Origin of the sequence: Paenibacillus amylolyticus, assembly GCF_001570725.1 — a bacterium.
Taxonomy (GTDB): Bacteria; Bacillota; Bacilli; order Paenibacillales; family Paenibacillaceae; genus Paenibacillus; species Paenibacillus amylolyticus_A.
Window position 1 is genome coordinate 230,687 of sequence record NZ_BCNV01000006.1, and the last position, 57,671, is coordinate 288,357.

General features: G+C 47.1%; 54 protein-coding genes and 1 riboswitch (2 of these 55 running past the window's edge). Of the genes, 43 read left to right on the top strand and 11 right to left on the bottom strand.

The window, feature by feature from the left end; genetic code table 11:
* Positions 1-329: the start of a response regulator transcription factor gene (locus tag PAHA3_RS24590; RefSeq protein WP_062837299.1), read on the bottom strand. It extends 1,300 nt beyond the left edge of the window; the window shows 329 of its 1,629 coding nt (coding positions 1-329); it begins with the start codon at positions 327-329; its stop codon lies off the left edge, out of view.
* A 5-nt stretch (positions 330-334) separates the two neighbouring features.
* Entirely contained in the window at positions 335-2,164 is a 1,830-nt protein-coding gene (locus PAHA3_RS24595; protein WP_062837300.1) for a sensor histidine kinase, read from the bottom strand.
* A 143-nt stretch (positions 2,165-2,307) separates the two neighbouring features.
* On the opposite strand from PAHA3_RS24595, the gene PAHA3_RS24600 reads away from it, so the two are divergent.
* From PAHA3_RS24600 to PAHA3_RS24645, 10 genes are all read left to right on the top strand, one after another.
* Positions 2,308-3,189, top strand: coding sequence for a carbohydrate ABC transporter permease (locus PAHA3_RS24600; RefSeq protein WP_036607341.1), 882 nt, complete (start codon positions 2,308-2,310; stop codon positions 3,187-3,189).
* Entirely contained in the window at positions 3,189-4,025 is an 837-nt protein-coding gene (locus tag PAHA3_RS24605; protein WP_062837301.1) for a carbohydrate ABC transporter permease, read from the top strand. The genes PAHA3_RS24600 and PAHA3_RS24605 overlap by 1 nt, the downstream gene beginning before the upstream one ends.
* A 603-nt stretch (positions 4,026-4,628) precedes the next feature.
* Complete coding sequence (locus PAHA3_RS24610; protein ID WP_062837302.1) at positions 4,629-5,927, top strand: ABC transporter substrate-binding protein; 1,299 nt, start codon at positions 4,629-4,631, stop codon at positions 5,925-5,927.
* Between the two features lie 314 nt (positions 5,928-6,241).
* Entirely contained in the window at positions 6,242-7,465 is a 1,224-nt protein-coding gene (locus PAHA3_RS24615; RefSeq protein WP_062837303.1) for an ATP-grasp domain-containing protein, read from the top strand.
* Between the two features lie 22 nt (positions 7,466-7,487).
* Positions 7,488-8,540, top strand: coding sequence for a YqcI/YcgG family protein (locus PAHA3_RS24620; RefSeq protein ID WP_062837304.1), 1,053 nt, complete (start codon positions 7,488-7,490; stop codon positions 8,538-8,540).
* The gene (locus PAHA3_RS24625) at positions 8,537-9,805 is read left to right on the top strand and encodes an ATP-grasp domain-containing protein (protein ID WP_062837305.1); all 1,269 of its coding nucleotides are present in this window, start codon (positions 8,537-8,539) and stop codon (positions 9,803-9,805) included. The genes PAHA3_RS24620 and PAHA3_RS24625 overlap by 4 nt, the downstream gene beginning before the upstream one ends.
* Positions 9,802-11,034, top strand: a complete 1,233-nt coding sequence (locus tag PAHA3_RS24630; protein WP_062837306.1) for a hypothetical protein — start codon at positions 9,802-9,804, stop codon at positions 11,032-11,034. Before PAHA3_RS24625 ends, PAHA3_RS24630 begins: the two co-directional genes overlap by 4 nt.
* A 243-nt stretch (positions 11,035-11,277) precedes the next feature.
* Positions 11,278-11,844, top strand: a complete 567-nt coding sequence (locus tag PAHA3_RS24635) for a TetR/AcrR family transcriptional regulator (protein WP_062837307.1) — start codon at positions 11,278-11,280, stop codon at positions 11,842-11,844.
* Between the two features lie 60 nt (positions 11,845-11,904).
* On the top strand, positions 11,905-13,830 hold the full coding sequence (locus tag PAHA3_RS24640; protein ID WP_062837308.1) for an alpha/beta fold hydrolase: 1,926 nt from the start codon (positions 11,905-11,907) through the stop codon (positions 13,828-13,830).
* Positions 13,831-13,924: 94 nt separating this feature from the next.
* Positions 13,925-14,872, top strand: coding sequence for an aminopeptidase (locus PAHA3_RS24645; RefSeq protein ID WP_062837309.1), 948 nt, complete (start codon positions 13,925-13,927; stop codon positions 14,870-14,872).
* Between the two features lie 409 nt (positions 14,873-15,281).
* Here PAHA3_RS24645 and PAHA3_RS24650 read toward each other — a convergent pair whose 3' ends face one another.
* Positions 15,282-17,261: a methyl-accepting chemotaxis protein gene (locus PAHA3_RS24650; RefSeq protein WP_062837310.1), complete on the bottom strand. Its 1,980-nt coding sequence runs from the start codon at positions 17,259-17,261 to the stop codon at positions 15,282-15,284.
* An 82-nt stretch (positions 17,262-17,343) separates the two neighbouring features.
* On the opposite strand from PAHA3_RS24650, the gene PAHA3_RS30260 reads away from it, so the two are divergent.
* From PAHA3_RS30260 to PAHA3_RS24675, 6 genes are all read left to right on the top strand, one after another.
* Positions 17,344-17,583 carry a hypothetical protein gene (locus PAHA3_RS30260; protein ID WP_153028297.1) on the top strand — a complete coding sequence of 80 codons (240 nt, stop codon included), beginning with the start codon at positions 17,344-17,346 and terminating at the stop codon, positions 17,581-17,583.
* Between the two features lie 19 nt (positions 17,584-17,602).
* Complete coding sequence (locus tag PAHA3_RS24655) at positions 17,603-18,046, top strand: chemotaxis protein CheW (RefSeq protein ID WP_076332714.1); 444 nt, start codon at positions 17,603-17,605, stop codon at positions 18,044-18,046.
* Positions 18,047-18,307: 261 nt separating this feature from the next.
* Positions 18,308-21,511 (top strand): DEAD/DEAH box helicase, encoded by a 3,204-nt coding sequence (locus tag PAHA3_RS24660; RefSeq protein ID WP_062837312.1) that lies wholly within the window; start codon positions 18,308-18,310, stop codon positions 21,509-21,511.
* Between the two features lie 46 nt (positions 21,512-21,557).
* Entirely contained in the window at positions 21,558-22,370 is an 813-nt protein-coding gene (locus tag PAHA3_RS30645; RefSeq protein WP_062837313.1) for a hypothetical protein, read from the top strand.
* Positions 22,371-22,673: 303 nt separating this feature from the next.
* Positions 22,674-23,642, top strand: a complete 969-nt coding sequence (locus tag PAHA3_RS24670; RefSeq protein WP_062837314.1) for a M15 family metallopeptidase — start codon at positions 22,674-22,676, stop codon at positions 23,640-23,642.
* Between the two features lie 197 nt (positions 23,643-23,839).
* Positions 23,840-24,241, top strand: a complete 402-nt coding sequence (locus PAHA3_RS24675) for a RidA family protein (protein ID WP_062837315.1) — start codon at positions 23,840-23,842, stop codon at positions 24,239-24,241.
* Between the two features lie 675 nt (positions 24,242-24,916).
* Here PAHA3_RS24675 and PAHA3_RS24680 read toward each other — a convergent pair.
* Positions 24,917-25,975 carry a copper amine oxidase N-terminal domain-containing protein gene (locus tag PAHA3_RS24680; RefSeq protein ID WP_167350947.1) on the bottom strand — a complete coding sequence of 353 codons (1,059 nt, stop codon included), beginning with the start codon at positions 25,973-25,975 and terminating at the stop codon, positions 24,917-24,919.
* 262 nt (positions 25,976-26,237) lie between these two features.
* Here PAHA3_RS24680 and PAHA3_RS24685 point away from each other — a divergent pair, with 262 nt between their 5' ends.
* From PAHA3_RS24685 to PAHA3_RS24720, 8 genes are all read left to right on the top strand, one after another.
* Entirely contained in the window at positions 26,238-26,714 is a 477-nt protein-coding gene (locus tag PAHA3_RS24685; RefSeq protein ID WP_062837317.1) for a GNAT family N-acetyltransferase, read from the top strand.
* Positions 26,715-26,761: 47 nt separating this feature from the next.
* The gene (locus tag PAHA3_RS24690; protein ID WP_047840275.1) at positions 26,762-27,832 is read left to right on the top strand and encodes a Gfo/Idh/MocA family protein; all 1,071 of its coding nucleotides are present in this window, start codon (positions 26,762-26,764) and stop codon (positions 27,830-27,832) included.
* Positions 27,833-28,105: 273 nt separating this feature from the next.
* Positions 28,106-29,362, top strand: a complete 1,257-nt coding sequence (locus PAHA3_RS24695) for a radical SAM/SPASM domain-containing protein (RefSeq protein ID WP_062837318.1) — start codon at positions 28,106-28,108, stop codon at positions 29,360-29,362.
* Between the two features lie 359 nt (positions 29,363-29,721).
* Positions 29,722-30,639: an ABC transporter ATP-binding protein gene (locus PAHA3_RS24700; protein ID WP_062837319.1), complete on the top strand. Its 918-nt coding sequence runs from the start codon at positions 29,722-29,724 to the stop codon at positions 30,637-30,639.
* Between the two features lie 28 nt (positions 30,640-30,667).
* Positions 30,668-31,393, top strand: a complete 726-nt coding sequence (locus PAHA3_RS30650; RefSeq protein ID WP_167350939.1) for a hypothetical protein — start codon at positions 30,668-30,670, stop codon at positions 31,391-31,393.
* Positions 31,394-31,568: 175 nt separating this feature from the next.
* Positions 31,569-32,024, top strand: a complete 456-nt coding sequence (locus PAHA3_RS31260) for a CPBP family intramembrane glutamic endopeptidase (RefSeq protein ID WP_371327959.1) — start codon at positions 31,569-31,571, stop codon at positions 32,022-32,024.
* Between the two features lie 11 nt (positions 32,025-32,035).
* Entirely contained in the window at positions 32,036-32,464 is a 429-nt protein-coding gene (locus PAHA3_RS24715; protein ID WP_062837322.1) for a hypothetical protein, read from the top strand.
* Between the two features lie 43 nt (positions 32,465-32,507).
* A complete protein-coding gene (locus PAHA3_RS24720; protein ID WP_062837323.1) occupies positions 32,508-34,178 on the top strand; it encodes an ABC transporter ATP-binding protein in 1,671 nt (556 codons plus the stop codon).
* An 84-nt stretch (positions 34,179-34,262) separates the two neighbouring features.
* Here PAHA3_RS24720 and PAHA3_RS24725 read toward each other — a convergent pair whose 3' ends face one another.
* Both PAHA3_RS24725 and PAHA3_RS24730 read right to left on the bottom strand, forming a co-directional pair.
* Positions 34,263-34,631, bottom strand: coding sequence for a hypothetical protein (locus tag PAHA3_RS24725; RefSeq protein WP_062837324.1), 369 nt, complete (start codon positions 34,629-34,631; stop codon positions 34,263-34,265).
* A gap of 94 nt (positions 34,632-34,725) precedes the next feature.
* A complete protein-coding gene (locus tag PAHA3_RS24730) occupies positions 34,726-37,305 on the bottom strand; it encodes a UvrD-helicase domain-containing protein (protein ID WP_062837325.1) in 2,580 nt (859 codons plus the stop codon).
* Positions 37,306-37,654: 349 nt separating this feature from the next.
* Between PAHA3_RS24730 and PAHA3_RS24735 the strand changes: the two genes are divergently transcribed.
* Together PAHA3_RS24735 and PAHA3_RS24740 are read left to right on the top strand one after the other, a co-directional pair.
* Positions 37,655-38,470: a zinc ribbon domain-containing protein gene (locus PAHA3_RS24735; RefSeq protein ID WP_062837326.1), complete on the top strand. Its 816-nt coding sequence runs from the start codon at positions 37,655-37,657 to the stop codon at positions 38,468-38,470.
* 73 nt (positions 38,471-38,543) lie between these two features.
* Positions 38,544-39,350 (top strand): TrmB family transcriptional regulator, encoded by an 807-nt coding sequence (locus PAHA3_RS24740; protein ID WP_062837327.1) that lies wholly within the window; start codon positions 38,544-38,546, stop codon positions 39,348-39,350.
* 267 nt (positions 39,351-39,617) lie between these two features.
* Here the strand turns inward: PAHA3_RS24740 and PAHA3_RS24745 are convergent, their stop codons facing one another.
* Positions 39,618-40,256, bottom strand: a complete 639-nt coding sequence (locus tag PAHA3_RS24745; protein WP_062837328.1) for an NUDIX hydrolase — start codon at positions 40,254-40,256, stop codon at positions 39,618-39,620.
* 79 nt (positions 40,257-40,335) lie between these two features.
* On the opposite strand from PAHA3_RS24745, the gene PAHA3_RS24750 reads away from it, so the two are divergent.
* Positions 40,336-40,638, top strand: coding sequence for a hypothetical protein (locus tag PAHA3_RS24750; protein WP_056695593.1), 303 nt, complete (start codon positions 40,336-40,338; stop codon positions 40,636-40,638).
* A gap of 245 nt (positions 40,639-40,883) precedes the next feature.
* Here the strand turns inward: PAHA3_RS24750 and mscL are convergent, their stop codons facing one another.
* Positions 40,884-41,378: a large conductance mechanosensitive channel protein MscL gene (mscL, locus tag PAHA3_RS24755; RefSeq protein ID WP_062837329.1), complete on the bottom strand. Its 495-nt coding sequence runs from the start codon at positions 41,376-41,378 to the stop codon at positions 40,884-40,886.
* Positions 41,379-41,644: 266 nt separating this feature from the next.
* Positions 41,645-41,744, top strand: a riboswitch (purine riboswitch).
* Between the two features lie 300 nt (positions 41,745-42,044).
* On the opposite strand from mscL, the gene PAHA3_RS24760 reads away from it, so the two are divergent.
* The gene (locus PAHA3_RS24760; RefSeq protein ID WP_036613196.1) at positions 42,045-42,632 is read left to right on the top strand and encodes a xanthine phosphoribosyltransferase; all 588 of its coding nucleotides are present in this window, start codon (positions 42,045-42,047) and stop codon (positions 42,630-42,632) included.
* A gap of 1 nt (position 42,633) precedes the next feature.
* Positions 42,634-43,995, top strand: a complete 1,362-nt coding sequence (locus PAHA3_RS24765) for a nucleobase:cation symporter-2 family protein (RefSeq protein ID WP_062837330.1) — start codon at positions 42,634-42,636, stop codon at positions 43,993-43,995.
* 260 nt (positions 43,996-44,255) lie between these two features.
* Here the strand turns inward: PAHA3_RS24765 and PAHA3_RS24770 are convergent, their stop codons facing one another.
* Together PAHA3_RS24770 and PAHA3_RS24775 are read right to left on the bottom strand one after the other, a co-directional pair.
* Complete coding sequence (locus tag PAHA3_RS24770; RefSeq protein WP_062837331.1) at positions 44,256-44,594, bottom strand: DUF4870 domain-containing protein; 339 nt, start codon at positions 44,592-44,594, stop codon at positions 44,256-44,258.
* 96 nt (positions 44,595-44,690) lie between these two features.
* A complete protein-coding gene (locus PAHA3_RS24775) occupies positions 44,691-44,966 on the bottom strand; it encodes a hypothetical protein (protein ID WP_062837332.1) in 276 nt (91 codons plus the stop codon).
* Between the two features lie 399 nt (positions 44,967-45,365).
* Between PAHA3_RS24775 and PAHA3_RS24780 the strand changes: the two genes are divergently transcribed.
* From PAHA3_RS24780 to PAHA3_RS24820, 9 genes are all read left to right on the top strand, one after another.
* A complete protein-coding gene (locus tag PAHA3_RS24780; protein ID WP_017690840.1) occupies positions 45,366-45,554 on the top strand; it encodes a hypothetical protein in 189 nt (62 codons plus the stop codon).
* A 133-nt stretch (positions 45,555-45,687) separates the two neighbouring features.
* A complete protein-coding gene (gene map, locus PAHA3_RS24785) occupies positions 45,688-46,449 on the top strand; it encodes a type I methionyl aminopeptidase (RefSeq protein ID WP_062837333.1) in 762 nt (253 codons plus the stop codon).
* A 597-nt stretch (positions 46,450-47,046) separates the two neighbouring features.
* A complete protein-coding gene (gene coxB, locus PAHA3_RS24790) occupies positions 47,047-48,099 on the top strand; it encodes a cytochrome c oxidase subunit II (RefSeq protein WP_062837334.1) in 1,053 nt (350 codons plus the stop codon).
* A gap of 71 nt (positions 48,100-48,170) precedes the next feature.
* Positions 48,171-50,021 carry a cytochrome c oxidase subunit I gene (gene ctaD, locus PAHA3_RS24795; RefSeq protein ID WP_371327960.1) on the top strand — a complete coding sequence of 617 codons (1,851 nt, stop codon included), beginning with the start codon at positions 48,171-48,173 and terminating at the stop codon, positions 50,019-50,021.
* On the top strand, positions 50,018-50,644 hold the full coding sequence (locus tag PAHA3_RS24800; protein ID WP_062837336.1) for a cytochrome c oxidase subunit 3: 627 nt from the start codon (positions 50,018-50,020) through the stop codon (positions 50,642-50,644). Before ctaD ends, PAHA3_RS24800 begins: the two co-directional genes overlap by 4 nt.
* 3 nt (positions 50,645-50,647) lie before the next feature.
* Positions 50,648-50,968 carry a cytochrome C oxidase subunit IV family protein gene (locus PAHA3_RS24805; RefSeq protein ID WP_062837337.1) on the top strand — a complete coding sequence of 107 codons (321 nt, stop codon included), beginning with the start codon at positions 50,648-50,650 and terminating at the stop codon, positions 50,966-50,968.
* A 108-nt stretch (positions 50,969-51,076) separates the two neighbouring features.
* The gene (ctaG, locus tag PAHA3_RS24810) at positions 51,077-52,000 is read left to right on the top strand and encodes a cytochrome c oxidase assembly factor CtaG (protein WP_062837338.1); all 924 of its coding nucleotides are present in this window, start codon (positions 51,077-51,079) and stop codon (positions 51,998-52,000) included.
* Between the two features lie 35 nt (positions 52,001-52,035).
* On the top strand, positions 52,036-52,500 hold the full coding sequence (locus PAHA3_RS24815) for a DUF420 domain-containing protein (protein ID WP_062837339.1): 465 nt from the start codon (positions 52,036-52,038) through the stop codon (positions 52,498-52,500).
* 142 nt (positions 52,501-52,642) lie between these two features.
* Positions 52,643-53,014: a hypothetical protein gene (locus tag PAHA3_RS24820; RefSeq protein ID WP_062837340.1), complete on the top strand. Its 372-nt coding sequence runs from the start codon at positions 52,643-52,645 to the stop codon at positions 53,012-53,014.
* 109 nt (positions 53,015-53,123) lie between these two features.
* Here PAHA3_RS24820 and PAHA3_RS24825 read toward each other — a convergent pair whose 3' ends face one another.
* Positions 53,124-53,453: a hypothetical protein gene (locus PAHA3_RS24825; protein ID WP_062837341.1), complete on the bottom strand. Its 330-nt coding sequence runs from the start codon at positions 53,451-53,453 to the stop codon at positions 53,124-53,126.
* A gap of 208 nt (positions 53,454-53,661) precedes the next feature.
* On the opposite strand from PAHA3_RS24825, the gene PAHA3_RS24830 reads away from it, so the two are divergent.
* The 5 genes from PAHA3_RS24830 to PAHA3_RS24850 form a co-directional block, all read left to right on the top strand.
* Positions 53,662-54,375 (top strand): hypothetical protein, encoded by a 714-nt coding sequence (locus PAHA3_RS24830; protein ID WP_076332753.1) that lies wholly within the window; start codon positions 53,662-53,664, stop codon positions 54,373-54,375.
* 89 nt (positions 54,376-54,464) lie between these two features.
* On the top strand, positions 54,465-54,854 hold the full coding sequence (locus tag PAHA3_RS24835) for a GntR family transcriptional regulator (protein ID WP_062837362.1): 390 nt from the start codon (positions 54,465-54,467) through the stop codon (positions 54,852-54,854).
* A 15-nt stretch (positions 54,855-54,869) separates the two neighbouring features.
* Positions 54,870-55,766: an ATP-binding cassette domain-containing protein gene (locus PAHA3_RS24840; RefSeq protein WP_062837343.1), complete on the top strand. Its 897-nt coding sequence runs from the start codon at positions 54,870-54,872 to the stop codon at positions 55,764-55,766.
* A 20-nt stretch (positions 55,767-55,786) separates the two neighbouring features.
* Positions 55,787-56,689, top strand: coding sequence for an ABC transporter ATP-binding protein (locus PAHA3_RS24845; protein ID WP_062837363.1), 903 nt, complete (start codon positions 55,787-55,789; stop codon positions 56,687-56,689).
* On the top strand, positions 56,682-57,671 hold the 5' portion of the coding sequence (locus PAHA3_RS24850; RefSeq protein WP_062837344.1) for an ABC transporter permease. The gene runs 306 nt beyond the window's last position; only the first 990 of its 1,296 coding nucleotides appear in the window; it begins with the start codon at positions 56,682-56,684; the stop codon falls past the right edge of the window. Before PAHA3_RS24845 ends, PAHA3_RS24850 begins: the two co-directional genes overlap by 8 nt.

Consider the following 57,671-nt stretch of genomic DNA (forward strand, 5'->3'; position numbering starts at 1 on the left):
TCATCCGCTTCCACAGGTTTCAGCAGGTAGTCCATACCACCATGCCTGATGGCATGCCTCACGAGTTCAAAATCATCATATCCGCTGATAACCAGCACCTTGCTGTGTGGGGCATGAGCCGATATCCATTCAAGCAATGCCATACCGTCTTTGCCCGGCATACGCATGTCACTGAGTATGATTTGAGGTTGATGTGCCGTTATGGCGGCGATGGCTTCATCCCCGTCTGCTGCTTCAAGTAACGTATTAATACCAAAGTCTTCCCAATGACCAAGCAACCTTATGGCATCGCGGACATGTTTTTCATCATCTACAAGCAGTGCCTTCATGTTGTTCACTCTCCCGCGTATAGTTTAACCTTGATCTTCACACCATTGGGTTCCCGATTGCTGATCTCAAGTCTGGCTGAGTGACCGGGATGTGAGTTCAATTGAAGTCTGCGCATCACATTTCGTAGTCCGATGGACTCGGACTCGTCGGATTCCTGCGTGACTAACCCGGTTGCTGTGTGATTTTGGTGCAGCCATCCCCGGATCTCCAGTAATTTAGCTTCAGGTATGGAGGGTCCGTTATTATTCAGTTCGATTTCAATCCAATGATCACCAATCCGGCGGCTGGATAGGGAGATGTGTCCTTTGCCTGGCTGAATATCTGCCCCATGTTTGAAATAGTTCTCAATTAAAGGCTGTAACGTCATTCTTGGCATTTCGACAGATAGGGTATCTTCGGCAAAATCTAAATCCACCTCAAGGCGGTCACCGAACCGCTCCTGTTGCAATTCCAGATATAATCGGGCATGCTCCGCCTCTTCGCGTAAAGTCACGCAGGTCTGATCCCGCATGCTGTAGCGCAGCATTTTGGACAGGGAAGAGAGTAGAGTGTACGCCCGCTGTCCTTGCTGTTGAAGGGCAAGTGTACCGATGGATTGCAGTGTGTTATACAGAAAATGCGGATGAATTTGCGCTTGTAACGCTTTGAGCTGATTGGTCTTATTGGCGATCTCCAGTCGATATTCCCGCAAAATCAGGTTATTGACCGTATCCATCATATCCCGGAAATGACGAGCGAGCACCCCGAATTCGTCACGGCTGGATAGATGGATATCCACATGCAGACGCCCGGCTTGAATCTGGTTCATATACCGCATGAGTTGCTTGAGCGGACCGGTGATTCGGATGGAGATGAACAAGGTTGCAACAATGACCAATACAAGTGCCGTAATGGCAATCAGTGCGTTATTCCACGTAAGTGTGGTGGCTCTGGCATATAACGTCTCATTCGGGATCTGTTTAACGATGGTCCAATCGGCATACGTGCTACCGAGCTGCTGGTATACATACATGGAACGATCCTGTTCAAAATGTCCTGCGACATTCTGTGCTGTACCAGCGCTAGATCGTGCAATATTCAGTTCGCTAGCCGTTTCATCTCGTAATGAATCCGTATGATTGACCTCAGAACGTCCCTGGTAAATGATCTGATTCTGTCCATCCACAACATAGATCTGTTCCTTAGCCGGATCATACAACCTGCCGGTTATCGCTGCAATGGTATTCATATTCAGATCAATAGCGAGCACACCCAGACGCTCGGTGGACGGAATATCCTTGATCACTCGATGCAAGGTAATGACCGTTCTGGCAGGGTCATCTGGGGAGGCAGCCTTGAATCCGTACGTGTGACTCATATGGGCCGATTCCACCCAGATATCTGAGCTACCACCGCCCATTTTTCCATGAAGTGAGTCGGAATAGGCCTGTTTGCGTTCTTCCCGCTTCGGAAAGGGGTTCGTAATTAAGGTGGATTGATCAGCAGCAAAAGAGTGCAAATAAAGCTGGAATACATCCGGCACAGCGGCGCGTATCGTCTGCAAAGTAGTGTACACTTCGGCCACGGCACGATAATCCCCAGGAATCTTCGCCAGGTTACGCAGAAAGTTCGGGTCATTATACACAGCGAGCGACGCTCTGGCCACGTTATCCACATAGTTATTGAGATTCGTAGATGCTTGGTAGATCAGGCGTTTGTTCTCTTCAACAGCCTGTTCCCGCAGGGCCGTCTTGGTCTGGATAAACGTCATGCTGATCGATGCGAGCAGCGGAAGGGTGGTAGCAATGAGCATAAAGGCAATCAATTTCGTGCGTATACTGTAATATTTCGACATCGGAACACCCCTTCTGGTTGCAGGTTAAGAGAGGACAATATTTTACCCCCAACTGTTCACGAGGGTCGGTGTCTCCCTCAGCGATATTGGGGTTTAATAGAAAAAGAGACCAATTTCATCCATCTATAGAAGGGGAGAACGATATGAAGCATCGCAAATCTTCACAGCTGTTACAGCAGCTCGTGTTCGTGGGTCCCTCCATCGTGTTTTTTATTCTCATCATCGTGGTCCCTTTCCTGCTTGGCATGGTTTATTCCTTTACGGATTGGAACGGGGTATCCGAGAACATTAATTGGGTAGGGTTTGATAACTTCGTGCATGTTTTTGCGAATGATCCCAAGTTCCAAACGGCATTTTGGTTTACGGTGCGCTTCACCGTGGTTGGTGTTGTACTGACCAATGTGATTGGATTTTTCCTGGCGTATTTCCTAACCAAACCGCTGAAGACGAGAAACATTCTGCGTACGATCTTTTTTATGCCTAACGTGATCGGTGGGTTGTTGCTCGGCTTTATCTGGCAGTTCATATTTGTGAAAGGGTTTTCAGCAGTAGGCGATGTAACAGGCTGGTCCTTCTTCAACCTTCCTTGGTTGGGAGACGAACCGACCGCCTTCTGGGGAATCGTGATTGTGTTTGTATGGCAGACCGCAGGATATCTGATGGTCATCTACATCTCATCCTTGACGAATGTATCCCCTGATCTGCTGGAAGCTGCCGAGATTGATGGCGCAAGTCGCTGGCAGGTACTGCGGAGCATCATTCTTCCGCTCATTATGCCGGGTGTAACGATCTGTCTGTTCCTGGCGATCTCCTGGTCGTTCAAAATGTTCGATCTCAATCTGTCGCTGACCAAAGGTGGACCATTCGGATCGACAGAGTCGGTTGCACTCAATATTTACAATGAAGCCTTTGTTAATAACAGATATGGCATCGGAACGGCCAAAGCGCTCGTGTTCTTCGTAATTGTTGCCATCATCACCATGATTCAGGTGCGTCTGACGAAGAGCAAGGAGGTAGAAGCCTAATGGAGACGACGAAAAATTACCGCCTAAGTACCATTCTAACCGAGATTGTTATGGTGCTCATTGGACTTTTATTCCTGGTTCCGTTCTACTTCCTGTTCGTGAATTCGGTCAAAACCTTCGGTGACCTGCTCACCAATTCGGCTGCATGGCCGGAAGTATTCCAATGGGGCAATTATGCAAACGCCTGGGAGAAAATTAACTTCCCGTCCGCGCTGATGAACTCGCTTATCGTTACCGTGGTCAGCAATCTGTTGCTTGTGCTGATCAGTTCCATGGCCGCGTATCGAATGGTGCGCAGCAATACCCGGTTCAACCGGATTTTGTTCGGCATGTTCATTGCCGCTATGGTGATTCCGTTCCAGTCTATCATGATTCCCCTCGTTACTGTAACCAGTAATCTCGGGCTAATCGATAGCCTTGGCGGACTCATCATCTGTTATCTCGGTTTCGGGGCACCGATGTCTGTCTTCCTGTTCCACGGATTCGTGAAATCCGTTCCACTGGAGATTGAGGAGGCGGCACGGGTGGATGGAAGCTCTGCCTACGGGGTGTTCTTCCGGATCGTATTTCCACTTATGAAACCGATGTATGTAACCGTCATCATTTTGAACACACTCTGGATCTGGAATGATTATCTGCTGCCATCCCTGATTCTGCAAAGCTCCAACCTGCGTACCATTCCAATTGCGACCTTTGCACTCTTCGGACAATATACGAAGCAATGGGATCTGGCCTTACCGGCACTTGTGCTGGGCATCATGCCGATCATTATTTTCTTCCTGCTGATGCAGAAGTATATCATTCAGGGGATTACCGCTGGATCAGTTAAAGGGTAAGAATTGCGAGTGCAGGTCGCTGCGGGATCAAGTTGCGCTTTCGGTCGCTGTTGCTCCTCGGTGGCCTGAATGTATTGGGGCAAGGAAGCCACCGAGGTTCAAAGGCGAACGCTCCGCTCCTCCATCGCATCCTGATCCCTTTGCTCCCACCTCGCATGGAGGTGTGCAAAGGGAGCCATGCCCGCATAGCTTGGGCATGACTCCTAGGGAAGAGAAAGCAGCGATAAAGAGAAAAGACCAAGAAAGACGCTTGTATGCCAGGAACCTCTTTTACAGAGTGATGCTATGCTCCCTGTTCAAAGCGCTAACGAACCCACCGCATCTTAGTAGGTGGATAATCAAGGAATCCAAATTGTAACGAATCTCAGCAACGTTATTCGGGTACAAAATGGCTTCAGAGCCTTGAAAATTGACCAAATCGACGAAATAGCGTCTCTGTGATTCGTTAGGCTGGAGATTTGCGCAAATAGGAGCGAATAACGTGCGCTCGGTTCGTTAGAATGAAAACACGCTTCAAGGGAAAGTTATTCTGTCATCGGAGTGCCAGTGTAAATATTCATCAATGAACTGTTATACTGAAACTACTATAGGGAGAGTGTATGTATGAAAAGAATGACGAAGTTGACGTTGCTTATGCTGATTGCTTTTTCGGTAATGCTCGCAGGTTGTGGCAACGGGGACAAAAGTGGTAGTCCGGTCAACACGGATACTCAAGGTGGTGGCGAAGCTGCTGCCGGGGACAAAACCATTAAAATCTTTCAATTCAAAGTCGAAATTGCGGAAGCGCTTAATCGTCTCAAGGCGGAATATGAATCCTCCCATCCAGGGGTCAAACTGGACATTCAAACCGTGGGTGGCGGCAGTGACTACGGTGCTGCATTGAAAGCCAAGTTTGCCGCAGGCGAACAACCGGACATTTTCAACGTAGGTGGTTATCGTGAATTGGATACATGGCTTGAATATCTGGAAGATCTGTCTGGAGAATCATGGGCCAAAGATGCGCTCGAAGTAGCCAAAGAGCCAATGACCAAAGACGGCAAGCTCTATGGACAGCCGCTCGCGCTGGAGGGTTATGGTTTCATTTATAACAAAGACCTTTTCCAAAAAGCGGGTATTACCGAAATTCCAACGACACTGGAACAATTGGACCAGGCTGCACAGAAACTTCAGGCCGCAGGCATTACGCCTTTCTCGAACGGATACCAGGAGTGGTGGGTATTGGGTAACCATAACGTAAACGTGGCATTTGCGAATCAGGCAGATCCGGTGAAATTTATTCAGGGACTCAACGAAAGCACGGAAAAAATTCCTGGCAATCAGGTGTTCACCGACTGGATTAACCTGCTCGACTTAACGTTGAAATACAGCAACAAAAACCCACTGACAACCGACTACAATACACAGGTAACCTTGTTTGCGAGTGGAGAAGCGGCGATGATGCAGCAAGGGAACTGGACTCAAGTTCAGATCGATGGAATCGATCCGAATCTGAATCTGGGTATCCTGCCAATGCCAATTAACAATGAACCGAATGACAAATTGTTTGTCGGCGTGCCGAACTACTGGGTTGTGAATAAGAATTCCCAAGTGAAACCGGAAGCGAAAGAGTTTCTGGAGTGGCTCGTAACTTCGGATATCGGGAAACAATATATGACGAAAGAATTCAAATTCATCCCGGCGTTCAGTTCCATCACGGCATCCGAAGAGGATCTGGGTGATCTCGCTACAGAGATTATGAAGTATAGCCAGGAAAACAAAACACTCAGCTGGAACTTCAACCGTTTCCCTGAAGGGGTTCCACAAGAGTATGGCAGCACGATCCAAGCTTACGTTGCAGGCAAATCGGATAAAGCCGGATTGCTCGATGCGTTGCAGCAGAACTGGGATAGTCTGAAAAAATAACAGATTCCCATTCATTTAATTAATGTGTGAATAACAAAAAGACATGTAAAAGGTGGCTCCAGATTAATCGGAGTCACCTTTTTTATTCGGAAAATTTCCAGTTAGAAAGTGCAAATATGAAAGAATGGATCGACTAATACAGAAAGTAGAGGTGTTTGTATAATGTCTACAACCTGTTGTTAGTACACAATATGGCAACAAATAGCCAAAATTTAAATATTTGTAATTTTTAGATTGACAGTCCCAACCGATATCCATATTATAGAAAAATATAGCAGAAAGTAAAGAAATTTGAATTGGAGGTGAAGTTCTTTATGAAGGATATCGTATTCCTGTGTGACAAGCGGATTAACACCAAAACCGGGTTTCTCGATGCCTTGTCCAAAATATCGGATACAACCAACATTTTGTTGGTGGAACAAGGATATGAACAATTTTCCTCATTACCAGAGGGGTTGTTTAGTGCTGTGTTCGAAGTGAACGATATTACTCGGATTGATCAAGTGGAAGAGGTTTTTGAGCGCATTTTGGATGAGTATGATGTGGAACGAGTGATTGCCCCCACTGAAAATGTAGTGGAAACAGGAGGATATCTCAGAACACGTTTTGGTATCCCTGGCATTCAGAAGAACCAGGCCGAGACGGTGCGAAACAAGTGGATCATGAAGGAGACATTGCGGCAGGCGGGAATCCATACGTCACAGACACGTATTGCGTCCAATGCAGTACAGATTAGAAAGATCGTTGCAGGTATTGGCTTTCCCATCATCATCAAACCGATTAGTGGCTGGGCGACGATCATGACGTACAAGCTTAGCAATCAAGAGGAGCTTGAGCAGTATATCAGCCATTCCTGGAATCGAGAATCAGTGCTCATTGAGGAATTTATCACCGGTAGGGAGTTCCATATAGACTCCGTCGTTTCAGAAGGTAAGCTTGTGTTTTCCTCTGTCTCTGAATATTTGTTCAATTGTCTCGAAATCGTCCAGAATGATCGCCCTTCCGGCACGATCTGTTATCCCACTAACACCAACTACGAATATGTGGAACGGATGCAGTCATTCAATGAAGAGATCATACGGACGCTTGGAATACGTAACAGTGTGTTCCATGCAGAGGTATTCCTTCTGCCGAATGGTGAGATCTGTTTTGGAGAGATTGGAGCACGTATTGGAGGCATTGTCATCATTCCGCCAATGGTGTTGAATTCCCACCAGGTTAACCTGTTTGATGCAGCCATTCAAACGGAACTGGGAATATATGAGGCCCCAACCCTTGTTAATTCAGGCAAATACACTGGTGCGATTAATTTCCCATCTGCTGTGGGCAAGATCGAAAGTATCTCATCAGCAGAAGATTTCAAATCGATGGAAGGACTTATTGATATCCGAATTAACTATACATCGGGTCAGTCCATTTCAGGTGGTCGCGATACGATGTCTAGATCCGGATTTGCCATTGTGGAAGGTCCAGATATTGAATTCGTTAGAAAACAACTTCTAGAACTACATGACAAGTTTGTCCTGGTTCACCAATAAACCATTCTAGGAGGGCTTTGGGTTGTTGCTAGATAACGCTGATGTGAAGAGATTGGATAGTCATGATTGGAGAAAGCAGGAATTTGAGCATTTTGAAAAGGACATGACCAGTGAGAGTCCACGGTTTCCCTGCATATTCGGCTCGATGGGACTCAACCGTAATGAGCTGCGGTTCTCTTTTTTTAATGATATAGAAGATGATTCCATAGAAGAGCTTGCAAAGGCATTGAGAGAATATGTGGAACAGGCAAGGAGCTTCGGAAACTACACCTCCATGGTCACATTCTTTAATATTGACAAGGATTTATCCATCCATGAATATCAGCATACATTTTGGTCCATCCTGACCCGGCTGCACACCATCGACTTGAAAGAATGGCCAGAATCCATACCGAATGAAGAGAATGATCCTTTATGGGAATTTTGTTTTCATGGGGAACCCATTTTTGTCGTTTGTAACACACCAGCACATGAGATCAGAAGGAGCAGACGTGCGAATACATACATGATTACCTTTCAGCCCCGATGGGTCTTTGATTCGATTGGCTTGGGAACACCAAAAGGAGATAAATCCAAGGATTTGGTGCGAAGCTTGCTTCGGCAATACGATGCAATTGATCCATTCCCGCATCTTGGGATCTACGGAAGTCCCAATAATCGGGAGTGGCTGCAATATTTTATTCCAGATACCAACGAAGTTTCTGCTACAGCGCAATGCCCATTTCATCATATGAGGAGGAATAGTATGAGTTCAGTTCAATATATCCAGGGGTCTGACGTCACACTTGAAGAAGCTGTAATGCAATTGCTGCCTGTAACCGGTTCAGTCGAGGTTCAAAGAGATACACCATTCAGGGAGCACAAATCCCATACCCATCCGACAGACGAAACTCTTTTAATCATAAGCGGAGATATTACTTTCTATACTGAAGAAGGGGAGTTGTATTGCACGCCTGGTGACCGCATTCTGCTTCCGGCTAATACGGTTCACTCCTCCAAGGCTGGGGAGAATGGGACGTTGTATATTATTGCTTTGGAGTTCGTGGAGCAGCCGAAAGAAGAGGTTCTGGCATGAGTCGGTCCTCCGTTGGTCTGCTCATGAGAAAAGGTTTTTCCCTGCACGGGGATCATATTGAAGCTCTGGGGAGAATTTTTGAGGAGGTCCATTTATGGACCTCTGTTCCTGGGTATGAACAAGATCCGCGCTTTCGGTCGGTTCAGCTTCTTCCCAAGTATGAGAATGTGGAAGAAATGATTGAGCAGGCGAAAGAAAAGGGAGTCCCGTTTTTTGTTACCTGGCAGGAGACGGATATTGTGCTGAATGCCAGATTAAATGAAGGATTGGGAAGACAGGATATCCCTGTTCGGGCAGCTGAGATTGCCAGAGATAAGTCCAGACAACGTCAGTTTTTGCAGCAGCAGAACACAGCTTGTCCGGTATTTCATGCTGTAAATACGATGGATGAGGCCGTATCGGCAGCAGCAAGTGTAGGTTATCCGGTTATTATCAAACCGACACTGGCGGCATCCAGCAGTCACGTAGCGCTCGTTCATTCTCTTACCGAATTGAAGCAGGCCTTTGATAGCATATCGCAACTTGCCGTTTCGCAATCCGGATTGTACTTCGATGATGAATGTCCTGCAATAGCGCTGATTGAAGAGTTCCTTCCGGGCGAGGAGATCACACTGGATGGAGTGGTCGTCCACGGAACGTTTTATCTGGGGGGAATACATAACAAACTCAGAATGCCAGGTCCTTATTTTGAAGAGGATGAATATACCCTGCCTTTCCAGGGAGAATCCAATGTGGAACAAGATCTTTGTGAGATGGCTCGGCAAATATGCACAGATCTGAAGCTTGAAAATGGACTGTTTAACGTTGAAGCCAGACAAAACGCAAACGGGGAGTACAAAGTGGTGGAATTCAGCTGTCGTATCAGTGGGGGGCATGTCTATCGCAATATCCGAGATGTGTACGGGACCGATCTGGTGACCGCCCATGCTTACGGTCTTCTGGGCGAGGATGCGCTTGCTGCCCATTTTGCGAAACGAACGGCTCCAAAGTGTGCAACCTGTATCAAATTTGTCTATCGTGACGGGAAAGTATTAAATAATGCCAGCGGTGAGGCAGCGAGCGATGTCAGGTACCGGGCTTATTATCCGGTAGCTGCCAAAGGAAGAGTGGTCCACTCTGCTCCAAAAGGATTCGACATCACAGGTCTGCTGTCTGTGCGTACCCAATATGAGGGTCCTGAGGACATTGAATCGGTTAAACAGGCTGCAAGGGTTCTTGAACAAAAGCTTGATTTGCAAGTTGCTGAGGTGAGACAGCTGCAATGATGCAGACTATTCTGTTCATCCTCTTCCTGTCTATTACCCTATGTGGAGATACCATTCTGAATATTACCCTGATCTGGTCTGTACTGGAACAGGGCGGGTCCATTACTCATCTGAGTATCATTATTACGATAATGAGTTTGGTGCCTATTTTACTGCAAAAGTATAGCTTTTTTCTTAAAACGGCCCTTAAAGAAAGACCATTACTAATTTTCAGCTTGGCTCGTATTCTGGGCATTGTGTTTCTGCTTGTGTTCTTGATTCAATTTTCAGGTAATACCAATGTGTATGGTTTATATCTGATAGGTGGCATCTTCTCCGTGATTCTGTTCTTGTCCAATCAGAGTCTGGAAATCTACATGTCCCAGATGGTATTGGATGGAAAAATCAAATCACACAAGGCCTCCCATGACTTGCAGACTGCAATTCAGATTGGTGCATTTGGAGGAAGTGCGTTAACCGGAATTCTACTTAACATAGGTGGATTGCCAATGATCTCGACGGTACTGATGGTGACGCTGGCTGTGGGCATGATGGCTCCATGGCTCATTCCGATTCTGTCCCGATCCGGTCAGGTGGATCAGAACGTACAGAAAGCTTCAACGGAGGCGCCGCAGATTGCGTACTCCGACGTCGTGCGGAAAAAAGTACTGAACATGACCATACTGGCGGTAGTTGTATTAACCGTGCAATTGGGAGCAATCAATTTTATCGTACCAATTTTGTTCCATGATATCTATAACTGGGATTCATCCCGTTATGGGGCCATGGGCGCAGCGATGGGTCTGGGTGCTTTCCTGGCAACGATGATTCGTAAGTGGGAACACCGAATTCCAATGTATCTATTTATACTGATTGGTGTGATCGATATCATTATTGGCACAGTACAGGTGTTTGCGGTGTCGTTGATCTGCGGATTCATGCTTGGGTTTGTATTTAACCGGACACGTATCATGCAAAGGTCTGTCATGTTTGATAACTTGCGCAGCCGCGAAGAGACCATGAAGTGGTCGGGCAGATCAACGTTCGCCACTCAATTTACAAGATCAGTTGTCCCACTGGTGCTGGCACTTCCGCTATCTCTGATGGGGCAGGAGAACACGGGCGTGCTGTTAGGAACACTGGGTGTTACGGTGACGGTTATCCTGTTTGTCGCCATCCGACTGGAGAATAGATTGCCGCTTCAAGGCACCGAATCGATCATTGCTGGGGATAGTAAACCTTCAGTTTAAAACAGGGATATAACCCGTAACGGTTGGGAATGAATTATACGAAGGGTCAGCCAGGTGCGTTCTGGTTGGCTTTTTTTGTTGTATCCACAGGAAGATATGTGGACAAGAAAGGAGAAGCTTGGGCCAGAGAGGATCTTTTGTTAACAGAAAAACTTGTTTTTATCTAACTAGTACTATATAGTTCTAAATATGACAAATCAAAAATCGAACACAGGCCCTGCCAAATCCAAGAGTACCAATCCCGTGAACCGGACCAAGGCAGTTGAAGTGGCTGCACAGTTATTTCTGCGTCAGGGGTACAGCTACGTCAGCATGGATGAGGTCGTGCGAGTGAGTGGAGTATCCAAGTCGAATATCTATTATCATTTTAAAAACAAGGAGGAATTGCTTCAGGCCGTGGTGCAATATTGGATTGCCCAGTATGAATCGGAGCTGTATCTGCTGCTCAGTCAGCGTGAGCGAGGTGTGGAGGAGCGTATTTACTCATTCATGGCTATGCTGTCGGCAGGCATTGAGGGCCGGAATTACGAAGGAAGCTGTCCGTTTGTCACGCTATATATGCAGACACCCGATAGTGCCCCCCAAGTGAAGGAAAGCATATCCAGATTCTTTCGTGAGCTTAGACCGATGGTGGAGAAGCTGTTTCAGCAAGGTTTGGATCGTGGTGAATTTCGCAAAGAAATCGAACCGGGACCGGCTGCGTTGTTATTTATTGCAGCCTTGGAAGGTTCGCTAATTCTCGCGGGAACTGCCCGTGATGTTGGGATTATAGAACAATCGGCACGTACGTTTTGTCAGATGCTTCGTTAATCGAAGCTCTTTTTTTGAATATAACTAGTACTAAATAGTACTAAAAGGAGCCATAATAGAATGAATGTACATACTAACCATGAAGCAACCACGACCATTTTTATGACAGGTAGCACAGGTTTTATCGGCAAAGAAACGGTCAAACAACTCACGCAGGGAGACGCACAATTGCTCTTGTTGGTTCGTTCGGAACAGCGAGCCAGAACTGTGCTGAAGGCTTATGGAGTGAAGGATTTCAACCGAATTACCTTTATTACAGGTGATTTGTCCATTTCGGGTATTGGCCTTACCGCAGCGGACCGGGAGCGTTCTCTTGAAGCGAATGTGATCATTCATGCGGGTGGAACGATGGACGTCACTTTGGAACGAAAAGTAGCCGAGCAGATATTTATGAACGGGGCCAGAGAAGTGGCTCAGCTTGCACAAGAAATTCACCGTACAAGTGGACTGCGGCACTTTATCCACGTTGTCGGTTTCATGAGCCCTTATGGAGAGCGGAATGAACAGGGGAATTATCTACAGGTTGAGCATGTGGATAACAATGAAAGTGCGTATGAAGAGATGAAGTTTCATGCTGATTTGCATATTCGGGAGCATGCAGAGCAGCATAACTACCCTTTATCCGTTGTGAACCCGAGTACAGTGGTTGGACCGCGTCCCACCGGTGAAACAGAGCAAACGGGTGGGATTGGGCTGCTTATCCAGGCCATCCAGAGAGGGCTTATGCCCGTAGTACCTGGAGGTTCATCCTATTGGTTACCCCTTGTGGAGAACGATATTGTTGCACAGACGCTTGTTTTTCTATCCAGGGAAGCTGCTCCAGTCGGAGGAACCTACCCACTGTTGGCGCGGAAGGAAGACAGTCCCAATATGAAGGTGTTGCTGCATCTTCTGGCACAGCAATTGGACGTATCCAAACCCATAGGGGCCGTACCACTATCATGGATTCAATGGGCTATGAAGTCAGGTGGTACACGTATCAGTGGTGTTCCAGCGGAGTCGGTGGCTTTTATTACCAACAGGTCATTCCCGGTTGAAGAGACGGAGGCTCTGTTCACACGTATGGGGCAATCCTGGCCGGACATCCGGGAACAGCTTCCGCTGGTTACAGCCGATCTGGATTATCGTCTTCGTTATACGCCGTTACCTGAGGGTTTTCCGACAGATTATATCCGGTCACGGAGTGGGGATATGGCTATGCTTGGTTGGGAGGGTGAAGGTGAGCCTTGGATCATTGTGCATGGCTTGCTTCAATCTGCCGATGAGATGTTACCGTTGGGACGACAGCTTAGGGAACGGACAGGGAATCCGGTATGGTTAATCGATCTAGCTGGATTCGGACGGTCCCCTGTGCATCAGGGAGATGAGGCATTTGAAGGTCAGGTGAATGCGCTACTTAAGGCGCTTGGTGAGTTCGAAGGTCCTGTGAAGCTGGTGGGTCATTCGATCGGTGCAGCTATTGCAGCTGCGGCAAAGATGCGTAGCGGGCGGACAGACATCCGGCTGGGTTTGCTTCAGCCAGTCGCTAACAATTCGAATCCGAATGTACTGAGATGGATTTCCCGTTTGCCGAGAGGTGTGATGCGCTCCATGCTGCGTGGCAGATCGGAAAAAAGTTGGAACCGGATGTTCAGTACATACAGCGATGGAGAAGACAACAGTGTTAGGGATCATACGATGGCCAAGAGAATACGCTCCAGCCTCCAATCTCCTCGAATTGCGGGAGCACATGCGGATTTGTTGCGGTGGATCCACTCCGGTCAGCGAAAAGGCGCCAGATCAACGTTGTGGGCGAAATTAGAGAGTCAGCACCACGTTCAGAATGCATTAGTCATATGGGGCAAGGCAGATCGAGAATATCATTATCCCCGGGATATGAACCCACAGATCAAACACATAGAAGTGCCCTATGGGCATTACTTTCCGACGTTTCAGTATAAGGAAACAGCTGCAATCCTCGCCGAATGGTCCGATACCGTGAGATGAGTTCAGATTCGGACATGCAGGAATCCCATGCCAATTGTCGAAAGGGTCAAGTCGGGTTGTGAAGAGATACACCATAGACAGGAGAGATACATGTATGAGTCAGCAACTTGTGGAAATCAGTAAAAATGTGCTAACCGAGTGTCTGGGGCTGCGTAGCGGAGAGAATCTGGTGGTTGTCGCAGACGATATGAAACGGGATTTGGCGGAATCCATCTATGAGGCAGGAAAAGCACTTGGAGCAGAGTCGGTCCTGCTAATTATGGAGGAACGCAGCAGATCTGGAGAAGAGCCGCCTGCGCCCATTGCAAAGGCCATGATTCAGGCGGACGTAGCCGTGTGTATAACGCGATATTCATTAACCCATACCCAGGCACGCAAACAAGCGGCTGCATCAGGGACCCGAGTGGCAACGATGCCTGGTATGACAGAGGATATGTTTATGAACGGAGCAATCACGGCTGAATACTCAAAAGTAAAGGCATTAACCGAGAAGGTAACGGATCTATTAACGGCAGGTCGTCATGTACGAATAGAAAAGCAGGGCCATAGTCTTTCCTTTTCCATAGAAGGTCGTAACGGTGTACCGAGCACAGGTATGTACTTGAATCCCGGTGAATCGGGCAATTTACCATCTGGAGAAGCTTATATTGCTCCGGTTGAGGGTAAAGGTGAGGGCCGTATTGTTGTAGATGGTTCCGTTGCTGGAATAGGTGCACTCCGTGAGCCTATGCTACTAACCGTCAAGGAAGGACGTCTGGTGTCAGCTGAAGGCCCGGATGGGGCTCAATTACTGGCAACACTTGGCGAGGGGGATGGTCGCTTTCTTGGTGAATTCGGGATTGGGACCAATAACAAGGCGCGAATCACGGGTGTAGTGCTGGAAGATGAGAAAGTGTATGGCACAATTCATGTAGCCTTTGGCAGCAATAATACATTCGGTGGAACGATTGCCGCCGGTGTGCATATCGATGCAGTTGTACAAAAGCCGGATGTGTACATCGATGATAAGTTGATTATGCGTCAAGGTGAATTGGTCGAATAAATGAATCACTGAATAACTTCATTGAAGGGAATTGGGCATGTCCACAACGTGTCCACAGTGATGGATAACTGGAGCGAAAATTCAGATTTTACGTCAGATTTACAAACAAATACACAACATGTCCACATTAAAATAATGAATATCCACATGAAATGCTAAACATATCCACAGCATGTGTGCAATATGTGCACAACTTATCCACAAATCAGGTATAACTCATGTTTTCATTCGAGAAAACAGTCCTTTTGGAGTAATAAAACGAGTTATCCACAGAAATCTTGATTTTTTGTTCCAAGTATTTGAAAACATAGAAACAGATCCATAAATATGGGGATAAAAAAGACCAAAGATCAGCTTCGTGCCGATTTTTGGTCTTTTCACATGTGAAATAATGAAATTGAATGTTAGGTTACTTACTCTCCGTGTTGAAACGACTAACTTCCAAGAGCAACTGATCTGCATGATCCGATAATGCCTTGGCGGCTTCTGCGATGTTACCAATAGATTCGGATTGCTCCGTTGTGGAGGATGCAGCTTCTTCCGTCGAAGCGGCACTTTGCTCGGCAACCGCTGCGAGGCCTGTAATGACGTCAGAGACCTGAGCTGCACCTGATTTGATGCTGTTCATGCCCGAAGTAATGGAATTGATCTGATGAATAATCTCTTCAATGGACCGACGGATATTCTCAAATGATACTGACGTCTCTGCCATAGATTCGGATTGGGCTGTACTATTCAATCTGAATTGCTCTAGCTCTGCTGCACTTTGCTGACCTGCAGTATTCAGATCATTCAGCAACTGATCGATACCCGCTACAGACTGTGAGGACTGTTCTGCCAGTTTCCGAACCTCACCAGCCACCACTGCGAATCCTCTGCCATGCTCTCCAGCACGGGCAGCTTCAATAGATGCATTCAAGGCCAGCAGATTGGTTTGGGCCGCAATATTCTGAATACTGCCCGTAATTTCGGAGATTGCTCCAATTTTGCTAAGGAGTAGTTCATTGGATGTTTCGACTCGAGTAGTGGATTGTTGCCCGACTTCAGAAAGATTCATCTGGCGGCTGATAGCACTTGTACCACTTTCCATGGCCTGAGTAACATCCAGTATCGTTTGAGAGGCTTGATGAGCCTCATCTGTAATCTGATCAATCACTTGATTAATGCCAGATACCATTTCTGCACCGGATTGGATGGATTCAGCCTGTTCGCCTGCACCCTTGGCAATCTCTTCAATGACTGTGGAGATCTGACCTGCAATTTCATTGCTGCCGGAAGCTTCCTTGTACATCGTTTGAGAAGAGGCTTGTACTTGCTGTGCAGAGTGATCCACCTGTTGAATCAACTGACGCAGAGAAGTGGACATGGCATTGAAAGAAGTACCTAATTGGGCAATTTCATCTTTACCTTTGACGTCAACCTGCACCGTAAGATCTCCTGCGGCCAATTGTTGCGCACTGTTCTTCATATTCAGCAGGGGTTTGATCGTTCTGAGTGCGAAGAAGTAGGCCAGAGCCGCCAGCACCAAGGTGAAAATAACGATAAACGCCAGATACAGCTGTTTTGTCTTGGTGAATTCCGCCAAGGCAGCAGCTTTGGAGATGGAGGTTGCTACAATCCAGTTGGTATTCGGAATTTTCTCGTAATAGATTAACTGCCGATCGTTATTATACGTATATTCGGACAATCCGCTAGGTTGATTAAGCATCGTACCCACAATATCGGTATAGTCACTCTGCTCGGCGAGAGGTGTGTTCAACAACTCTTGATTCGGATGTGATAGCACAACGCCCTTTTGGTCCAGTAAAAAGGTAAATCCGTTGTCTGTGTGGATTGAACTGATCTCATCCTTAATGGAATCAAGTGATATATTTTCCGATATGGCCCCTTGGAAATTCCCATTCTCGTCATGTAGCGGCACGCCGATGAAAATGGACTGTATACCGGCTTTGGTTACATAGGCATCACTGAACGTAAGTGCGTTCGAAGCTTTGATGGCTACGTACCATGGACGCTCGCGTGCATCGAAGGTGGCATCTGGTATGAAGCCTGCTCCGTCTAAATATGTACCGTCTTCGAGGCCGAAGTAAATGGTGGCGATATCCTCTTTGTTAGAGGCCAGTTGGAATGCTTGTAGATGCTCCATGCTGATCTCATTGAGGGGTACCGTATCATCAATGACTTTGCCCAGTGTTTCAATGACTTTGGCTTGAGTCAAAGCCCAGCCATTAACTTCTGTTACTGCTTTCTGAACTGTACTTTGCAGCTCATTGTCTACAGATTCCGTCGCTTGCTTCTCAATCACGTACAGCGCGATATAGCTGAGTGGCGCAGCGAGCAGAATGCAGATGGTGGTGACGATGACAATAACTTTAGTTTTGAGCGTCATGATTTTCCTCTTTTCTAATCCTGTATATACTATTTATATCGGCAGTTGATGTGGTAATTTTATATGGCTGTTGGTAGGGGGAGTGAGCGATTCAAGATCAGATTTCTTCACGGGCAGAAACAGTCACACAAGCGGCTCTTTCATCAGACGTAATCCAAGGAAATGGAATTTTGTTGAATCCAACAGGGCAAATGAGCAGAGCGGAGACAGCAACCGTAATGCAACGTTTGTTGAAGTTGGCAAAATTGATCTGAAGCCTAAACATTTGACTGAAAATAACCGATACACCAAAGTAACATCTAATGAGACGAAAGTAGTCTGATTATACGGAATGAGAGGGTATGGGGATAATTATGGATGAGGGCATGCAATATATTAATTTTTCGGTAGGAGACCAGATCTTTGCACTACGAATTGATGAAGTTCATGAGATCATCAGAATGGTGCAGGTGACAACGGTGCCATTTGGAAGTCCGGAGATCAGAGGTTTTGCTTCGTTGTATGGTAAGGTCGTTTCGGTTGTGAGTCTACGTGTATTGTTAGGCATGCCAGACCAGGAGGATACCACTTCTACACGTATTATTGTGGTGCCTTACAAAGGTGGATTTGTACCGCTGATCGTAGATATGGTCGATTCTGTCGTAAGTTACGATCGTTTCGAGGAACCTGCTGAGGAACATCGCCGTTTCATGCTTGGCGTTTTTGACAAAATCGGGTTCTGTGAAGATCATCGTGCTGGCATTTTGAACCTGGATGTATTGCTGGGCAGCTTGATCAGATCATAGTAATATAACGATCCGTAATTCTTTGAATATTCAGTATTATCCTTCGATTGACCCAAATGTTCCTCATCCGCTTTTCGGGAGAAGGGACATTTTTTTGTACCGCTAGTGCGTGTCTGAAAACTCCGAAGGATGCACTTCAGTGAGTTTTGAGACACGCCTTAATCATCGAAATAACCACTTTTTGTGGGTAAAGGTTTTTAAATCCGGTCATTTTCGTATATGATGGAGAGTAACAATGCGAAGGGATGACGGGAGACTTTAATGATGCAATCGCTGTATGGAGTATGGCTTGGTGACGTATTTTTTTGTTTTTCCGGTGAAACATCGGAACCACGTGTGGATGCATGGAGCCACGTGGTAAGAAGGTTGAATTTTGGCGACGGGGGTCGTCTGTTTCAGCCTGCCGCTCTGCGTCTTGCGGAGCTGCGCTGGCCGAATCCGCTGAGGAACACGGCTGAAGCCAAGAACACGAAGCGGCGTCAACTGCTGGGACGCACATTGGAAGGATTGGCAGTCTCGCCCAAGGATGCCTTCAGGCTACTGCTGCAATGGGATGACCGTTTGTTAAATGCAGCCGGAATTCAGGTTGGAGAAGAGATGCGTTACTGGATCAAAGCGGCGCAGTTCACACAGGAGCTGCTGTTGCGGGGAGCAATTGCTCCATCGGCTGAATTCGCAGCAAAGACCGGCGCACGGCGACGGACCGGGCAAGAAACATTGACGGGAGTATGGCGGCCACGCTTGGAACAGGAGGAGGACATCGAACGATTCCGTGATCTTGCTGAAGCGATGCCTCCCATCGGATTGGCTGCTCCCGGAGCCTATGCTTCATTGGAACCGGAAACGCGTGAAGAAGCAGGGGCGGCGGTATTATTTTCATTCATGAGTGGAATGATTCATGCTGTAGTGACAAGTGAGTTGGAGGGTATGGACAGTGAACTGTCCCGATACCGTACTCCTTATCGACGCGGATCTTCGCCAGTAGCCGAGCTCTGGTGGAATAGTCTGATCTCGATGTTCCGTCCTGTAACAGTGCAAGGGCCGACGGACGACATGACAGCGTTTATTCATACGTTGCAAGAAGCTGGTGGAACGACGATGCCGATCGTGGGAGCCGAAGAAATGGCGCCTGCCGAAGGCCAATTGAAGCTGGTACTCCGTTTGGAGCCGCCACTGGGCGAACATGAAACGATCTGGGGAATAAGCTTTTGGGTAGACAGTGAGCAGGAAACGAGCCTGAGGTTGCCTGTACGTACCATCTGGGCACATCCGGAGCGAGATCTGGACCGGGGGAAAGTATTATATACCTCGGCGGCAGAGCAGCTGTTGATGGCACTCGGGCATGCAGCAGAACTGGCACCTGAACTGGAGACGGCGCTGCTCACCGCTCGTCCCGAGGGAATTAAGCTGGAGCAGCAGGGTTTCTTTGAATTTCTCACGCATGCGGTTCCACGTTTGCAGAAGGCCGGGATAACCGTTCTCATGCCTTCAAGGTGGAGTCGTGCCGGGAAACGTCGGGCGGGACTACGTCTACAGATGTTGAATCGAGGAAACGAGCGGTTGCCTGGAGCCACATCGGCACTGGGCATGGAACAATTGGTTGCTTTCAAGGCGGAGCCTATGCTGGATGGCAAACCCGTCACGGCAGAGGAACTGGCAGCACTGGCTGAATCCACAGTTCCCTATGTTATGTTCCGCGGTGAATGGATTGAAGTGGACACGAAAGAGATTCGCCAAGTCCTGCGTTATATGAAAAAAGAAGAAGAACAATATATGCCTCTATCCGAATGGCTGCATCTCGCAGCGGATGAAGGGGAGGATTCCGCATGGAAGGGCCTTTCCGTCTTCGGTGCCGAATCGGATGGGCTGCTCGCTTTCCTGCTCGATGGACAGGTGCTTCGTAGCATTGAGCCTCGTCAGGTTCCGGCAGAATTGCACGGTGAATTGCGTCCTTATCAGGAAAGAGGTTACCAATGGTTATCAGCCATGCGCGAGCTGGGCTTCGGCGTATGTCTCGCAGACGATATGGGACTTGGGAAGACCATTCAGGTCATTACCTGCCTGTTGGAGCGCAAACACGAGGAGCGCCAGGCAGCCGAAGAGGAAGCCCGCGAGAATGAGATGCTGAACGGATCAGATGATGTATTCCCGGCGGATCAGCACACGAATGAACAGCCTGTTCATCTGCCTGCACTTATTGTGTGTCCTACCTCGCTGCTTGGAAACTGGCAGCGTGAGCTGAAGCGGTTTGCCCCAGATCTGTCACTGTACATTCATCATGGCGGACAACGGTTGCACGGGAACGATTTTCAGGCAGAAGCGCAGACGCATGACATTGTACTCACGACCTATCATCTGGCAGGTAGAGATGGACCGGATCTGGCTTCGTTGCACTGGTCCACTATTGTGCTGGATGAGGCTCAATATATTAAGAACTACCGTACCAAACAAGCGCAAAGCGTGATGCGTCTGTCTACACTTCATCGTATTGCGATGACAGGAACACCTGTGGAGAACCGCTTGAGCGAACTCTGGTCCATTTTCCAGTTCCTTAATCCGGGGTATCTGGGCACAGCTTCATCGTTCCGCCAGCGGTATACGGGACTCGGCCCATCTGAAGAAAATGCAGCATCCTTGCGTGAGCTTCATCGATTGGTATCTCCATTTATGCTCCGCAGGCTGAAAAGTGATCCGGATATTCGCAAGGATCTGCCAGAGAAGCTTGAACTGAAATCCTATTGTTCTCTGACGCCGGAGCAGACGGTGTTGTACCAGCGTGTGGTGGACGATCTGATGGGTGGTCTGGATGGCAGAAACGGCATTGCCCGCAAGGGAATTGTTCTGTCATCTCTGACCAAGCTCAAGCAGATCTGTGATCATCCGGTGCTGGCGGACAGTAATCGGAAAGACCACGGTAAGGCTGAGGCATCTGGTAAGATGGAACGTTTGCTTGAACTGCTGGACGCCATCCGTGATAACGGAGAATCTGCCCTGATCTTCACGCAGTATGTTGCTATGGGGGATCTGCTGGTGTCGAGGTTGAAACAGCGATATGAGGAAGAGCCGTATTTCCTGCATGGTGGTGTGTCGAAGGCGCAAAGAGACGATATGGTGGATACTTTCCAAAAAGGAGAGGGACCGTCCATGTTTGTTCTATCTCTTCGTGCCGGAGGTGTAGGTCTGAATCTGACCCGCGCGAGTCATGTCGTTCACTATGATCGGTGGTGGAATCCCGCGGTCGAGAATCAGGCGACGGACCGGGTATTCCGAATCGGGCAGAATCGCAATGTACAGGTGCATAAGCTGATCTGTCAGGGAACACTGGAGGAACGGATTGATGAGCTGATTGAAAGCAAGAAGGCACTGTCCGAGCAGGTCGTCGGTTCAGGTGAGAATTGGCTGACCGAGATGTCGGATGATGAGCTGCGCGGTCTAATCTCACTTCAGGGTGAGACGTGGCTGTGACCTTGAAAGATCAGGAGAATATAGATGTTGAGAAAGGGGGATTGTTGTGAGCGAAAAATGGAAGATCGAGCTGCATATGTCCCCCGGTGGATGGACAGCAGAAGTAAATACAGCAGCGGAAGCGGAACAGGAAGTTTCCGTTTCCGCTTCAGCAGCTGAGGGCAAGACCGGATCAGCCGCAGGCGTGTTCACGGTCACGGGAACGCCATCGCCACTGAGCGAAGCCCAGCGCGAGGCTGTGCTGGCTCAGCTGCGCAAGCGCCCGCTGACGCTGTACGCCCTGCTGCGCGGCGGCCCGGCGCCTGAGGATCTTGCGGGGCTGCTGCCGGCTGCGCAAGCGCCCGAGGGCTCGCCAGGCGCAGCAACGGCCAGCTCGGCCGTGGCGTGCACCTGCGGCCGCCCGAGCTGCGCGCATGCCGCGGCCGCTGAGCGCGCCGTAGCCGCGCACCTCGCGGCCGAGCCGCTGCTGCAGCTGGCGCACGCCGGCCTGCCGCGCGAAGCGCTGCTCGCCGGCGTGCTGGGGGCATGGGCGGAGGAACTCGCCCATGATCCCAGCGGCCCCGGCCGCGCAGCGGAAACGGCTGGCCGCCCGCAGGCGCGGGGCGGCGAAGGCGGCGCAGCTGTCGGCGAGTGGATCGCCGAGGCAGCCGCAGACGGCGCCATGCACCAGCCGGGGCCGGGCTTTGGCGCCGTTGAGGTGCGTCTCACGCAGCCGGGCAAGCCGCCGGCTCTGCCGGAGCTGACGGCGCTGCTGCCGGGCGTGCCGGCCACGGCAGGGCTGGACTTGATCCGCGAGCGTGTAGCCGCGCGGATGTGGCAGGCTGTCCAGAAGAAGACGGACAGCCCGGCAACCAAATGATGCACTCATCAGAGCGGGGGAGATCTCAGATCACCCCTGCTTGTTTTTATTGCATAATCACTTTTGGATATATGAAGGCATATTCCCATTTCACTTCTATTGTGTACAGCACTGGGATGTTGCTCTAAAAGTCCAAAAAACGATCATATAAGCTGTACAGCGCGTATATATTCATCCGGATCTCGTCTAAAGGAGGTCTTTACCGGTGGAGCTTCGCTCCCAATTAAGGTATACTGTCGCAGGGAACATTGCACGCAGACAACTAGACAGCAACATTTATATTATGGTGATAGGAGTTTTTACATGAAATCACATACAGGAAGACAGCGCCGCATGGTGGTTATGCTGTCCTCATTGATGATATGCGGAGCATTGCTTGCCGCGTGCCAGAATGGCACAGAGGAGAGCCAGGACCCGAGTGGAGCAGGTAACATACAACAAGAGTCGGACGGCACAACGGTTCATTTTACGGAGGATAAGGGAACGGACGGCGATAATGCTGGTGGCGATGATGCGTCAGCTTCAGGCAACGGCGGTGAAGGCACAGATAGTGAGTCGGGTAATGCTTCAGCGGGCGAAGAGCAGGGTTCTTCAGACGATGGTAACGGGGCAACAGCGGAAGATCCATTGATGGAGAAACGCAGCATCAGCGCACTGCAAACGACGATTGATGCACAATCCGTGGTGACCAATGCCGAGTCTATGACCGTTATTGTGAACAAGCAGCGCAGTCTGCCTGAAGGGTACGAGCCGGCCGATCTGGTGGAGCCGAATGTACCGTTCTCCTTCGACGAACCGCACGAGAAGCGGCATATGCGCAAGGAAGCTGCCGAGGCGCTGGAGAAGTTATTTGCGGGTGCAAAGGCGGATGGCATTGAGCTTCGTGCGGTGTCCGGCTATCGTTCGTATCAGCGTCAGGTATCCATTTACAACAACAATGTCAAAACCAAAGGTCAAGAATACACGGATCGTGTGAGCTCTGTACCAGGCAGAAGCGAACATCAGACGGGTCTTGCCATCGATGTATCGAGTCCGAGTGTAGGCAATGTGCTGGAAGAGGTATTTGGCACATCGAAGGAAGGCCAGTGGCTGGCTGAACACGCTGCTGAATATGGATACGTCATCCGTTATCTGAAAGGTGAAGAAGATACAACGGGTTACGTCTACGAGCCTTGGCATATCCGATACATCGGTACCGATTTGGCAAAGGATGTGGCGAAAAGTGGGTTAACCCTGGAAGAATACTTTGATGAGGCGAATATCAAGTTGTAATCTGAATGCTATCCCTGAATGAATTGTCCTTGACCTGAACAATGGGCAGTCATTCAGGGATTTTTTTTGCAAAAATGATGTTGCAAATAAGATGAAATTAAACTACATTCTATTGTCTGAGATGATGGTGGACTGATATAATTCATGTTTAATCCAATTCAATTTAGATAAATACAACCAAAGCGAGGGACGAAAGAATGAGTAGACAGCAGGTATTTACCGGCTCCCCATGGGAACCGTTGGTGGGATATTGCCGTGCCATCCGTGTAGGGAACCGAATCGAAGTGGCGGGTACAACCGCGATGCAAGATGGTGTAGTCGTTGGGGCAGGTGATCCATATGCACAGACGAGGTTCGTTTTGCAGACGATCGAGAATGCACTGAACGAATTGGGAGCTGACATGTCGCATGTCGTTAGAACCCGAATGTTTGTGACCGATATCTCCAGATGGGAGGAAGTTGGCAAGGCTCACGGTGAATTTTTTGGACAGATTCAGCCTGTAGCCACCATGGTTGAAGTTAGCGCACTCATTGATCCCTTGTTGATGGTTGAGATTGAAGTGGAAGCGATCGTTGAAGATGAAGTCCAGTCCGATTGATTCTGGCGAATATCCAGAAGATTTTCTAAGGAACACAGGACGTCTTATTTGGCCCTCAGGTCCTCTTTTTAAAATGTAAGGAACATCAGGCACGTTATTTCCCTAATTCCTCTGATAAAAATGCTGTAAAGAGCTATTTATTCTGATATAGCGTGTCTCAGATTCCTTAGATTTTTACAGGCGCTTTAAATGCTTGAATAAGATGCCGCAGATTCGTTAGCGTTAATACCCGCTTGCTCTTACATTCAGTATGCAACGTATTTCGTATGCAGCGAACATCGCACGTGTCTGCTCCGGACAAGTTTCAGATACGCTTCAGTTTGAAGCAAGTGTGTGAAGACACACTCTAAAAAACCAAAACCAAAACCAGAACCAAAACCAGAACCAAAACCAGAACCAAAACCAGAACCAAAACAAAAAACCAACAAACCCCAAAAAAACCTTATCCGTGCTTGTCAGAAGACAAGCAGATAAGGTCTTTTTTGGATTGACTTCGCCGTCTAGCCTCACGGCTGAGCTCTTGATGCGCCAAACTCAATGCACCGTGCGCCAAGAGATACAAGCGGATGCCTGGTCATTATGATGCTCCACACCATGACACCACGCTAAGAGATGCGCGCGGTTGTCTGCAACAACATATAACATGTGTCTCAGCCAGAAGCTCTTCTAACCGTGTTATTTCGCTTCCAGCTCTGCTGCTGGTGCTTCAACAACCACATTCCAAGCTGTTCCGATTGGAGGCAGGCTACGTGTCAGCATAGGGCTGTAGAAACCAATGACTTTAGTTCCTTTGGTCAGTTCTTCAGCTTTCACCGTTTCGCCTTCGTGGTTCACGAGCAGCGTGTCTTTAGCGATGTTCAGCACGACATGGTCAGGAGCCGTCTCAGTTAATCGTGTACCAGTGATCTCAATCTGTGAGATGCTGCCTTCAGCTGTTATTACATTTTCAATCGTACCAGCCGTCCCCAGAACCTCTTTCAATTGTGTTTCAGATTCTGTAGCTTCATCCAGTACAGTGACTTTATAGGTTGGCGTTTGTGGTGGCAGACTGCGTGTTGTGATCTGGGAATGCTCAGCCTCCACGTTCATACCAATGGTCAGATCGGTTAGTGCAATCTCTTTCCCGTCTGCCGAGATGAGTTTCGTATCTTCATTCAGATTGAGCACGATGCCGTCCATGCCTGCACCACCAATTTGGATGGACTTATATTTATCTTGGTTCGAGATTCTGGTAATTACACCACGTTCAGTAACCGTCTTCACGTCCTCTTCACTGGAGATCGTCACCTGATTTCCTGTTGTGTTCACTTGTCCTTGCAGTACCTTTTCGGCAAAAGAAGCAGGTACATACAAAGTGCCGCCTGTGATTTCAGGCGCTGTGCCCAGCGTGAGCAGCATTTTATTTACGGAATATTGATCCTTGCCTGTGATTACCTGTGTCCAGAGAACACCTCGTGTCAGCTCTGCAGTTTTATTTTCTTTATTCCATTTCAGTTCAATACCCAGTGCTTCGGTAAGATCACGCAGCGGGATCATGGCTACTTTGCCATCCTTGTTCCAATAACCATCGGAGATGGATGCACCATTCACGGATACGTTTACTGCATCAGTTGCCTTACTATCGGCTGAAACGGATGTTTGATGGACTGGTTGTGTGTTGTCCAGTGTTGCTGCATAAGCGGCTCCACCACCCAATGCCATGGATAGGGCCATTAGGGCACTTACTTTTTTCATGTTGTTGTTCATCAATATTCATCCCTTCTAATCTTTGTACTGTCGCGGTAAAATCTTCCTTAGGGCCGCGCCTCAAGTTAATAGACGGGACAAATCGTCTCAGTGTTGCAGTTGATATGCAATGAATGTAAACGGTATGTTAGTTTAGATTTGAAATATCGCTTGAATTGCAGGTTATCCGTAGCAGGATCAGGTTAATTTCAGGTAAGTGGCCAAACCTTTATCTTATTTTCACATTCAAGTACGAGGAGGAACGGATTAGATGAGTGATATGTTGGTAGCGCTCTATCGTTTGCCGGAGCAAGAGAGTGGACTGAGAACGTTGGAGGAATCCTCCATTGTGATTCGAAGAGCCATTGCCCCAGAGAAGCAGCTTGTACTGGATTGGGTGAGGTCACATTTTAGCCAGGCTTGGGTGGATGAATGCGAGGTCGCTTTTGCGCGTCAGCCCGTGTCCTGTTATATTGCGGTTGAGCATGGAAAAATGATTGGATTTGCCTGTTACGAAGCGACATGTCGCAATTTCTTCGGACCGACAGGTGTGAGCCAGGATGCACGGGGCAAAGGTGTAGGCACAGCCCTGTTACTGGCCTGTATGCATGCGATGAAGGCGGACGGTTACGGGTATGCGATTATCGGATCAGCGGGACCTGTAGACTTCTATGCCCGGACACTGGGTGCCGTGAAGATTGAAAATTCGACGCCGGGTATTTACGAAGGCATGCTGCGGGCAGACTAGACGATAATGATGTTCTGGAAGTTGTGGAAAAGGAAGGGAGGATGATGATGAGCACGAAACAAATGCTACACATCGGAATGATTGGTACAGGATCTATCTCGGATCTTCATATGAGATGTTATGCCAAAAATGAGGATGCCGTCATCTATGCGATCTGCGATCTGAACGAGGAGCGGGCTAAAGCTGCGGCACAGAAGTATGATGCCCAATCCGTCTATACCGATTATCGGGAGATGCTGGAGGACCCGCATGTGGATGCTGTCAGTATCTGTACTTGGAACAATACACACGCGGAATTCGCCATTGCTGCACTGGAGGCAGGCAAGCATGTGTTGCTGGAGAAACCGGTGGCAACCAATGTGGAAGATGCACTGCGGATTGAAGAAGCGGTGAAGAAGAGTGGACGTACCTTTATCGTTGGATTTGTGCGTCGGTATGACAACAATATGCAGATGATGCGCAGGTTCATTGATGCTGGAGAGTTCGGTGAACTGTATTATGCCAAAGCTTCCATTCTGCGGCGGCATGGCAATCCGGGTGGTTGGTTCGCTGACAAAAGCCGTTCCGGCGGCGGTCCTCTGATTGACCTGGGCGTACATATCATTGACCAATGCTGGTATCTGATGGGCAGGCCCAAGCCTGTTTCGGTCAGTGGTAATACGTATCGGAAGCTGGGCAATCGTGCCCATATCGAACATCTTTCTTTTTACAAAGCAGCCGACTACAGCGCAGCTGTGAATGACGTGGAAGATATGGCAAATGCGCTCATTCGGTTTGAAAACGGGGCTTCGCTGGCGGTGGATGTGAGCTTTACCCTTCATGCACGCGGAGATGAATCTTCCGTGAAGTTATACGGTGAGCGCGGTGGATTTGAATTGGAGCCGGAGACACTCATCGTCACGGAGAAAAATAACACCATTCTGAATATTGAACCCCAGACGGACAACACGGGTCTCCATATTCATAGTGCATTCCAGAACCAGATCGACCACTTTGTGGATTGTTGCCTGAACGGCACAGAGCCGATTAGCCCCATTGCGGATGGTGTGGCTTCCACGCGCATGTTGTGCGGAATCTACGAGTCCGCTGAGAAAGGGCAGGAGATTCGTCTGGATTAATTACGATATAAAATATTAAGTTTAAGTGTATTGTTTATGTTTAGGCATGCCAATCGGTGTATTCCGACTGAAGCATGTCTTTTTTTATTCCATATATGATAAAACTGTGAATTCACACTTCCATATTACATATAGTGACATTTGTCACCTGTATTTACATATAGATGGAATATAATAACATATGACAAACATATACTACTCATTCAAATTAATGGTAACGTTTACCTTTATGAAATTTGATTCCGTAAGAAAATCAAAGTATGAGGTGATACTGTGAGTTCTGTTTTAGATGATGGGTACCGATTACACAAGGACATTAGACAGTTTGAAATTGATGGAATACGCATGATTGGTAATATTGATAATGGATCAATTATTGGTTTGGATGCAAAAGGTGTGCATTTGATTGAACAGATCAACAGTGGAGTAGAACTTGTTCAGCTTGATAAAGAAGAACAACAGTTACTAGAATGTATGATAGAGAATCAATTTTTTGTAGAAGAAAAGAAAGGACTCAAAGCGGCTTATGTTCATCTTACAGATCGGTGCAATTTGCATTGCGTGGGCTGTTATTCCTTTGTGGAGGAACGTAATCTAAAGGATGCACTGCCTTTTGAAAAAATATGTCATGTATTATCTGAATTGAAAGCAAATGGTGCGGAACAAATCGTCTTTTCTGGAGGAGAGCCATTTATTCGCAAAGATATTGTGGAAATATGCAAGTTTGCAAAAGAGACTCTGGGCATTATGAATCTGCATGTCATTAGTAATGGAACGATGAACTATCGACGCTATGAAGAGGCATTTCAATATATAGATGCACTTAGTATTTCCATTGATGGATATAATGAAGAAACACGATTTATTCGTGATCAGGGTATTATGCCAAAGATTATTAGCAATGTGGCTTATTTAAGAGAAAAGGCTCCTGTAACTTTGATTGCAACCATTCATGCTCAAAACATTAATCACATTGACGAGTACTTAAACTTCGCCAAACAACTTGATGTCAAACTTTCCTTTAGTATTTTCACAGTGAATCCAGAAGACGAATATTTTCGTCCATACATATTTGATCATCACTCCCTAGTGCAGTTTTCCAAGAAAATATCGAATCTGGATCAAAGTGTTCCTATCTATGACATGCCAGCAGGGGAAATTGAACTGACTTGTCGAGGGAACTGTGAAGTTGGTAAAGAGATGGTAAGTATTGGGGCAGATGGAACGATATATCCTTGTCATATGCTGCACGACTCATCCTTAAGTTTGGGCAATATACTGGAACAAGAATTGGATGAAGTATTGGAGCATCCGGATAATCCCTTCCTGAAACTTAATGTTGACAACATTGAAGAATGCAAACATTGCAAATATAGATATTTATGTGGTGGTGGATGCAGAGGTAGAAGTTGGTTGTACAACAATACACTGAATAACAGAGATGCCTTTTGTCCGTTTATTAAAAATTTCTACAGGGATTCGATTCAAAGATTAAAAGAGTCTATTGGATACATTGAATCCTCAGTTTGAAATTTTTGATAATATATTACTTTTAAGGAAGGGAAGGTGATAATATGTTGTTTTCGACACGTAAGACGGTATCCAAACCTAACTGTGTTAGTGTAGGTGTATTTGTGTGTGTAAGTTATGGAAATAAATGGTGATAAATAAAAATGAATAATCATACTTATAAAAAGGAGATGTATCTCAATGTTGTTTTCGACGCGTAAAGCATTGTCCAAATCAAACTGTGTCAGTGTGGGTGTGTATGTCTGTGTTAGTTTTGGTAACAAGTGGTAGTGTGTTATAACTTATAATTTTGGGAGACTCAGATAAAAATTTGTGTTCTGAGTCTCTCCATTCTATCAAGAGGATATAGGGGTAGATTTATGATTCTCGAATTGAAAGATGTGACGAAGTTTTACGGTAAACATTTGGCCCTTCATAATTTTTCAGCTAGTATTCAATCCGGTGAAATTGTAGGTTTGATCGGAAAGAACGGTTCGGGTAAAACTACGCTTATGAATTGCATTGTGAACCATATACAAACCACTTCAGGTACAATTCTCGTCGATTCGCATGATGTCCAAGAACAACCATCTTTAATCTCTCGATTCGGGGTTCTGATTGAGAGTAGCTTTTTAGATTATATGAACGCATACGATAATTTGAAACTGCTTATGCTTGCTGACGGTGTCACAGATATGAACAAAGTAGAGTATCAATTAAACGAAGTACTCGAACTTGTAGGGTTGACCAAGAGAAAAAAAGAGTATGTAAAAAAATTCTCATTTGGTATGAAACAAAGGTTGGGTCTCGCACAGGCTCTGCTGAATGATAAGCCCTTCCTGATTTTAGACGAACCCTTGGTGGGACTAGACGTTATGGGTCGAGAATTGGTCAAAAATATCATAATTAAAAAGGCAAAACAGGAGAATAAGGCCGTTATTTTCTCTGATCACAACCTGAATGAAGTCAAGGATGTATGTGACCGAATTATCTACATTGAAGATGGAGAGAAAAAATACGATGGTGTGTTTGACGACGGACGCAAATATGAAATCATTTTGGAAGAGTCATCCTCAAATATTTCTGCTTTACTGGATAAGATACACGTAATTGAAAGTGTTAGGGTAGTAGCGAACAGAATTCAAGTTGCTGATGTGGAGATACTCAACCAAGTGATAGAAGAAATTGTAACACATCAAGTGAAATTACAAGATTTGAACGTCATTGAAGGTTCGCTCATTAGACTGTTTGAAGGAGATAACGAGCATGTTGAGCTTCAGAAACATATGCAACATTGAACTACGGAAATTGATGTATCGTAAGGATATGTGGATTATGCTTACGATGCTCGCAATCCCTGCTCTGTATAGCATCGGTATTTCTCTCAATTCCTCTGTTATTGTATTCACCGGAGAAGAGAAAGAATATGGCATGAGTTTCTTTGTGAATATGTTCAGCTTCGTGAATGCAGTATACATCTATTATTTTATTCTATCTTTAGTGTCTGTCCGATCGTTGGGAGGCGAAATTGAGAACAAGAGTATTTTGTTATATACACAACGGATCAATAACCGTCCCAAAATGTACTTTGCAAAAGTCAGTTCACTGATATTGGCCTTTTTTGTGATATGTCTAGCTTTTTTAATCGTGACTTTGGTGATGTATTATTTATTTGCTGTTCAACGTGAAGATTTGGTGACGAGACAATTATTAAAATCGGAAGAATTGACAGGCTTATTCCTGTTTTTTTTGTGCATTGTACTGGTTTATATTTTCACAATTACATTCAGTGTTATGTTAAGTGTTTATTTTAAAACCAATACTGCGGTCATTATTTTTAGCATTGTCCTTATTGCATTTATGTTTGTTTCAGAGTTTCCAACCATTCAATATCTGTCCATCACGTATTATATTTCTAGGTTTGGAGAGTTGGATCTAACCCAAACGTCTGAGGCTGTGAAATTGTTTTTAGCAAATGCAGCATTAGTCGCAGTGTACAGTACTATTTTCAGTGTACTAGGAATAAGGAAGTTTGAAAGAAGGGATCTCTGAATGGAGAGTTTTTAGTGTCAAAAGACAGAAAGAGAACATTATAGAAGTTATAGGACACTTTTTCATCCTGTTGATTTTGCCTACACTTATGGTCTCTATAAGTGGAATTGTCATGAGTTTTTTAGTACCAGGAAACAGTGAGTGGGTTTCATTATTTCTGATAATTGGAGTCAGTATGACCGTAGGATTTATTATATTCCCTTATGCGTATCTGAAGAAGTTATATCAGGTGAAACGAGAAGAATTGGGAGTTCGATCAGTCCAATACCTTGAAATCATTATAGGATGCATAACCTTAATTGTCCTCTATTCTTATTTGTTTAGTAAAGGGATTGATTTTCAGGTTTTGATTTTAAGCACAGTTCAGATGTGCATTGTTGCTGTTACAGAAGAATTCTGGGCACGTGGGGCAATGTGCTATATCATCAGAAAGCTATATAACAGGGCATGGTTCGTTGTCTTGTTAAGCAGTATATGTTTTGCGTTTGTTACACATATGAATGAGCCCTTTATGGATAATGTACTGTATCGTTTACCTGGTTCGATTGTGATGGGTGTAATCTATGTAAAGACAAACAACTTGCGCTACACGGTACTCTTTCATTTCACATATAATCTCATGAATATTTAGGGAGGGTGCATATGAAAACAAAACTACTATTTATCTTGTCGTGTGTTATTCATATCCTTTTGTTATATGTTCTGGTGACGTTTCAGCGTCAAGTCGATATCATTCAGATCTTTGCCTTGGTTTTTCTTCCCATTTTAGCCAGTGTAGGTATTGGGCTGATTGCACAGATGTTTTGGATTAAAGAGAAGCAAGGGCATGCCAGGAATGTGGGAATTGTGTTTAGTATTCCAAGCTTGATATATACTTCTGTTGCTTCATTAATCATAAGCAGAAATATTGAAAGTATTTTTAATGCTAGCCAGAAGTATCAATCGGACTACGTAAACATCTCGACTAGCAGTTCACCCTGGTTTGCATACATCATTATTATGGTAATCACACTGACACTGCATTACATAATTGCAGGAGCGGGGCTTAAAAGTAAAATGAAACTCAATTAGCTGAATGTTCTGTGCTGTTCTGGAAGAAACCGGAGGGCCAATCATGAAATATATTCAGAAGGATTTAAAGTTTATCGTGTTAATTAGTGCCAATTTTCTATTGTCGATTGTCTCTGTCTTATTTCCGCTGGCATTAATGAAGGTCACAGATTTCCTGATTGCGAATGAGATGAATTTATTCAGGTTCTATTTGTTTTTGGCACTTATAATTATCGTTATTCAAATGGCGATGACATATGTGACAGGAAGAATGAACAATACCTATGTCATGCATAGGACAATTGAGATTAGAAATCGTGTAATGAAAGCTTTATTAGAATCAGAGTACGGACAGTTCAAATCTCAAAAGAATGATGAATATGCATCCTTGCTATTAACCAATATTCCTGTTCTGGAAAATGACTATTTCAAAACTGTGATTCATTTGATCTCGAAGTCGTTGCTGCTGGTAGTATCCATATGTACTCTGATTGTGTTGAACCCGTTGTTAACCTTGAGTTTGATTATAGTTATTGCTGCACTTGGCATATTTCCTCTTCTATTCACTAAACGGATTCTCTTGTTAAAAGAGGAATTGATCAAAAAAACAGAAGAATACACTACATCTACAAGTGAAGCTTTATATGGATATGAAACAATCAAAATTTATAAGGTTGCGAATTATATACTGAACCGTCATTTCATTAAAATAAAAAACATGGAACGGAAGAGCAAACAGTTTGGAGATATACTTATTCTGGCAAATGTTACATTTGGAAGTTCGTCTATGGTATTATTGCTACTGATTTTTTTGATTGGTGGTTACTCCGTGAGTACTGGTGCTCTCACAGTGGGTTCTCTTATTGCATGTACTCAATTAATCATGTATGTTTTTGAACCTGCTATCAGTATCACTCAGGATCTTAATATTGTTCGTTCGACTAAGCCGATACGCCAACAGATCGATAAGATTATTGAACGTTCGGACGATGGTGGAGAGGATAATAAAGTTTTCATTGATCAATTTGAAAAGATACATCTGGAGAATATAAGTTATGTATATCCGGATGAAGAGAAGCCGGCAGTTCGTCAGGTTTCTATCACATTAGAAGCCGGGAAAAAATATGCAATTGTTGGTGGGAACGGAAGTGGGAAGTCCACGTTATTAAAGATGATTGCAGGATTAATTACGGATTACACAGGATCTATCCGACTAGACAACAGAGATATGAAACAAGTGAGCTATGAGAATTTGGCTTATATTGATCAGCAAACCTATTTGTTTAACACGACGATTCGAGAAAACATCCTTATGGGACAATCGGATGTTTCTTCCGACTTTGAGGAACTCCAATCGCTCATTGAAAGACTGCAACTTCGTGAATGTATCAACAAGCATCCTGATCAGCTGGATTTTGTGGTAGGGGATCATGGAGAGTATTTATCAGGTGGGGAACGACAAAAGGTCTGTATTGCTAGAGCATTGTATAAAAGGCCTGAAATATTATTATTAGATGAGCCAGACTCCGCATTAGACCCTGAGACCCGTGATCAGATCAAGGATATACTGGGGCAGATGAAAGATGTGCTTTGTTTGATGATCACTCATGAGTATGATGAAAGTTTAAAAGGATTTGATGAGATCATCGTCATGGAGCAGGGGGAAATCATCCGAACAGGAAGGTATGAAGAGGTTCTCATGAAACATGAAACAACTTATAAAGCTTTCGTATAATTTAAAAGATCAAAGACTTCCATTTCTCCTTAACCCGGCTTTGTTGCCCGAATCCATCGGAGAGGAAGTCTTTTTGGCATCCTGTCATTTATTCAGTGGTGAATTCTCATACCCAGGGTCATCGTAATCCGTATCCTGCAGTCTTGGAAGCACGTTCATGCTTTCAATTGCCTGCCGGGTGTCCGGCGTGCCATGGTCATACAGAAAGGTGTACAGCAAGGTCATGCCATCCGAAAATTGCTCTGTCGCCTCATCGTGGTCTGCTGATTTGTAGGGTACGGGAGCTCGTTGCAAAGTATAGGCATCGTCATCCTCCAGCACCTTCATCAGATCCTTCAATCGGCCCAACTGCCCGTCATCCACCAACACTTCAAAGGGTGTAGATTCGTTCTTTGTTCGTTCAATAAGATTATGAGTTACCGATACATACAGATGTTGTTTGCCCTCCTGCATAATCCAACCTCCATTCTGAAATGGAAAAAAGACGCTTCTACTGTTAATAAACAGCAAAAAGCGCCCTGAAACGAGCAACTATGCTCGTGTTATTTTATTTCCCAAATCTCCCCGTTACGGGAACTTGGCGGGTACCTGCCTCCATCGATCCTGAACATAGTGGACAGGCGGGAGGGCCCGATGATGCCTTCTTGGTTGCTTTTGAAGGCACAGCCGGCTTCTGTCTTAGCCACGCTTTGCAGGTAGACGAGCTGCATTTCCAGACCGCAACAGTCTCCGTACGCTCAGCATTACCTGAACCTGAAGTGTGCGACTGTAAACTGGAGGAAGTCCCAGCTGTCGGACTCACACCTGTGGTGCTGAATGCCTTATGATTGCGGATTTCACCACTCCCACGTCGTTCACCGAGGCGGTCCTCGTCACGTTCGTTGTGGACCTCGAAGTCACGGCGGTCACTATGGCTAATTGCACGACGCTGTGCTACATCCCGACCTTCGGAACGGGCACCCGAGCCCGAGCGGGCATACGATCCATTGCCTTTGCCATATGAAGCCTGACCGCTCGTCCGGCTCTCCTCACGAGGTTTGCGCTTGTCCGGTACTTCCATGCCGAAGGCTTCAAGCAGGAAGCGGGACACATCCGCTGGCTTTCCGTGATGGCTTGCCGGCGAAGTAACATACAAGTACTGCTTGGCCCGTGTGATGGCAACGTAGGCGAGCCTGCGTTCTTCCTCCAGCGCCATGTCCAGCTCGGCATCTGTCTGCTGCACAGCAAGCGCAGCTTTCTGATCCTCAGGAATATCCTGGCGCAGTGCTGTACTGTGAGGCACAATGCCTTCACTGGCTCCGATCCAGTATACACAAGGGAACTCCAAACCTTTGGCCCGGTGGATCGTCATCAGTTGTACTGCGTCACTATCCTGCGCACGGCGCAAAGATTCCATCTCCCGGTGTCTACGGGAGAGCTCATCCGCGAATTGGATGAACTCTTCCACCGTTTCGAATTTTTTGACGGCAGCTTCGAATTCATCGAGGGTTTCCAGCATCGTTTCCTTATAATGGGTGAAGATGCTGGGATCACCACTTTCCATATACTTGTCGTAGAACTGCCTGCGCATCTCCTGAATGGCGATGATGGGTTTTAGTTTGTGCAGTGATTTGATCAGCTTGATGCGTTCTTTGACCTGTTCCTGCTGGAACGGTTTCAGCTTGTCCCATTTCACCAGATGGATAAGCGGATATTTCTTCGCCTGTTGTTGTTCACAGCGCTGAATCCATTCCAGGCCAGCATCCCGTGATACATAGAGCGGTCCCAATGCACTGGGGAGAGCATCCATGGCACGTGGATCAAGGGACAGACGCAGATGATCCATCAGGGGTCTGATGAGAGACTGGTCATAGAACACCGGAGAAGCACCATGCTGTACAAAAGGTACATCTTTCAACACAAGCTGCTCAAATACAGCCCGGCTGCTGCTTGCTGTCCGGTGCAGAATCGCAATATCACGATAAGTGTGTTGCCCTTCTTCAACCTGTTGGCAGAGCTGGTTTACGACCCACGCCGCTTCTTCCTCCGCATTGGAAGGCGTAGCGAAGCGCGGCGCATCTCCACGGTTTCCGGCGGCGCGCAGACGTTTGTCACGTCTGCGTTTATTGCGGGCGACCAATTCACTCCCGAGTCCCAGAATGCGTGCATCACTGCGATAATTGATATCCAGCGTCACGATGCGTGCACCGGGGTATACTTTATCGAATTCCAAAATCGATTCCTGGCGTGCGCCATTAAAGGTATAGATCGTCTGGTCATCGTCTCCCACAACCATCAGGTTGCGGTGGGCGGAAGCCAGTTTTTGTACAATTTCATATTGCAGATGGTTGGTATCCTGGAACTCATCGACCATAATGTACTGGAAACGCTTTTGAAGCGGACCCAGAACAGCAGGATCACGAAGCAGCGCGGCTGCCCGTAGCAAAATATCATCAAAATCCATTTTGCCCCGATCCTGTTTCCAGGCTTCGTAACCTAGCAGGACACGCTTGGCGTCGCGTTCTTCCTGTGACTTTTCAGGCAGGTCGGTGGTTTCTGATCCTTGCATCTTCCACGCGGACAGCATGGCCAGCAGACTTTCAGGCTGGAAGGCTTCACTCATGCCATTTTGACGAAGAAGCATCTTCAGTACGGTGTGCTGAGCACGCGACTCGCCAAAGATCTCTTCCTGCACACCGTAATGACGCAGCAATGTCAGCGCAAAAGAGTGGAAGGTGCGAGCCTGTACGGCTCTCGCGGCTGCCGGGCGTATACCTGGCAATGCGGCGATTCGGTCTTTCATCTCGGTGGCGGCCTTGTTGGTGAACGTCACCAGCAGGATACTACCCGCATGTACGCCACTGACCTCTATGAGGTAGCCGGCTCTTGCAGCCAGCACAGTCGTTTTGCCACAGCCAGCTCCGGCGAGCGTCAGAATAGGTCCTCTGCCGTGACGGACTGCCGAAATTTGTGGTGCATTTAGCTTGATGCCCGCCTCTTCCAGAGAACGAAAATAAAAGGCATCCTGTTGATCATTGCCCACGAGTTGCCGACTGGTCTCCAGCGGAGCAGACGGGGACTGGGGCAGGGACGCCGCCGGGGTAACCCCGAGCGGACGGGGGTAGAACGTTGAGTTCGGACTTAACATGTTTCATCCACCTCTGTATGCATTCAGGGATAGGACTATCCCGGTTAAAAGTAAACCATTTGCCCTTTTCACAATCGCATTGTAAATTGGTATGATAGAGTTAGTCGCCTAAACAGGCGGTTAAGTATGGCCAAAGCTTCATTATACCCGAACATATGGTCTTGACGAAAGCCCCCGATTTCATCCAGTATCGGTATAAAACGGGCACCAGCACGAGATTACGCAACTTTTTGGCATGATATCGTATAAGTTATATGCCTGAGCATTTTGCATGAAGGATGTAATATGCTAATTTACTACTAAATAGAAATGATAATATTGGTTTTGACGGGACAGAGGAGGAATGGTCATGAAACTGCTTCAGCGCATCAAAGACGGAGCGAACAAAGCAACAGAGCGTGCCCAGCACGCCGTTGAAATTGGGAAATTGAACAACCAGATTGTGGGCTTGCAACAGGAACAGGAAGTCCATTTTACAGATATGGGTCGCATCTTCTATGAGGGTTATCGGGCACAGGATATGACGCGTGCGGAAAAAGAGATGGTGGATCTGTCGCAGCTTTGCGACGAATTGCAGGACGAGATTGATGGTCTGCGCAACAAGATTGCACAGCTTAAGAACGAACGGTTGTGCGAGTGTGGACATGTCGCTTCCCTGGATGCCAACTTCTGCCCTAAATGCGGACGCAAGTTGGGCGAGTTCAAGACACCAGCACCTACAGTAGGAGCTACAGGATTCGCAGGAGCCACCACAGCCGCGAGACAGGAGGCAGCTGTAGCTCAGACCCAAACTCCGGAGCCGGACTTCTACGATGCGCCACCTGAATTGGAACTGGAGGAAGATGAGCCGTATCACACGGTCATTCCGTCCATAGCCGATCTGGAGACCGAATCGGAATATAACAGTACCGAGTTTACCCAAGAAGAAAAGGAAGCGTTCGATGCGGAATGGGAACGTCGCAGAGATGAAGAGATGCAACGTGAACGTGAGCGTCAGCAGGAGCTGGACGAACGCATCCGCTACTGGAAAGAAAATAACCCGATCGTGAATACGGTGGACGTACAGACCGAAGTGTCACGCGAAATGGTGAATTGTCAGATTTGTGCAGCCGAGCTGCCCAAAGGGTCGAAGTGGTGTCCGCGCTGTGGTGCCGAACAGATCTGATCTGATGCAGTAGAAGCACTGCCGCATCAGTGTGAGGCAGTGTGGGTTGCTGACAGCATGGGGGGACGGGAATATGGACCAACTGCTGCATCATTTGCGTCATCTCGGGTTTACCGAGATGGAATCTAAAATTATGGTGGAACTCGCTCGTCAGGGATCAGCCTCAGGATATGAGGTTGCGAAGCGGCTGGGCGTGTCCCGTTCCAATGTATATGCGACCCTGCAACGGCTGGAACAGCGTGGGTTCTTGCGGTGTAGTCCGGGGGAGCCTGCGAAGTATAGTGTGCTGAAGCCTGAGGAGATGACACGCATGATCTCTGATCAGATGCGTACCTCTCTGGATTATGTCCAGAGCAGCATGCCCAAGAGCGAACCGGAGAAACCTGTCTTCTATAACATTGAAGGTGACAAAAATGTGTTTGAGAATCTGAGCCGTGAATTGGCCGAGGCTCAGCATGAGATCGTCGTAGACGTTTGGCGTGAGGAGGCAGAGCTGCTGCGTAATGACTTACAGCAGGCTGAGGCTCGCGGTGTGCGGCTGTTATGGTCGTGTGATGGCGGCGAAGGCATGCTCGATCAGCCTGTTCCTTTGCCGGGATTGCCTTTGTATGGCACAGGTAATGGTCGGAAATTTTCCTTGGTGGTGGATCGCCGCTGGTGCATGCTTGGCATGCGCGGTGAATCCTGTGCCACACAGGCAGTGGTGACGGAGCATCCGGTAATGACTGGACTGCTGCTGAATCATTTTGCTCAAGAGCTGGTGTTGTACGAACTGGAACAGGATATGGGTGAGGAACTGGAGTCCCGCTACGGGCACCGGTACGAAGATCTCTCTGCACGTTACTGGTCTTCTCCTTCAGGAGAGGAAGACAAGAACTAGGCAGATCGGCGACTTAACCACTTCTGATGAAGTGAACACTTCAGCACATAATATTTTTCTTTGATGAAATGAATATGTGTACATAAAGCAGGCGCTGCCTTGAGGCAGACGCCTGTTTGTGCTGATTTGAGATATGACAGTGATGTTCGTCACAGCATCTGTTTCCAGTCAAGTCGATAGTAAAGGTATGAAGTTATGCTATTTTTGAGAAAATGAAGCTATGAACATTCGATTGAACGGGATCGGGTTAATCAGGATTGTACATGATCAGTCTTTGGGCACGTGATACAGAGCTTCCAGCACGTCCATATAATAAGCTGTGCCGTGGGGTACGAAATCCGTTGCCCGAATCTCGCGAACGATACGTTCCGGTTCAGTCAACGGCTGAGTCTGAACTCCGGTAGCTTGAATGACGTCGATCTCACTACGGAACAAGGCGAGCAGATCATCCAGCGGCACTTCATACAGGCTATCTACCTCGCTGGGCTGTAGAACGTAGGCTTCGAGCGGTTGATTCAGACATAATCCATAGACCGCGCTGAATTCCCGATCTACAAATGGCACACCACGCACCTCGCCTTGGAGTTGCTGTGTAGCCGTGAGTAGATAGGTTAGTGCCTCAAATGGAGCATTCACACCCAATTCTTCCTCCAGCTCACGACTTGCGTCTTGCAGTTGCTCACCAGCGGTGAGATGACCTGCTGCTGTGATGTCATAACATCCGGGGAAGGTATCCTTAATATCACGCCGCCGCTGAAAAAGAACGAGTCGCTGCTCGCCTTCGTCACGCACGATCCAGCAGTGGAATGAACGGTGCCAATATCCTTTGGCATGGACCTCGCTGCGTAGTGAAGTGCCGATCCAATTTTGCTTATCGTCATAAATGTCGAAACGTTCTGGGGTCATGAAACGTATCTCCTTATATAGCAGTTTTTAAAGTTCAAAATTTCACAAAGTATGTTTTACACGAAAGGGGAACGATCGTATGGAATGCATTGTACACTTTCAGGTGATTTATCCGCAACCTCAGGAACGTAAAAGTCTTAGAGGACTTATATTTGTAGGGCAAGGTCAGGAACCGGCTAACAGTCAGTTAACCACTATGTTTAAGGATATGGGATTCAATGTACGTTTGGAAGATGAGGCCCAGTTGTTGTTCAAGCCGGTGGATGCTTCGGCTAACTTTGAATATATTCGCGTGACGGAGCTTGATACCGGGGAAGAAGTTTACAAGGAAGATAAGGATCTGAAGTCGATCCTGGAGCATTTGCTGCCACGTCGTTTCTAGTTCATGAGCGTGAGTGCAAATGAAATTCATGGGGGAGCACATATAATACATGTATGTTAGGCACAAAAAAGGCCCCACCTTTACGGTGGAACCCTTCAAACCTTTAAGCTACGCAACGAATTGTTAATGAAGCCCATATGGCTAGCTTTTCATACATAAACCTTAGCAAGTGAGCGGTTGAACCCCCGCATCAGGATTTATTTATTCGTAATTCAACACGGTGAGTCTTTGAACGCTCATTGTGGTTACGCCGGAGCGCCGCTTCCTTCTGCTTCAAGCTCTGAAGTACAGTGCGAGCAGCGAGTAGCTGCAGCCGGAATTTCAGATAGGCAATACTTGCAAGCCTTGGTCGTTTTTTTCGGCTCGGGCTTTTTGTGTTCTTTGCTTTTCAGATAGTTGATACCCTTCACGAGCATGAAGATACAGAACGCAACGATGAGAAAATCAATCATGACGTTGATGAACTGTCCGTAAGCAATCACCGTAGCGCCAGCTTCATTCGCTTGAGCAAGTGTGGTGATGTCCTGTCCGTTTGCTGTTTTGATATCCCCGTCCAGGTTGATGATTTTCTGGCTGAAGTCGATTCCGCCCATCAGTTTTCCAACTGGAGGCATAATGATATCATTCACAAGGGACGTGACGATTTTACCAAAAGCAGCCCCAATAATGACACCAACCGCCAGATCGATGACGTTGCCGCGGACGGCAAACTCTTTGAATTCTTTAAGTACGCCTTTCATGTCTGCATATCTCCTTTGATTATTTCATAATATAGGCCGCGTCTCCATGCATTCTCCGTTCAGATCCGCGCTTCCGTTCTCATATTGTACATAAAAAACACATTCCAATCACCCCTTGTTTGCAAATTAAGACAAGTTTCCGCAACTTCCATGAAAATACTTCTTTATTTCACGCCGCCGATTGGGTATACTTCTAACATTGTCAGTTATGTTTAACCATTTACATTCAGGTTCGCGATCATACATTGTAACGAATCATGGAGCCAAAAATTAAATATGCCGTTACTCGTATATGTGCAGGAATAGGCCTGCATGTCTCTACCCGATCACCGGAATGATCGGACTACGGGAAAGATGTTGCAATATTTTGTGTGATTGGAATGAGATCATCCCCAGACAGTTTGACTGAAGAGCAGGTTCAGATAGCTTGGATCTGTTTCTGATTAGACTGTTTGGAGTTTCTCGCGTCAGGAGTGATCTCCTGTCTTTCTGTTCTTCCATTACACTTGCAGCGTCCATACGGCTTGTCCATATACGTACAAGTCCGTCTTTCCCGTCTCCGGTTATTCCGCAGCGTGTGAAAAGGCGGGCTTTTTGTTTTTTTACTGTGATACTGGAGGGGCATGTTGGCATCTGTGCGGAGGGCATTCAGGGGGAAGAAATGCAATGCAATTGTTAAAAGACAAGGTAAGACAGGAAGGTATTGTCCTGTCCGAGCAAGTACTCAAAGTGGATTCATTCCTGAATCACCAGATGGACCCGGTTCTGATGAAAGAAGTGGGTAAGGAATTCATTCGCCGCTTTGAAGGAGAGAACATCACACGTGTATTGACGATTGAATCGTCAGGGATCGCACCGGGCATCATGACCGCGTTGGAACTGAACGTGCCGCTGATTTTTGCACGGAAGCAGAAGTCCCTTACCCTGACGGAAGACATTCTGGTGGAGAAAGTATACTCCTTCACGAAGCAAGAGACGAATGAAATTACTGTTGCCAAGAAGTTCATGAAGCCTGGCGATCGCGTGCTGATCATTGATGATTTTCTGGCGAATGGTGAAGCAGCATTTGGTCTGGCGCGCATAGTGGAGCAGGTTGGAGCAGAAGTGGTTGGTATCGGTATCGTGATTGAAAAAGCATTCCAGCCGGGAGGTCGCTTGCTGAAAGAAGCGGGATACCGTGTGGAATCGCTGGTTCGCATCGGGGCACTGTCGGATGGACAGGTTACCTTTGCGGACGAGGAGGGCACGAATTAATATGGCACGCGAACGTATTTTTCAGCGGCATCGGCATCCGATCAAAACCTTCTCACTTGGACTACAGCACGTTCTTGCGATGTATGCAGGAGCTGTCGTCGTTCCACTGATCGTCAGTAACGCATTGGGCTTTACACAGGAACAATTAACTTATCTGATCGCTATTGACTTGCTCGCCTGCGGTGTGGCTACACTCCTTCAGGTATGGGGAAATAAATACTTCGGCGTAGGATTGCCGGTCATGCTCGGTTGTGCGTTCCAAGCAGTTTCTCCGATGATCCTCATCGGTATGAACAGTGGGGTATCTGCCATCTACGGAGCAATTATTGCCTCAGGGCTGTTCGTGTTGATCTTCTCTGGTCTCTTCGGGAAGCTCATTCGGCTTTTCCCTCCTGTAGTAACGGGTTCCGTTGTGACTATTATTGGTCTGACTCTGATTCCAGTTGCTTTCCACGATCTAGGAGGCGGCCAAGGCCAACCGGACTTTGGTAGCGGAACGAATCTGTTGCTTGGATTCGGTGTACTGCTCTTTATCATCCTGATGACACGTTTCACAACTGGATTCATCCGTTCCATCTCGGTACTGATAGGACTGCTTGCAGGAACGATAGCAGCAGGATTCATGGGTAAAGTAAAATTTGCTCCAATTCTTGAGGCAAGTTGGTTCCATGTTGTTCAGCCGTTTTACTTCGGTAGACCGACGTTTGAGATTGTACCAATTCTGACGATGATCCTGGTGGCGATTGTCAGCGTGGCCGAGTCCACAGGTGTATTTATGGCTCTGGGCAAAATCCTGGACAAGGACCTGTCCTCCAAGGATCTGGCCCGTGGTTATCGTGCGGAAGGTTTGGCTATTGTATTAGGCGGTATTTTCAACTCGTTCCCATATACAACGTATTCGCAAAATGTAGGACTTGTACAGATGACACGTGTGAAGACGCGTGATGTCATTGTTGTAGCTGGTGGAATCCTGGTGGTCATCGGATTTGTACCGAAGATTGCGGCACTGGCACAGCTCGTTCCAACAGCAGTTCTTGGCGGAGCCATGGTGGCCTTGTTTGGCATGGTGGTATCATCCGGTATTCGAATCATCGGTAGTCAGGTCGATCTGAACCGTCATGAAAATTTGTTTGTCATTGCTTGTTCTGTAGGTATGGGCCTGGGTGTTACTGTTGTGCCTGAGTTGTTCGCTGGTGCACCGGACTGGGCTCAGATTATGCTCGGTAACGGCATCATTGCAGGTAGCTTCACGGCGATCTTCATGAACCTGCTGTTTAATGGTCTTGGCACCAAGGAAACGGCTGCCAAGATGGCTGAACAACAGGCAGATGCCATCCTTGGAGAGACGGGCAAATCGGCTTAATTAGCCAACGTAGGCTAGATTTATCATCCAGCATGATTGTTATGTTAACTCTTCTGAATAGATGCTTAACAGGATGAATATTCAAGCGGATTAATACATGATGATATAGAGCATGAATGGTTTACGACATACATCATTTATGTTATGAATATTTCAATTACATTAAAGTAAGAGGGCATTCCTCTAAATCATAATTAAAAGACGATCCAAACCCGGTTGAAGGGGAGGATCGTCTTTTCTTTTAATCAAGTCTCCTAAAGTTACAGATGTCGCATCTGTTTCTCTGCAAAATCGCCAACCCACGGTAGCTTCAACCATTTTCCCTGCAGGCTGGTGACGACCATGATGAGCCAGACCACCACACCGAGCAGGGATAACAGCGATGCCACCAGGGGTCCAAACAACGGAAGAAATGCCGACAAGACATGCCCGACCATAATGATGCCAAAGACCGTTACGGATTGCAGCGCATGGAATAACACGAACCGACTCCGCTTCTCTACAGCGAGAAAGACAATCCCGCCCACAAAGGTGAACAGATAACAGAGCATACCGGCAATATTTTCATCCAGACCGCTAGACGATTTCATGGGGGACATCCGGTCCAGCCTCCTTTGTCCTTTTTAACTAGGCTATGAAGGAGTTGGACAGAACTGAACCGGTGAATTTATTTGCTGATTAAACGAACGAAATCCTTATCCTCCCTCGATCTGTCTGCGAGGGTTTGTGATCTTGCCAATTTTATCGGTGTCGTTTTCTTTGGGCACCAAACGTTCATCGGTACGTCCTTCATGGTGATTATCATATGCATATTCCGTCAGTTTCCATTCCGACTTGCCGAGAACCGGATCAGCCGGGAAGTGTTGCCCCCGATGCAGATGTTCCTCACGTCCGGCTTCGTTGATGTAGACTCCATCTACTTCCACCTTTTCATGCGAAAGGGGCAGCATATCCTGTTCTTTGCGTTCCATGAAACGGCGCCTCCTTTGGATACCAGTAATTTAACTATATGGGTTGTCCGTGATAATATCCCCCGAATAGTTCAGTGTTATGCTGGATATATTAATTCCGTATAGAATGACGGCAATCATAACTTATGATTCGGAATTAAACTTTTTGGGCATGAAAACCGTTATATTTATTAGAGGAAATCGTCAAGTCGTAAGATACTTCCGAATATGCTACAATAAGATTATGATTCATTCCGAATCATATCGGGTATTTATAGTGTCAGGTACTTGCTTTCTAGCGAGGTTCCCGACCTAAAGCTTGCTTTAAGCCGCGCACACAACTTCATGGATGGCATTTAAGACTTATTCGGCATTCTCTAAACGGAGCATTCACTTTCAACGTTTTGGGAGGGAATTACAATGGCAACGAAAGGTCACAATGAGGTCAAAGAAAGTTTGAGGGAAATGACTCGGATTTTCCGTCCTAAGGATCCAAAAAAATTCGTGAAGGAGTACGTGAGAAAATACCGGATTACGGGTGGATATGAGGAAGAATTGACTTCTGTGGTTGAGCATGAGCTTGTCAAGATGGATTCTTCCGTGTCCTGAAACAACACACAACTCTGATTATACTGTTCCGATAATGAATAGAACCGTCTCTCGGGCGTTAAGCTCCGGCAGGCGGTTTTTTTTGCGTTCCTGCTGCATATATATGGGAGTACACCTATAGCGGGAAGGATGAATGCATGTGGACCCTATACTGAAAACCAAAGAAGAGATTGGCTACATGCGGGAAGCAGGACGAATTTTGTGGAGCTGTCACCAGCATATTGAGCAGTGGATGGTCCCTGGGATCACGACAGCAGAGATCAACGAGCGGGTGGAAGAGTTTCTCGCAGAACATGGGGCTACACCGGAGCAGAAAGGGTACAAAGGGTATCCTTACGCGACTTGTGCCTCCATCAATGAAGTGGTCTGCCACGGATTTCCGGGTGATGAGATTCTGGCGAGCGGAGATGTGGTGACCATCGATATGGTGGTAAACAAAGACGGCTGGCTTGCTGACTCGGCCTGGACATATGGAATTGATGAACCAAGCAGATCCGTTCGCAAGCTGATGAGACGTACAGAGAAGGCGCTTGAGCGGGCCATTGCACAGGCAGTTCCAGGCAACACGCTCGGAGATATTGGAAGTGCCATTGAACGAACGGCAAGACTCTATCGATACGGCATTGTGAAGCCGCTCATCGGTCATGGGATTGGTCAGTATATACATGAACCGCCGAATGTACTGCCTTATGGCAAACGCAGAACGGGCATGATGCTCACCGAGGGCATGGTTATTACCATTGAACCGATCTTTACAAAAGGCAGTTCAGGAGCCGTTGTATGGGATGAGGATGGATGGACGGTGAGGACGGTGGATGGCAGCTGGGGTGTTCAGTATGAGCATACGGTTGCCATAACCGGAGACGGCCCTCTAATTCTGACCAACGGTACGTAAGATGAAGTGCGCGAAGCAGATAAGCTGATCGAGCTACAATTCGAGAGTTGGGATTCAAAAAATCTCAGAATTCTTCAAATGCTCCATGCTGTTTGAGTTTGAATAAAGCAGTATGGAGCGGAATGTATGCCTTCCAGGTGAATATGGAAGATGTTATCCATAAAATCGGATCTTTCTTTTGCATAATCCCGCATGTTTTCAATGTGAGAAAAATCGCCAATAAATCAAGTTTCATCACCGAAATTTGGCAAAAATTTTCAAATGTAGAGAGTAATATTTTTAACTGAAATCGTTTACAAATCAAGTTACAGAGCGGTTTTTTACATAAAGTGAACAATTTGTGAACATGTGTCCAAAGATTGACAAAATCATACCCTCAACTTATATTTAATAAGTGATTGAAGCATATAGAATGAATTGGAAGAATGCGCAGACATGCCCTGAGCAGGAAATGACGGGAGTACTGGAAGCGTTATTTTTGTAAGCGTTCTGTATGACGAAGAGGATTATGCGTATCGTGCTGAAACGTACCTTTTGTTGCCTTTCTACCGAACGACAACGGTAATCTACGAAAACGTAAAAAAGTGGGGTAGATCAATGATGAAACAGTGGCAGGTTGCAAAGCGAATTCTCCCCTTGCTGGCGGTGTTCTCTTTGCTGCTATCCGCATGCGGGCGGGAAGACTTGTCGGTAATGAAACCTCAGGGTCCTGTGGCGCAAGGCCAATATGATCTGATGAAGCTGTCCATCGCGATTATGATCGTGGTGCTCATCATTGTATTCGCCATAGCGGCCTATGTCCTGATCCGGTTTCGCAGACGGGCCGGGCAGACTGAGATGCCCGAACAGGTTGAAGGGAATTTCAAGCTGGAAGTAATATGGACAGCCATTCCGTTATTGCTGGTTATTGTGCTGGCAGTACCGACGGTACAAACGATTTTTGCCCAAGGTGAAGATCTGTCCAATGACAAAAACGCACTTAAGGTCCAAGTCACCTCGCATCAGTACTGGTGGGAATTCACTTATCCTCAATATGACGTAACCACCGCTCAAGATCTCATCATCCCGACCGGAACCAAAATCGCATTCGAATTGAAGACCGCTGACGTGCTTCACTCCTTCTGGGTGCCGTCACTTGCGGGCAAAATGGACACAAACCCGGATGGAACGCTTAACAAGTTTAGTTTCTCCGCGCCAAATGAAGGCGTTTACCGCGGTAAATGTGCCGAGTTATGCGGCAGATCGCATGCTTTCATGGAATTTAAGGTAAAAGCGGTGAGTCAGGAATCCTTTGACAGATGGGTGAATCAAATGAAAGCACCCGCAGTCCTTCCTGAAGATGCTCAATTGGCCGAAAAATTCAAAACAAATTGCCTTTCTTGCCACGCTGTTGGCGACCAAGGTGGACCTGTTGCACCTGACCTGACGGGAATCGGCGGCAAAGAATCTGTCGCAGGCATTCTGCTGAATTATCGTGAGGGACAGGAAGAAGGAAACCCGGTACTGGATAACATGAAAGAATGGCTCCATGATCCACAATCCGTGAAGCCGGGCAATACCATGCCGAATCCCAAAGATCTTGGGTTGACGGATGAAGAAATCGACGGAATTGCCGAATATCTGGCCAACTACAAATTGGACTATGAATAGAACAGCAAGGACGAAGAAGGGGGTACACAACCTTGGCTCATGCGCATAGCGTCAAGAGGTACAGGGGCTTGATGGATTGGATCACCACCGTCGATCACAAAAAAATCGCCATTCTCTATTTGGTTGCAGGTGGATTTTTCTTTGGAATCGGCGGCATTGAAGCCATTTTGATTCGGATTCAACTCATGAAGCCGATGAATGATTTTGTATCGGCACAGGTCTTTAACGAATTGATTACCATGCACGGAACAACGATGATTTTCCTTGGTGTCATGCCACTTATATTTGCCATTATGAATGCTGTCGTGCCTTTGCAGATCGGGGCGCGGGATGTGGCTTTCCCGTTTCTTAACGCGCTGGGTTTCTGGACGTTCCTGTTTGGGGGATTGTTGCTGAACCTGAGCTGGGTTATGGGCGGGGCACCGGATGCGGGTTGGACCTCATATACGCCGCTTTCGGGCAGTGAATATAGTGGAACGCATGGTGTGGATTTCTACACCATCGGTCTCCAGATCGCAGGTCTGGGAACACTGATCGGGGGCATTAACTTTCTCGCAACGATTATTACCATGCGTGCTCCAGGCATGTCTTACATGCGGATGCCGATGTTTACATGGACGACATTTATTACATCTGCCATTATCCTTTTTGCTTTTCCTGCCATCACGGTAGGGCTTGTACTTTTAACGTTTGATCGTATTCTGGGAGCGAATTTCTTCGATGTCGCAGGTGGCGGTAATCCGGTACTCTGGCAGCACATCTTCTGGATCTTCGGGCACCCGGAAGTATACATTCTGATTTTGCCGGCATTTGGTATCATCTCGGAGGTTATTCCGACCTTCTCGCGTAAGCGGTTGTTTGGATACAGCTCCATGGTATTTGCCACCATCCTGATTGCCTTCCTGGGCTTCATGGTATGGGCGCATCACATGTTTACAACAGGTTTGGGTAATGTAGCCAACGCGCTTTTCTCCATCTCCACGATGTTGATTGCCGTACCAACCGGGATCAAAATCTTTAACTGGCTCTTTACGATGTGGGGTGGACAGATCCGCTTTACGGCGGCAAATCTGTTTGCGGTTGGATTCGTTCCAACCTTCGTTATGGGTGGTGTTACAGGCGTCATGCTGGCATCTGCTCCGGCGGATTTCCAGTTCCATGATACGTACTTTGTTGTGGCCCACTTTCACTACGTTATTGTAGGGGGACTGGTGCTCGGATTGTTCTCGGGACTGCATTACTGGTGGCCGAAGATGTTCGGACGTATTCTGAGCGAAACACTGGGTAAATGGACATTCTGGACATTTATGATCGGTTTCCAATTAACGTTCTTTGTACAGCATTTCCTCGGTCTGATGGGGATGCAGCGCCGGATCGTTACATACTTACCGAATCAGGACTTTGACCTGCTCAATCTGGTCAGCTCTGTCGGTGCGTTTCTGATGGGTGTTGGGGTTATCATGTTCCTCGTGAACATCGTGATCACAACAAGAAAACCGGCTGGTGCGCCGAACGATCCGTGGGAAGACGGACGTACACTGGAATGGTCCATTCCTTCCCCGCCACCGGAATATAACTTCAAGCAGACTCCACTGGTACGCGGAATCGATGCGTATTGGAAGGAAAAGATGGCAGGACATACAGAGATGACACCGGCAGAACCCGTAGGTTCGATTCATATGCCTTCAGCAACGCCGTTGCCGTTTGTAATGTCTGTAGGTATCTTTATCGCAGGACTCGGCTTGATGTTTAGCAAGGATGATTTCGGCAATGCGTTTATGAACGGATTATTCAACAATTATATTGTGGTTATTATTGGACTCGTAATCACATTTGGCGCAATGGCACTTCGTTCACTTTATGATGATCATGGCTGGCATATTGAACCGGAGGATCAGGATGAGAAGGGGGCTAGAACATGACAACCTCACATGCCGAACCGGTGAACGACAAATTGCCGCATGAACCGGAGAAAGCAACGCTGGAAGGACGTAACAAGCTTATCGCCTTCTGGTTGTTCCTTGGCGGCGAGACGGTACTGTTCGGTACACTCTTTGCTACCTTCCTGGCTCTTCGTGGTCAAACCAATGATGGACCTACGGCGAATGAATTGTTCCACCTGCCACTGGTGGCCGCTGCAACGTTTATACTCCTGGTCAGTAGTTTGACGAGTGTATTTGCGATTCAGGCCATGCATAAGGGCAAGCGAGATGCACTAGCGTTGTGGCTAGGCATCACGGTGTTACTGGGTATGGGATTTCTCGCACTGGAAATATACGAGTTCTATGAGTATGTGAAACATAAAGAGTTCGGTATGACCACGAGTGCATTCAGTTCAGCATTTTATACACTGGTCGGGTTCCACGGAGCCCACGTTGCTTTCGGTATTGTGTGGATCGGAATCATTATCGGGCAGCTGTTCAAAAAAGGATTGACGGTCGTAACTGCACCTAAAGTATACGTCTCCGCAATGTACTGGCACTTTATTGACGTGGTCTGGGTGTTCATCTTTACGGTCGTGTACCTGCTCGGAAAGGTGGGGTAACACATGTCGGCACAGGATAAGACAGATGAACAGCCTGTGAAACACCGTCACCGGACGGAAGGGCCACAGAAACACGTCGTGGTGTTTATCTTCTCCATTATTCTTACGCTGATTGCGTTTGCGGCTGCTTCTGCCGGAGGGGTCAACACAACCTTTACGATTATTATTTTGCTCGTTATGGCTATTCTTCAGGTATTCGTTCAATTGGGTTACTGGATGCACATGAAGGATAAAGGGCATCTGATGCCGATCCTGTTCATGGCCTTTGGATTTTTCGTAGCCTTTACGTGCATTATTATGGCACTGTATTGGGTCTGGTGGTAAAAGAGATGGCGGCGGCGCATTGCCGCCGTCTTTTCCCCTTTTTGGCGAAAGGATCTTCTCAAAGGAATACTGGCAACAATCAAATTAGGTCACGGGGAGGTTTCCCGTATGCTCGGGTTGCAATACTTTAGCTTCAACGACTTATGGAGTCCGCTTATATTGGCGTTATTTCTGATCATTGCTGCAGCCTATTTGGTGCTTGTCGGACCGTTAAGCGAGCAAATAAAGGATGCAGAGCCAGCGACTGCTGCACAGAAAATCATGTTTATTACGGGATTGTTCGTCCTGTATCTGGCTCAAGCAGGGCCCTTTAATTTGCTCGGTCACGTGATGTTTAGCTTCCACATGGTAAGCATGGCGTTCTCCTATCTGGTAGCCCCGCCGCTGATGATGAAAGGATTGCCGATCTGGGTATGGCGCAAAATCGTACGTTGGTTGCCTACACGCCAGCTATCGTTCCTGGCTCATCCGATCGTTGCGGCAGTACTCTTTAACGGACTGTTCTCGCTGTATCATCTGCCAATTGTACATGATTACGTGATGTTGAATTTTACCGTTCACCGGTTGTATTATATTGCCCTGTTTATCACCTCCATGCTGATGTGGTGGACATTGCTGAATCCATTGCCAGAAGGCAGACAAGCATCGGGGTTATCCAAGATCGGTTTTATTTTCTTGAATATGGTACTGCTTACGCCTGCGTGTGGCTTGATTATCTTTGCGTCCGAGCCATTGTATCAGACGTACAGCAACCCTGCAGTATGGGCTGAAGCGATGAGGTATTGTGTGTCTGGAGATTCTACAGCGTTACTTCGCTCATTTGGTGGTCCGGCCTTCTTCAACTTTTTGTCTTCCGCGAAGGAAGATCAGCAGGTTGGTGGCATTGTGATGAAGTTTATTCAGGAGGGGATCTTTGCCTCCATGCTGGCCTATGTATTTTTCCAATGGTATCGGAAAGAGAAACAGGAAGATGATGATGATTCGTATCCCGCAGGGGGTACAGGAGGGCCGCTTAATCCGGCTGCCAAATAATGAAGTCAATGTTCTAACAAGAGGGGGAACACACGATGGATATGTATTTTTTGCTACCCACGATCAGCACTTCGTTCATTGTGATTAGTGCAGTATTGGTGGGGATCGGATGGGCACTGATTATTCGAGGCAAACGTGAGGCACACCAGACCGCTATGGTAGCGGGAGCGATTGCGGCTCTGATCTTCTTTGTGATCTATATGTCCCGAACGGTGTTCGTGGGCAATACGGCTTGGGGCGGGGACCCGGATCTGGAGATCTTTTACCGGATATTTCTGATCTTTCATATTATCCTGGCTACCGTGGCTGCGGTATTCGGCATCTCCACACTGGTGCTGGGATTCAAAAAGAAGTTCGGAACGCATCGCCGCTGGGGCAAGTTCACGTCCATGATCTGGTTCGGCTCAGCACTGACAGGTGTTATCGTGTATGTCCTGTTGTATCTGTTATATCCTGGTGGTCATACACGTCCGGTATGGGAAGCTATCCTCGGCGTATAAAAGTAGAGGGATAACATCCGGCTACCCGGGCGTGCGTCACTATGTCCTTCTGAAAATATGAAAATGGACGAATCTAGCAGATGATTCGTCCACGCTTCCTCTCTCATCCATTCATAGAATGAGTTCGAGAGGGGGAAACAAAATGAAAAAAACAGTCAACGTCAGTCAAACGTATCCGCGTCTTACCGTGTATTCAGAAGAGAACTACAGAGGGAGAAGCCGCATCTATCGTGGCAACACAGGTCTTCGTAACCTGGACAATATTTTGGACGGGGTAGAGAGCCTGCGCTTTTTCTCAACAAGTTCCAATGCAACACTGGTTGTGTTTACGCGGCCTAACTTTCAGGGTGGATTCCGTGTCTTCCGAGGCAACACCAACTTGAGAGATTTGGATGATCTGATCCGTGGCAATGACGTGGAATCCCTGATCTCTACGAATGAGCGGCTGACTCTGGCCGAGATTCGTGCGATCCGTAGCAACCGCAGTCTGCCTAGCGGCTATAACCTCGTATAATCGCAAGGCCTCTTCTTCTAACAGGTGCTAGAGAACGGCAAAGGGCTGTACCCGAATTGTGTTTACACAATAATGGGTACAGCCTTCTTTTGTGATTAGGGAATAGGGTTTAATCCCCGCCACCTCCACTGTCTCCGCCACCACTATCCCCACTGCTGTCATTGCTGCTACCATTGTCGCTGTTGTGATGAGAATGTGTGCCTGATGAAGAATCCGAATCATGGTATTTTTGATCCGGTGTGTGTCTGGAATGTCGATCATAGGAGTCATCTCCTGTAATGACCGGATATCCCGAAGCAGAGTCCGTATAACCATTGTTACGACGGATGCGGTGTCTGCCTTTCTTAGCAGAATGACGATGAGGTTCATCCCGGAGGATCAACCAGATGACGACGATAAGGAAAAGGAGAACAAACCCGAGCTCGACCAGCCAATCCATAGCTGTAACCTTCCTTTCATTAATTCGTTACTATAATCATTTTAACGTAAATTCGAACTATGTCCCATCCCGTCTTCCTGATTCAGGAAAATTAGGGGTTGACGGGATGAGAAATCGGTCTGTATACTGTGTATATTGATATATACAGTAAACACAGTGAACACCATAAGCAAGATGAGTGGATGACAGGTGAAAGGCAGGCGTGCATATGAACGAATGGAAGCAGGCGTGGTGGTTGACCCGCAGCCAGATGCATAAGGATAAGCTCCAATGGCTATGGTCTGCATTATTCATGATATACACTGGCAGCATGAGCGGTGTGATGTTATTAGGACAACAACAGACAGATTTCATTAATCCTGTAGTGGATGCCTTCTTTTTGATCATGTTGCCATTTCAAGGGTTCATGTTCTGCAGGCGCTCCTTCCGTTACATACAGGAGGATTCCTATACGCAGATGCTGGCCTACTATCGCAGAATTCCCATCCCGGAACAAGCGGTGATGTGGTCCAGGTTACAGCAGTCTCTGATGGCGTTTGCTTACAATGGTATCTTTTTCTACGGATCGTTATATGTAGTTAACCTGCATGCCGAAGGATTCCGATGGGATCAATATCTGGCCTTTAGCCTTACCTGTACGGGTTATGGACTTGTGGTAACAGGATTGTATATTTACGGAGAGTTTCTAAACAGTGGCAAGAAATACTTGGTTCTTAGTATGCTTTTTATACCAATCGCGATTGGCCTATCCTTGCTGATTCGAATGTCAGACAGTTACGGATTGCGAATGGTAATGGATGCAAGTAAATCATGGGGGCTGCTCTCCCCGATCATGTGGATTGCTCTGATAGCTGGCGTAGCTGGATTATGGCTGTTTAGTCGCTTGACGTTGAAGAAGTTGGTTCTTCGGGATTTGAATTAAAATGAGAGTTGAGCTTATGTACGAATACAGGATGAAACCGGCACGGTCAGCTAACAGCCTGGAGTGTACCGGAGGGCGAGGTGCAAGATGTGAAAATACCCATTCAAATTAATGAAAATAGCGCTGAACCTTTATACCACCAAATTGAAAATCAGTTAAGATCATTAATTATTACGGGTCAGTTGGGGGAGGGAACACATTTGCCGTCCATTCGTGAGTTCGCCGGAGCGCTGAATTGCAGTGTCATTACGGTTAGACGGGTCTATCAGGATCTGGAGAATGAAGGCCTGCTTCGTACGAAGCAGGGGACAGGTACATTTGTGGCCCAGGTAGAAGCCGGCGACAGAGAAAATTATAGATTGAAGGCCGCACAGGAAGCGATGCAGGCAGCGGTGCAATCCGGGAAATCGGTAGGGTGCACGGAAGACGAGATGGAGAGCCTGTTCCGGGAAGTCCTGAAGACTATTTACGCGAAGTAAGGGAGTGATGCATACATGGAACCCATAGCAATCCAGTTGAACGGCGTATCCAAAATGCGAAAACGCAGAGTTATTGGCCCGATTGATCTTTCCATCCCGGAAGGGTATGTAGTCGCTATTCTCGGTCATAACGGTTCAGGTAAAAGTACACTTCTTAACATGCTGCAGCAAGTAGTGCTGCCAGATGCCGGACAGATTATATGGTTTGGGAAGGAACATGAGGGGCCGCTCCCCGTTGAACTGAGACAACAGATTGGTTTTGTGGCTGACAACGCTGGTTCGGAAGAGAACCGGATAACAGCACAGGAAGCAGCCCTTTTTCGCTCCTACTGGTACCCGCGTTGGGATATGAAGTTGTTCGACCAACTGATTCATGATATGGAAGTACCTGTTGATGTGAAGTTGAACAAGATGTCCAAGGGAGAACGGCGAAAGTTTGAGATTGCAGCTGCAATTGCAGCTCGCCCAAGATTATTACTTTTGGATGAGCCGTCATCAGGACTGGACCCCTTTGCCTGGAAAGTGATGGTTGAGCAGTTCCGTACCTTCATGGCTGGGGGAGACACCACGATTCTGATTGCCACACATATTGCGGACGAAGTCAAAAGGCTTGCGGATTACATCGTATTGATGCACCGTGGTCAGTCACTGGGGATGGCCGAAAAAGATATGGTGCTCGATCAATGGAAAGAAGTCTGGTATGAAGGAGATTTAAGGCCAGAGAGTATCCCAGGTGTTGTGGAATCTTCTTTGGAAGAGGGAGGTCTGGTTCGCGTCATTACAACTCGAGTCAGCGAAGCGCAGGAAAGGCTGGAGTTGTCCAGTAACCGAGTATTGAAAATCCGTAACCTGGAATTGGATGAAGTGCTGGCGTTCTGGATTGCCGGGTATGCACCCGTACAGTGGAAATAACCGAAGGGAGACGATAAATGATGAACCGATTGGAATTGAAGCAAGTCGTCAAGCAATATGCAGACAAAACAGCCGTTAATGGAGTCACGCTCAATGTAAAAGAGGGGGAGATTTACGGACTGCTCGGAGCCAATGGTGCAGGTAAAACGACAACAATGCGCATGGTGCTCGGACTGATTCATCCTGACGGAGGCAATATCCTGTACAACGGCAAGCCGTACAATACGGAGCTGCAACAGATTATGGGTTATCTTCCGGAAGAACGCGGATTGTACCCGAAGGTGAAAGTCAGCGAACAGATTAATTACCTGGCACGGCTTCGTGGCATGAATGGCAAGGATGCAGACCAGAGCCTCAAGTACTGGCTGAACCGGTTTGAGGTACCTGAGTATTACGATAAGAAGATTGAGGAGTTATCCAAAGGTAATCAGCAGAAAATGGGCTTTATCGCAGCCGTAGTGCATAGACCGCAGATTCTCATTCTGGATGAAGCGTTCAGTGGGCTGGATCCTGTGAACGTGGAATTACTCAAGTCCACCGTCAAGGAATTGCGTGACGAAGGCACGGCCATTCTGTTCTCAACACACCGTATGGAGCATGTTGAAGAGTTGTGTCGTCAGATCACCATTCTGCATCGTTCCAACACTGTAGTACAAGGAGAGATCAAGGAGATCAAGAGCCGGTATCCGCGTGAACAGGTGTTCCTGGGTACGACTGGAAATGTGGAAGGGCTCGAACAATTGTCTGGAGTGAAAAAAGTTGAGCGGAATGAGCGTGGGTACCTGATACATATTAGTCAGGTGGAAGCGGCTCAAGAGATTTTGAGAACAGCTATGACCCAGACGACAGTGGAACACTTTGAACTCAAGGAACCAACGCTTAACCAAATCTTTATTCGTGAGGTAGGTGAGTCGAATGAATAAAATGGGAACGATTACGGGTTTTACATTTAAAAACAAAGTTAAAACGAAATCATTCATGGTGACGACCATTGTACTTGCACTTTTAATTTCAATCGGACTCAATGTTCCGTATTTCATTACCTTATTCAACGGGGGTTCCATTGGCGGAGCTTCAAGCAGTAATCCTGTAAATATTGGTCTTCTGAGTACAGGGCAGCCTGAAGTTTCCGAGAAACTGGAGAGCTTCTCTGCGGCTCAAGGAGATCAGGCCTATCGATTCATCACCAGTGGCGACAAAGATGAGGCTGCTCTTGCGGCAGATGTGGAAGCAGGGCTTACCGATGGCTATCTGAAGTTTGAAGCCGTTGCCGGGCAAGAGTTCCCGCAGCCGATTCTCTATTCAGCAGAAGACGTATCACCTCAGATCATCGCATCTATTGAAGCTGCGTTGCAGAGTGTGAAGCTGGATGTGGTTGTGAAGGATGTGCTCACAGCGGAGCAGAAGGAACTGATTACAACACCTGTGAAGCTCACCGAGCAAAGCTTGAGTACAGATGAGAGCGGAGCAGGTACTGAGTCTGAAGGTGCAATGAGCCCGATTAACTATATTGTGGTGTACTTGCTGATTATCCTGCTGTTCACCTCGACTATGATGACAGGCAACATGATTGCCTCTGAGATCACAGCAGAGAAGAGTTCGCGTATTATGGAGATTCTGATTACGAGTGTATCACCGCTCAGTCAGATGTTTGGTAAAATCATCGGTATTTTCATGGTGGGGATGCTGCAAATTGGGATCTTCGGAGCAGTGGTTGCCGGGAATATCTTGCTGCCGCATAACCGTGCAGTATTAGGTGATTTCAATATGAGTCTGAGTGATGTGAATATTGCGGTTATTGTGTACGGACTCATATTTTACATTCTGGGCTACTTCCTGTATGCGGTGTTGTTCGCTGCTATCGGTTCAATGGTAAGCCGTACTGAAGAACTCGGTCAGGCTGTG

Excerpts from the sequence above, each read along its gene's own strand:
- PAHA3_RS24675 (WP_062837315.1), top strand. The coding sequence starts at position 23,840 with ATGAGTAGACAGCAGGTATTTACCGGCTCCCCATGGGAACCGTTGGTG.
- mscL (WP_062837329.1), bottom strand. The coding sequence starts at position 41,378 with ATGAAAGGCGTACTTAAAGAATTCAAAGAGTTTGCCGTCCGCGGCAAC.
- PAHA3_RS24685 (WP_062837317.1), top strand. The coding sequence starts at position 26,238 with ATGAGTGATATGTTGGTAGCGCTCTATCGTTTGCCGGAGCAAGAGAGT.
- PAHA3_RS24715 (WP_062837322.1), top strand. The coding sequence starts at position 32,036 with ATGAAAACAAAACTACTATTTATCTTGTCGTGTGTTATTCATATCCTT.
- PAHA3_RS24610 (WP_062837302.1), top strand. The coding sequence starts at position 4,629 with ATGAAAAGAATGACGAAGTTGACGTTGCTTATGCTGATTGCTTTTTCG.
- PAHA3_RS24830 (WP_076332753.1), top strand. The coding sequence starts at position 53,662 with ATGAACGAATGGAAGCAGGCGTGGTGGTTGACCCGCAGCCAGATGCAT.
- PAHA3_RS24625 (WP_062837305.1), top strand. The coding sequence starts at position 8,537 with ATGAGTCGGTCCTCCGTTGGTCTGCTCATGAGAAAAGGTTTTTCCCTG.
- PAHA3_RS24700 (WP_062837319.1), top strand. The coding sequence starts at position 29,722 with ATGATTCTCGAATTGAAAGATGTGACGAAGTTTTACGGTAAACATTTG.
- PAHA3_RS24825 (WP_062837341.1), bottom strand. The coding sequence starts at position 53,453 with ATGGATTGGCTGGTCGAGCTCGGGTTTGTTCTCCTTTTCCTTATCGTC.
- PAHA3_RS24840 (WP_062837343.1), top strand. The coding sequence starts at position 54,870 with ATGGAACCCATAGCAATCCAGTTGAACGGCGTATCCAAAATGCGAAAA.
- PAHA3_RS24745 (WP_062837328.1), bottom strand. The coding sequence starts at position 40,256 with ATGACCCCAGAACGTTTCGACATTTATGACGATAAGCAAAATTGGATC.
- PAHA3_RS24690 (WP_047840275.1), top strand. The coding sequence starts at position 26,762 with ATGAGCACGAAACAAATGCTACACATCGGAATGATTGGTACAGGATCT.
- PAHA3_RS24650 (WP_062837310.1), bottom strand. The coding sequence starts at position 17,261 with ATGACGCTCAAAACTAAAGTTATTGTCATCGTCACCACCATCTGCATT.
- PAHA3_RS24600 (WP_036607341.1), top strand. The coding sequence starts at position 2,308 with ATGAAGCATCGCAAATCTTCACAGCTGTTACAGCAGCTCGTGTTCGTG.
- PAHA3_RS30650 (WP_167350939.1), top strand. The coding sequence starts at position 30,668 with ATGTGGATTATGCTTACGATGCTCGCAATCCCTGCTCTGTATAGCATC.
- PAHA3_RS24730 (WP_062837325.1), bottom strand. The coding sequence starts at position 37,305 with ATGTTAAGTCCGAACTCAACGTTCTACCCCCGTCCGCTCGGGGTTACC.
- PAHA3_RS31260 (WP_371327959.1), top strand. The coding sequence starts at position 31,569 with ATGACCGTAGGATTTATTATATTCCCTTATGCGTATCTGAAGAAGTTA.
- PAHA3_RS24655 (WP_076332714.1), top strand. The coding sequence starts at position 17,603 with ATGGGGATAATTATGGATGAGGGCATGCAATATATTAATTTTTCGGTA.
- PAHA3_RS24800 (WP_062837336.1), top strand. The coding sequence starts at position 50,018 with ATGACAACCTCACATGCCGAACCGGTGAACGACAAATTGCCGCATGAA.
- PAHA3_RS24805 (WP_062837337.1), top strand. The coding sequence starts at position 50,648 with ATGTCGGCACAGGATAAGACAGATGAACAGCCTGTGAAACACCGTCAC.
- PAHA3_RS24725 (WP_062837324.1), bottom strand. The coding sequence starts at position 34,631 with ATGCAGGAGGGCAAACAACATCTGTATGTATCGGTAACTCATAATCTT.
- map (WP_062837333.1), top strand. The coding sequence starts at position 45,688 with ATGCATGTGGACCCTATACTGAAAACCAAAGAAGAGATTGGCTACATG.
- PAHA3_RS24775 (WP_062837332.1), bottom strand. The coding sequence starts at position 44,966 with ATGGAACGCAAAGAACAGGATATGCTGCCCCTTTCGCATGAAAAGGTG.
- PAHA3_RS24760 (WP_036613196.1), top strand. The coding sequence starts at position 42,045 with ATGCAATTGTTAAAAGACAAGGTAAGACAGGAAGGTATTGTCCTGTCC.
- PAHA3_RS24740 (WP_062837327.1), top strand. The coding sequence starts at position 38,544 with ATGGACCAACTGCTGCATCATTTGCGTCATCTCGGGTTTACCGAGATG.
- PAHA3_RS24780 (WP_017690840.1), top strand. The coding sequence starts at position 45,366 with ATGGCAACGAAAGGTCACAATGAGGTCAAAGAAAGTTTGAGGGAAATG.
- PAHA3_RS24765 (WP_062837330.1), top strand. The coding sequence starts at position 42,634 with ATGGCACGCGAACGTATTTTTCAGCGGCATCGGCATCCGATCAAAACC.
- PAHA3_RS24815 (WP_062837339.1), top strand. The coding sequence starts at position 52,036 with ATGGATATGTATTTTTTGCTACCCACGATCAGCACTTCGTTCATTGTG.
- PAHA3_RS24720 (WP_062837323.1), top strand. The coding sequence starts at position 32,508 with ATGAAATATATTCAGAAGGATTTAAAGTTTATCGTGTTAATTAGTGCC.
- coxB (WP_062837334.1), top strand. The coding sequence starts at position 47,047 with ATGATGAAACAGTGGCAGGTTGCAAAGCGAATTCTCCCCTTGCTGGCG.
- PAHA3_RS24735 (WP_062837326.1), top strand. The coding sequence starts at position 37,655 with ATGAAACTGCTTCAGCGCATCAAAGACGGAGCGAACAAAGCAACAGAG.
- PAHA3_RS24605 (WP_062837301.1), top strand. The coding sequence starts at position 3,189 with ATGGAGACGACGAAAAATTACCGCCTAAGTACCATTCTAACCGAGATT.
- PAHA3_RS24845 (WP_062837363.1), top strand. The coding sequence starts at position 55,787 with ATGAACCGATTGGAATTGAAGCAAGTCGTCAAGCAATATGCAGACAAA.
- ctaD (WP_371327960.1), top strand. The coding sequence starts at position 48,171 with ATGGATTGGATCACCACCGTCGATCACAAAAAAATCGCCATTCTCTAT.
- PAHA3_RS24615 (WP_062837303.1), top strand. The coding sequence starts at position 6,242 with ATGAAGGATATCGTATTCCTGTGTGACAAGCGGATTAACACCAAAACC.
- PAHA3_RS24640 (WP_062837308.1), top strand. The coding sequence starts at position 11,905 with ATGAATGTACATACTAACCATGAAGCAACCACGACCATTTTTATGACA.
- PAHA3_RS24595 (WP_062837300.1), bottom strand. The coding sequence starts at position 2,164 with ATGTCGAAATATTACAGTATACGCACGAAATTGATTGCCTTTATGCTC.
- PAHA3_RS24670 (WP_062837314.1), top strand. The coding sequence starts at position 22,674 with ATGAAATCACATACAGGAAGACAGCGCCGCATGGTGGTTATGCTGTCC.
- PAHA3_RS24660 (WP_062837312.1), top strand. The coding sequence starts at position 18,308 with ATGATGCAATCGCTGTATGGAGTATGGCTTGGTGACGTATTTTTTTGT.
- PAHA3_RS24630 (WP_062837306.1), top strand. The coding sequence starts at position 9,802 with ATGATGCAGACTATTCTGTTCATCCTCTTCCTGTCTATTACCCTATGT.
- PAHA3_RS24680 (WP_167350947.1), bottom strand. The coding sequence starts at position 25,975 with ATGAAAAAAGTAAGTGCCCTAATGGCCCTATCCATGGCATTGGGTGGT.
- ctaG (WP_062837338.1), top strand. The coding sequence starts at position 51,077 with ATGCTCGGGTTGCAATACTTTAGCTTCAACGACTTATGGAGTCCGCTT.
- PAHA3_RS24820 (WP_062837340.1), top strand. The coding sequence starts at position 52,643 with ATGAAAAAAACAGTCAACGTCAGTCAAACGTATCCGCGTCTTACCGTG.
- PAHA3_RS24770 (WP_062837331.1), bottom strand. The coding sequence starts at position 44,594 with ATGTCCCCCATGAAATCGTCTAGCGGTCTGGATGAAAATATTGCCGGT.
- PAHA3_RS24750 (WP_056695593.1), top strand. The coding sequence starts at position 40,336 with ATGGAATGCATTGTACACTTTCAGGTGATTTATCCGCAACCTCAGGAA.
- PAHA3_RS24645 (WP_062837309.1), top strand. The coding sequence starts at position 13,925 with ATGAGTCAGCAACTTGTGGAAATCAGTAAAAATGTGCTAACCGAGTGT.